General features: G+C 55.7%; 51 protein-coding genes (1 of these 51 cut by a window edge). 16 read left to right on the top strand and 35 right to left on the bottom strand.

The genetic code is table 11. The features are described 5' to 3' along the window. The first annotated feature begins 876 nt into the window (after nucleotides 1-876). On the top strand, nucleotides 877-1,569 hold the full coding sequence (locus EV681_RS08850; RefSeq protein WP_128394451.1) for a C40 family peptidase: 693 nt from the start codon (nucleotides 877-879) through the stop codon (nucleotides 1,567-1,569). Between the two features lie 420 nt (nucleotides 1,570-1,989). On the opposite strand, the gene EV681_RS08845 is transcribed toward EV681_RS08850, so the two are convergent. Next, nucleotides 1,990-2,334 carry a DUF2325 domain-containing protein gene (locus tag EV681_RS08845; protein ID WP_128394452.1) on the bottom strand — a complete coding sequence of 115 codons (345 nt, stop codon included), beginning with the start codon at nucleotides 2,332-2,334 and terminating at the stop codon, nucleotides 1,990-1,992. 385 nt (nucleotides 2,335-2,719) lie between these two features. Between EV681_RS08845 and EV681_RS08840 the strand changes: the two genes are divergently transcribed. The 7 genes from EV681_RS08840 to EV681_RS08810 all read left to right on the top strand — a co-directional run bounded on the left by EV681_RS08840 (nucleotide 2,720) and on the right by EV681_RS08810 (nucleotide 12,912). Beyond that, complete coding sequence (locus EV681_RS08840; RefSeq protein ID WP_128394453.1) at nucleotides 2,720-3,385, top strand: TetR/AcrR family transcriptional regulator; 666 nt, start codon at nucleotides 2,720-2,722, stop codon at nucleotides 3,383-3,385. Continuing rightward, nucleotides 3,363-5,684, top strand: coding sequence for an acyl-CoA dehydrogenase (locus EV681_RS08835; RefSeq protein ID WP_128394454.1), 2,322 nt, complete (start codon nucleotides 3,363-3,365; stop codon nucleotides 5,682-5,684). The genes EV681_RS08840 and EV681_RS08835 overlap by 23 nt, the downstream gene beginning before the upstream one ends. Nucleotides 5,685-5,686: 2 nt before the next feature. Then, nucleotides 5,687-6,970: an acetyl-CoA C-acetyltransferase gene (locus tag EV681_RS08830; RefSeq protein WP_128394455.1), complete on the top strand. Its 1,284-nt coding sequence runs from the start codon at nucleotides 5,687-5,689 to the stop codon at nucleotides 6,968-6,970. Between the two features lie 9 nt (nucleotides 6,971-6,979). Next, nucleotides 6,980-8,905, top strand: coding sequence for a 3-hydroxyacyl-CoA dehydrogenase NAD-binding domain-containing protein (locus EV681_RS08825; protein WP_128394456.1), 1,926 nt, complete (start codon nucleotides 6,980-6,982; stop codon nucleotides 8,903-8,905). A 123-nt stretch (nucleotides 8,906-9,028) separates the two neighbouring features. Beyond that, nucleotides 9,029-10,498 (top strand): OmpP1/FadL family transporter, encoded by a 1,470-nt coding sequence (locus EV681_RS08820; RefSeq protein WP_128394457.1) that lies wholly within the window; start codon nucleotides 9,029-9,031, stop codon nucleotides 10,496-10,498. A gap of 109 nt (nucleotides 10,499-10,607) precedes the next feature. Next, a complete protein-coding gene (locus EV681_RS08815) occupies nucleotides 10,608-11,186 on the top strand; it encodes a chalcone isomerase family protein (RefSeq protein WP_165392981.1) in 579 nt (192 codons plus the stop codon). 49 nt (nucleotides 11,187-11,235) lie between these two features. Next, a complete protein-coding gene (locus tag EV681_RS08810) occupies nucleotides 11,236-12,912 on the top strand; it encodes an AMP-binding protein (protein ID WP_128394459.1) in 1,677 nt (558 codons plus the stop codon). 311 nt (nucleotides 12,913-13,223) lie between these two features. Here the strand turns inward: EV681_RS08810 and EV681_RS08805 are convergent, their stop codons facing one another. Beyond that, entirely contained in the window at nucleotides 13,224-14,213 is a 990-nt protein-coding gene (locus tag EV681_RS08805) for a CysB family HTH-type transcriptional regulator (RefSeq protein ID WP_128394460.1), read from the bottom strand. A gap of 242 nt (nucleotides 14,214-14,455) precedes the next feature. Continuing rightward, nucleotides 14,456-15,562, bottom strand: coding sequence for an LPS export ABC transporter permease LptF (lptF, locus tag EV681_RS08800; protein WP_128394461.1), 1,107 nt, complete (start codon nucleotides 15,560-15,562; stop codon nucleotides 14,456-14,458). A gap of 56 nt (nucleotides 15,563-15,618) precedes the next feature. Here lptF and EV681_RS08795 point away from each other — a divergent pair, with 56 nt between their 5' ends. The 5 genes from EV681_RS08795 (at nucleotide 15,619) to EV681_RS08775 (ending at nucleotide 21,279) form a co-directional block, all read left to right on the top strand. After that, nucleotides 15,619-17,148: a leucyl aminopeptidase gene (locus EV681_RS08795; RefSeq protein ID WP_128394462.1), complete on the top strand. Its 1,530-nt coding sequence runs from the start codon at nucleotides 15,619-15,621 to the stop codon at nucleotides 17,146-17,148. Further along, nucleotides 17,138-17,572: a DNA polymerase III subunit chi gene (locus EV681_RS08790; protein ID WP_128394463.1), complete on the top strand. Its 435-nt coding sequence runs from the start codon at nucleotides 17,138-17,140 to the stop codon at nucleotides 17,570-17,572. The genes EV681_RS08795 and EV681_RS08790 overlap by 11 nt, the downstream gene beginning before the upstream one ends. Before the next feature lie 35 nt (nucleotides 17,573-17,607). Beyond that, nucleotides 17,608-18,828, top strand: a complete 1,221-nt coding sequence (locus EV681_RS08785) for a hypothetical protein (RefSeq protein WP_128394464.1) — start codon at nucleotides 17,608-17,610, stop codon at nucleotides 18,826-18,828. Between the two features lie 122 nt (nucleotides 18,829-18,950). After that, nucleotides 18,951-19,643 (top strand): Bax inhibitor-1/YccA family protein, encoded by a 693-nt coding sequence (locus EV681_RS08780; protein WP_014750369.1) that lies wholly within the window; start codon nucleotides 18,951-18,953, stop codon nucleotides 19,641-19,643. 649 nt (nucleotides 19,644-20,292) lie between these two features. Next, a complete protein-coding gene (locus EV681_RS08775; protein WP_128394465.1) occupies nucleotides 20,293-21,279 on the top strand; it encodes a tripartite tricarboxylate transporter substrate binding protein BugD in 987 nt (328 codons plus the stop codon). A gap of 256 nt (nucleotides 21,280-21,535) precedes the next feature. Here the strand turns inward: EV681_RS08775 and EV681_RS08770 are convergent, their stop codons facing one another. From EV681_RS08770 to EV681_RS08680, 19 genes are all read right to left on the bottom strand, one after another. After that, the gene (locus EV681_RS08770) at nucleotides 21,536-23,233 is read right to left on the bottom strand and encodes a mucoidy inhibitor MuiA family protein (protein ID WP_130303751.1); all 1,698 of its coding nucleotides are present in this window, start codon (nucleotides 23,231-23,233) and stop codon (nucleotides 21,536-21,538) included. A gap of 433 nt (nucleotides 23,234-23,666) precedes the next feature. After that, on the bottom strand, nucleotides 23,667-24,254 hold the full coding sequence (gene recO, locus EV681_RS08765; RefSeq protein WP_128394467.1) for a DNA repair protein RecO: 588 nt from the start codon (nucleotides 24,252-24,254) through the stop codon (nucleotides 23,667-23,669). Continuing rightward, nucleotides 24,247-25,176, bottom strand: coding sequence for a GTPase Era (era, locus tag EV681_RS08760; protein WP_128394468.1), 930 nt, complete (start codon nucleotides 25,174-25,176; stop codon nucleotides 24,247-24,249). The genes recO and era overlap by 8 nt, the downstream gene beginning before the upstream one ends. Next, nucleotides 25,173-25,925 (bottom strand): ribonuclease III, encoded by a 753-nt coding sequence (gene rnc / locus EV681_RS08755; RefSeq protein ID WP_128394469.1) that lies wholly within the window; start codon nucleotides 25,923-25,925, stop codon nucleotides 25,173-25,175. Before rnc ends, era begins: the two co-directional genes overlap by 4 nt. Beyond that, entirely contained in the window at nucleotides 25,925-26,731 is an 807-nt protein-coding gene (gene lepB / locus EV681_RS08750; RefSeq protein ID WP_128394470.1) for a signal peptidase I, read from the bottom strand. The genes rnc and lepB overlap by 1 nt, the downstream gene beginning before the upstream one ends. Nucleotides 26,732-26,742: 11 nt before the next feature. Then, a complete protein-coding gene (gene lepA / locus EV681_RS08745; RefSeq protein ID WP_128394471.1) occupies nucleotides 26,743-28,536 on the bottom strand; it encodes a translation elongation factor 4 in 1,794 nt (597 codons plus the stop codon). A 222-nt stretch (nucleotides 28,537-28,758) separates the two neighbouring features. Then, nucleotides 28,759-30,264: a DegQ family serine endoprotease gene (locus EV681_RS08740; protein WP_128394472.1), complete on the bottom strand. Its 1,506-nt coding sequence runs from the start codon at nucleotides 30,262-30,264 to the stop codon at nucleotides 28,759-28,761. 19 nt (nucleotides 30,265-30,283) lie between these two features. Beyond that, on the bottom strand, nucleotides 30,284-31,264 hold the full coding sequence (locus EV681_RS08735; RefSeq protein ID WP_130303750.1) for a MucB/RseB C-terminal domain-containing protein: 981 nt from the start codon (nucleotides 31,262-31,264) through the stop codon (nucleotides 30,284-30,286). 20 nt (nucleotides 31,265-31,284) lie between these two features. Continuing rightward, complete coding sequence (locus tag EV681_RS08730; RefSeq protein ID WP_130303749.1) at nucleotides 31,285-31,782, bottom strand: sigma-E factor negative regulatory protein; 498 nt, start codon at nucleotides 31,780-31,782, stop codon at nucleotides 31,285-31,287. A 9-nt stretch (nucleotides 31,783-31,791) separates the two neighbouring features. Next, on the bottom strand, nucleotides 31,792-32,391 hold the full coding sequence (gene rpoE / locus EV681_RS08725; protein WP_128394475.1) for an RNA polymerase sigma factor RpoE: 600 nt from the start codon (nucleotides 32,389-32,391) through the stop codon (nucleotides 31,792-31,794). After that, on the bottom strand, nucleotides 32,388-32,879 hold the full coding sequence (locus EV681_RS08720; protein ID WP_130303748.1) for a hypothetical protein: 492 nt from the start codon (nucleotides 32,877-32,879) through the stop codon (nucleotides 32,388-32,390). The genes rpoE and EV681_RS08720 overlap by 4 nt, the downstream gene beginning before the upstream one ends. Continuing rightward, nucleotides 32,863-34,092, bottom strand: a complete 1,230-nt coding sequence (fabF, locus tag EV681_RS08715; RefSeq protein WP_128394477.1) for a beta-ketoacyl-ACP synthase II — start codon at nucleotides 34,090-34,092, stop codon at nucleotides 32,863-32,865. Before fabF ends, EV681_RS08720 begins: the two co-directional genes overlap by 17 nt. A gap of 174 nt (nucleotides 34,093-34,266) precedes the next feature. Then, entirely contained in the window at nucleotides 34,267-34,503 is a 237-nt protein-coding gene (gene acpP / locus EV681_RS08710) for an acyl carrier protein (RefSeq protein WP_014750355.1), read from the bottom strand. 317 nt (nucleotides 34,504-34,820) lie between these two features. Continuing rightward, nucleotides 34,821-35,567, bottom strand: a complete 747-nt coding sequence (gene fabG / locus EV681_RS08705) for a 3-oxoacyl-ACP reductase FabG (RefSeq protein WP_128394478.1) — start codon at nucleotides 35,565-35,567, stop codon at nucleotides 34,821-34,823. Nucleotides 35,568-35,576: 9 nt separating this feature from the next. Then, nucleotides 35,577-36,509, bottom strand: a complete 933-nt coding sequence (gene fabD, locus EV681_RS08700) for an ACP S-malonyltransferase (RefSeq protein ID WP_130303747.1) — start codon at nucleotides 36,507-36,509, stop codon at nucleotides 35,577-35,579. A 24-nt stretch (nucleotides 36,510-36,533) separates the two neighbouring features. Continuing rightward, on the bottom strand, nucleotides 36,534-37,508 hold the full coding sequence (locus EV681_RS08695) for a beta-ketoacyl-ACP synthase III (protein WP_130303746.1): 975 nt from the start codon (nucleotides 37,506-37,508) through the stop codon (nucleotides 36,534-36,536). Between the two features lie 60 nt (nucleotides 37,509-37,568). Then, a complete protein-coding gene (plsX, locus tag EV681_RS08690) occupies nucleotides 37,569-38,609 on the bottom strand; it encodes a phosphate acyltransferase PlsX (RefSeq protein ID WP_128394481.1) in 1,041 nt (346 codons plus the stop codon). Nucleotides 38,610-38,712: 103 nt separating this feature from the next. Further along, nucleotides 38,713-38,895 carry a 50S ribosomal protein L32 gene (gene rpmF / locus EV681_RS08685; protein WP_014750352.1) on the bottom strand — a complete coding sequence of 61 codons (183 nt, stop codon included), beginning with the start codon at nucleotides 38,893-38,895 and terminating at the stop codon, nucleotides 38,713-38,715. Nucleotides 38,896-38,951: 56 nt separating this feature from the next. Beyond that, nucleotides 38,952-39,512, bottom strand: coding sequence for a YceD family protein (locus EV681_RS08680; RefSeq protein WP_130303745.1), 561 nt, complete (start codon nucleotides 39,510-39,512; stop codon nucleotides 38,952-38,954). A gap of 257 nt (nucleotides 39,513-39,769) precedes the next feature. Between EV681_RS08680 and EV681_RS08675 the strand changes: the two genes are divergently transcribed. Then, complete coding sequence (locus EV681_RS08675; RefSeq protein ID WP_128394592.1) at nucleotides 39,770-40,381, top strand: Maf family nucleotide pyrophosphatase; 612 nt, start codon at nucleotides 39,770-39,772, stop codon at nucleotides 40,379-40,381. Next, nucleotides 40,378-41,079: an SAM-dependent methyltransferase gene (locus EV681_RS08670; protein ID WP_128394483.1), complete on the top strand. Its 702-nt coding sequence runs from the start codon at nucleotides 40,378-40,380 to the stop codon at nucleotides 41,077-41,079. Before EV681_RS08675 ends, EV681_RS08670 begins: the two co-directional genes overlap by 4 nt. Nucleotides 41,080-41,109: 30 nt before the next feature. On the opposite strand, the gene EV681_RS08665 is transcribed toward EV681_RS08670, so the two are convergent. The 5 genes from EV681_RS08665 to EV681_RS08645 form a co-directional block, all read right to left on the bottom strand. Next, entirely contained in the window at nucleotides 41,110-41,910 is an 801-nt protein-coding gene (locus EV681_RS08665) for an N-acetylmuramoyl-L-alanine amidase (RefSeq protein WP_130303744.1), read from the bottom strand. An 80-nt stretch (nucleotides 41,911-41,990) separates the two neighbouring features. Beyond that, on the bottom strand, nucleotides 41,991-42,671 hold the full coding sequence (locus EV681_RS08660; protein WP_130303743.1) for a protein-methionine-sulfoxide reductase heme-binding subunit MsrQ: 681 nt from the start codon (nucleotides 42,669-42,671) through the stop codon (nucleotides 41,991-41,993). A gap of 17 nt (nucleotides 42,672-42,688) precedes the next feature. Next, the gene (msrP, locus tag EV681_RS08655) at nucleotides 42,689-43,675 is read right to left on the bottom strand and encodes a protein-methionine-sulfoxide reductase catalytic subunit MsrP (protein ID WP_128394486.1); all 987 of its coding nucleotides are present in this window, start codon (nucleotides 43,673-43,675) and stop codon (nucleotides 42,689-42,691) included. A 68-nt stretch (nucleotides 43,676-43,743) separates the two neighbouring features. Beyond that, complete coding sequence (locus tag EV681_RS08650; RefSeq protein WP_130303742.1) at nucleotides 43,744-44,409, bottom strand: HAD-IA family hydrolase; 666 nt, start codon at nucleotides 44,407-44,409, stop codon at nucleotides 43,744-43,746. A gap of 109 nt (nucleotides 44,410-44,518) precedes the next feature. After that, nucleotides 44,519-45,472 carry an RluA family pseudouridine synthase gene (locus EV681_RS08645; RefSeq protein WP_128394488.1) on the bottom strand — a complete coding sequence of 318 codons (954 nt, stop codon included), beginning with the start codon at nucleotides 45,470-45,472 and terminating at the stop codon, nucleotides 44,519-44,521. Nucleotides 45,473-46,023: 551 nt separating this feature from the next. On the opposite strand from EV681_RS08645, the gene EV681_RS08640 reads away from it, so the two are divergent. Beyond that, nucleotides 46,024-49,158, top strand: coding sequence for an Rne/Rng family ribonuclease (locus tag EV681_RS08640; protein ID WP_130303741.1), 3,135 nt, complete (start codon nucleotides 46,024-46,026; stop codon nucleotides 49,156-49,158). Between the two features lie 172 nt (nucleotides 49,159-49,330). Here EV681_RS08640 and EV681_RS08635 read toward each other — a convergent pair whose 3' ends face one another. From EV681_RS08635 to EV681_RS08600, 8 genes are all read right to left on the bottom strand, one after another. Beyond that, the gene (locus EV681_RS08635; RefSeq protein WP_130303740.1) at nucleotides 49,331-50,290 is read right to left on the bottom strand and encodes a Bug family tripartite tricarboxylate transporter substrate binding protein; all 960 of its coding nucleotides are present in this window, start codon (nucleotides 50,288-50,290) and stop codon (nucleotides 49,331-49,333) included. A 142-nt stretch (nucleotides 50,291-50,432) separates the two neighbouring features. Continuing rightward, the gene (locus EV681_RS08630; RefSeq protein WP_128394491.1) at nucleotides 50,433-50,612 is read right to left on the bottom strand and encodes a hypothetical protein; all 180 of its coding nucleotides are present in this window, start codon (nucleotides 50,610-50,612) and stop codon (nucleotides 50,433-50,435) included. Between the two features lies 1 nt (nucleotide 50,613). Then, nucleotides 50,614-52,335, bottom strand: coding sequence for an FAD-dependent monooxygenase (locus EV681_RS08625; protein WP_130303739.1), 1,722 nt, complete (start codon nucleotides 52,333-52,335; stop codon nucleotides 50,614-50,616). A 165-nt stretch (nucleotides 52,336-52,500) separates the two neighbouring features. Beyond that, complete coding sequence (locus tag EV681_RS08620) at nucleotides 52,501-52,941, bottom strand: MarR family winged helix-turn-helix transcriptional regulator (protein ID WP_128394493.1); 441 nt, start codon at nucleotides 52,939-52,941, stop codon at nucleotides 52,501-52,503. Between the two features lie 14 nt (nucleotides 52,942-52,955). Next, the gene (accD, locus tag EV681_RS08615) at nucleotides 52,956-53,831 is read right to left on the bottom strand and encodes an acetyl-CoA carboxylase, carboxyltransferase subunit beta (protein WP_128394494.1); all 876 of its coding nucleotides are present in this window, start codon (nucleotides 53,829-53,831) and stop codon (nucleotides 52,956-52,958) included. A gap of 23 nt (nucleotides 53,832-53,854) precedes the next feature. Beyond that, nucleotides 53,855-54,685 carry a tryptophan synthase subunit alpha gene (gene trpA, locus EV681_RS08610; RefSeq protein ID WP_128394495.1) on the bottom strand — a complete coding sequence of 277 codons (831 nt, stop codon included), beginning with the start codon at nucleotides 54,683-54,685 and terminating at the stop codon, nucleotides 53,855-53,857. A 9-nt stretch (nucleotides 54,686-54,694) separates the two neighbouring features. Continuing rightward, a complete protein-coding gene (gene trpB / locus EV681_RS08605; protein ID WP_128394496.1) occupies nucleotides 54,695-55,894 on the bottom strand; it encodes a tryptophan synthase subunit beta in 1,200 nt (399 codons plus the stop codon). Between the two features lie 53 nt (nucleotides 55,895-55,947). After that, nucleotides 55,948-57,671 carry the 3' portion of a RelA/SpoT family protein gene (locus tag EV681_RS08600; protein WP_165392979.1) on the bottom strand. It continues 610 nt past the right edge of the window, so only the last 1,724 of its 2,334 coding nucleotides appear in the window; its start codon lies beyond the right edge, outside the window — the gene reads right to left on this strand; it ends in the stop codon at nucleotides 55,948-55,950.

Raw genomic sequence — 57,671 nt, 5'->3', positions numbered from 1 at the left:
TAATGATTCGCGCTGGCCTGATCACGCAAGTGCGCATTCAGCCGTGTTCTATATATATTAGCCGAGAATAAATCAAAAGGTAATCCGCAACAACCTGTATAGAACGATGCCGACCAGTAGCCATCCGCCGGCACCACCTGCTGCCCGGGCGCTGGAGTACGGTGGCCCAGGCAATTGCCGACTAACATGCCTGGGCGGCATGTCCGACAATATGGGCGAGCAAGGCAGGAACATCAGGCACGCAGGACCATCAGGCTCATCTGGCTCATACGGCAGGAAAGACGTTTGACCGATGCCGACCGCCGCCGCCCCGCGGATTACCATTACCCTGAACGCTGCGGTACCCTCAGGCCATGTTCAAACCCGGCCAACCTGACGTTTCGATTCATGCTACCGGAAGGTATCACGAATCCATTTAACTTCATTTGACTCAAATCACGATGCCCGTCAGTAAACTTCAATAATATTAACTTTCTTCATTCGTTCGCATCAGAGCAAGATCGCACAGCATAATTGCCATGATCATTCGATTTTTTGACCGGCTCGCCTGGTCCTTTTCTCTATTCGAACCAATAAGTCACAATTGAATTTTATTTTTACATTCTTCTTTTACGATCCTGACATAACATTGAACTGAAACAATGACGCAAGTTACCGTAAGAAACAGTCAAATTCTTCTAACTTCCGGCTTCTCCGAAACCGGTTTGATTTTAAAAACCAATTGATCAATTTTTGCGCTCAAATGTAAATTTTTCTTAATTTCGTTCTAGAAAATCTTTATAAATCGGTTGTGACTACGTTGATTTTTATGTAAAATTTGCCCAGCTTTTGGAAAAGCTAGTTCGGACACCCTATAATTTACGATATGTAACGACTATGCCCCCACACTCCCTCGTCAGTTTCAGCAATTACCGCAACCGTCTCCGACGGTCATTACTCTCCCTCCTCTGCATTTCCCTCAGTAGCCTCACTTTCTCCCAAGTCGCCATCGCCGACGATCTCGATCAGGAACAATCCCAGAAACTCATCATCACCCAGAACGGCGTGGTTGATGCAACGACTGACAAACCTGTATCAGAATGGGATCCCCGGATTTCTGACCCTATCGGTGATTTGATCGCCCAAGCCAAGCTGCGTCGCAACAACAAGGATGCAGCCATTGATTCGCCGGCATCTGCCTCCAGCGAACTGGCCGAAGCCGCATTGAACTATCTCGGCGTACGATATCGTTTTGGTGGCACTTCACCCAAAGGCGGCTTTGACTGCTCTGGCCTGATTTACTATACCGCCAGCAAATACATGGGCGTCAACCTGCCGCGCGTAGCCTCGTCCATGGCGCAAATAGGCGAGTCAGTCAGTCGTGATGAACTCAAACCCGGCGATCTGGTCTTTTTCAATACACGGGGCAAACGTTACTCGCATGTCGGAATATATGTTGGCGAGAATAAATTTGTTCATTCCCCACGTACTGGTGCTGTTGTTCGCGTAGACAAGATGGACAATGTCTACTGGAACAAGCGTTATAACGGCGCACGCCGCCTTGAAGGACAGCGCGTCGCTTCTCGCTGACCAATAGGGCCCGGGCATTCAGTCGCAAGCGGCTGGGCAAAGGCATGGCCAAAGCAATACATTCGTAGTAGCTTCAAAAAAAGCCGGACGTTCTCCATGAAAAACGTCCGGCTTTTTCTATTTCCGGTTTAGCCAATTGTGACTATCGACCATCTGTTGGCTATCGGTTAGCCGTTGACTGCCGGCCCTATGAACCTATCGACCATCAGATGCATTCACAACGGACGAATCGGCACACGACGCGGCAACCCGATGTCCCATAAAACCGGCATGGCGCCCACGCCGGCTTCCGCCTAAATCACTACAGTTCGCAAGGACGGCGCAGGCGCCGATGACCTTGCCCTATACAGCTAGCCAGCACCGCAAGCCGACCCGCACCTTGATGAGCCAGAGCAGCCCGGAGTATGCCGGGCAACAGAACTAGTTGCCCTTGCCTGTCTTGTCGCGTTGCGGACAATCGGCACAGCGAAACCCGGATTGCGTTAACGCTTGCTGCATACTGCATAGCGACCGACGACAAGCAACCACAGGCACACCTGCTTTTTGCGCCGCAGACCGGAATGACTTCATGACATTGTGGCCAAGAAAGTCCGTCAGCAATATAACCATTTGCGTTCCGGTGGGCAATTGATAGGTTTTCTTCTGGTGGGAGGGATCGCGCCCGCTAATGTGCTGCTTGATTTCAATATTATGATCTTTTAAAAGCACCGGGATATTGCCCAGACGATCTGCGCCAACCACTATTGCACTCATATTTCCAATCATAGTCTTCTCCAAAGAAACTGAATTTATTATAAATGAGAATCATTATTATTAGCAATGTTATTTTTCATAAATTTTTTCAGCTCAATGAAGCCGCCCGGGGCCCCCTGCAAAATACATTCTTTAGCGATGCGATTTATTCAACTTTCCCGGTGTACAGTCCAGCCGCCTCATCAATTACCTTTTTATCGCCTCCTTAGCGACCGTACCGGCAAGCTTGGCCACCGGCCTCGGCAGCTCACGCCCGCCACCGTTAAGGCACTCCCGCGCCTGGCTGGCACTCCATTAACGCCGTTGCGCTTTCGCACGCGCTAGGGTTAATCCTCAATAGATATTTACAGTGAAGAGTCATAAAATTAAAACACTTGTTTAAATCAACTGTTTAATTATGGCCACCAGTCGCAGCGAAGTAACCCGCAAATCGATCCTGAATGCAGCCGAAAACCTGTTTGTGAAGGCAGGCTACGATGCGACGTCTTTGCGCCAGATCACCTCGGCCGCCAGTGTCAATCTCGCGTCCATCAACTACCATTTCGGCAGCAAGGAAGAGCTGGTGCGGGCGGTGCTAAAACGGCGCCTTGAATGGATCAACCGCGAACGCATCCGCTTGTTGGACGAACTTGAAAAAGCCGCCACGCCCAACTCGGTCAAACCGTCCCTGCTGGTCGATGCGTTCTTTGGCACCCTGCTACGCCATGCGTCCGATCCGGAACATGACGCAAACATTTTCATGCGCCTGCTTGAGCGCACCATGACCGACCCTTCCAATTTCATCAAGACCTTGTTTGCCCAGGAATATGTCGAAGTGGTGTCCCGCTACAAAGCGGCGTTTGTGCGCGCCATGCCCGATGTGCCCGAGGCAGAGATCATCTGGCGCTTCCATTTCATGCTAGGCGCAACCTCCTACGCGATCGCCGGCATCAATATTTTGCAGGGCGTTCTACCGGACATGACATCGTCCATGGTTGACGAAAACGTGTACGACGAACTGCTCCTACCCCGATTAATGAGTTTTCTTTTAGGAGGACTGCGTGCCCCTCTCCCAACAAATTAAAGCGTTTCGCAAACGTCACATCAGCCGCCCCCTGCTGAGCAAATTCAAAAAGGTATTGCCCTCCATGTCGGACACCGAAAGGGATGCGATCGAGGCAGGCACCGTTTGGTGGGATGCGCAGCTGTTCAGCGGCAAACCAGACTGGACCATGTGGCAGCAGTTTCCGAAACCAACACTGACTGCAGCTGAACAATCATTCCTGGACAATGAGGTCGTCCATGCATGCTCATTGGTCGATGACTGGAAAATCACAACCGAAGATTTTGACCTGCCGGCCGAGGCCTGGCATTACATTAAATCGAAGCGCTTCCTGGGCATGATCATCCCCGAGCAATATGGTGGCCTGGGCTTTTCCGCCTTCGCGCACTCCGAGGTAATGACGCGGCTGTCCACGCGCAACTCGGCGCTGGCAGTATCGGTTATGGTTCCCAATTCGCTGGGCCCCGGCGAATTGCTGGTGCACTATGGCACCGAAGAACAGAAAAATCACTACCTGCCGCGTCTTGCGCGGGGTGAAGACATACCTGCCTTTGCGCTGACCAGCCCCTGGGCCGGTTCCGATGCCGCAGCCATTCCCGACAGCGGTGTCGTTTGCATGGGCGAGTGGAATGGCCAGCAGGTGCTCGGCATGTCGGTATCGTGGAACAAGCGCTACATCACGCTGGCGCCAGTCTGCACATTACTAGGTCTGGCATTTCGTCTGTTCGATCCTGACGGCCTGCTCGGGGACAAAAAAGATATTGGCATTACCTGCGCGCTGGTGCCGCATGATCATCCCGGCGTACAGATCGGGCGTCGTCACTTTCCGTTGAATGCCATGTTCATGAATGGCCCGACCGAAGGTAACAATGTATTCATGCCGCTGGACTTCATCATTGGCGGTCCGCAAATGGCCGGCCAGGGCTGGCGCATGCTGATGGAATGCCTGGCCGCCGGACGCTCGATTTCGCTGCCCTCTTCCAACGTCGGCATGTCACAGATGACCGTTCGCGCCGTCGGCGCCTATTCACGCATACGCAAGCAGTTCAATCTGTCCATCGGTAAATTCGAAGGCATCGAAGAAGTACTGGCGCGCATGGGTGCCTATACTTATATGACCAACGCAGTAAGGGTCATGACTGCAGGCGCCGTGGATCTGGGCGAAAAACCTTCAGTGGTTTCGTCCATTGCCAAATACCATGTAACCGAGCGCGCCCGCGTCATCGTCAATGACGGCATGGACATCATCGGCGGCAAGGGAATTTGTCTTGGCCCATCAAATTTTCTGGGCCGTGCCTATCAACAGATCCCGGTCGGCATCACGGTGGAAGGCGCCAACATTCTTACGCGCAGCCTGATTATTTTCGGACAGGGGGCCATTCGCTGCCACCCGTACGTTCTCAAGGAAATGGCAGCCGTGCAGGAAACAGATCCGAAGATCGCGCTAGCCAAATTCGACGAAGCCCTGTTCGGTCATATTGGCTTTGCTTGCAGAAACGGCTTACGCTCGCTGTTTAGCGGTCTGTTCGGCTCGGCAGTGCTGGGCGTGAAGGCTGGGACCGCCCAAGCGATGCGCCCCTATTACGGCCAGATCACCCGCCTGTCGTCTGCGCTGGCGCTTAGCGCCGACGTTGCCATGCTGGTACTGGGCGGCAGTTTGAAAAAGCGCGAAAAAATTTCTGCGCGCCTGGGCGATGTGTTGTCCCAGCTTTATCTGGCTAGCGCGGCCTTGAAGCAATTTGAAGATCACGGCGCGCAAGCCGACGAAGCTGCCTTTGTACACTGGTCGGTTCAGGATGCGCTGGAAAAGGCGCAAATGGCATTGCTCAATGTGTATCGTAATTTCCCTAATCGCTGGATCGGTACAATGCTGCGCCTGATTGTCTTTCCCTGGGGCGGCGTATTCCGACGGCCCGATGACCGGCTTGATCGCGCCATTTGCGAACAACTGATGCAACCGGGCGCCGCCAGGGATCGCCTAACGGCAAATTGCTATATACCCGACAGCGACCAGGACCCGGTCGGCGTCATTGAAAAGGCCCTACTGGCCACCATCCGCGCCGAACCGGTAGACGCGAAAATCCGTGACGCCGAAAAACGGGGCGTATTCGACGGGCATCCGGCCGGCAACGTGCGGGACATCACTGAACTGGCGCACCAATTGAACCAGATCAGCGATGAAGAATATGCCTTGTTGCGCGAACGCGACCGGCTGCGCGACAAAGTCATTCACGTCGATGATTTCCCATTTGATCTGGGCCTGGCAAAAATGCAGACTGCAACGGGCTCTTCAACATCACATACCACCAAGGAATCCTGACCATGACATTCAAACCTGTTTATGTCGTCGATGGTGCCAGAACACCCTTTCTGAAAGTGCGGGGCGGCCCCGGGCCTTTTTCTGCAGGCGATCTGGCCGTGCAGGCCGGCCGCGCCCTGCTGCTGCGCCAGCCCGTGGAGGCAACCGCCTTGTCAGAAGTCATTGTAGGCTGCGCTGCCCCGACGCCCGATGAGACCAATATCGGCCGCGTGGTCGGCCTGCGCGTAGGCACCGGCCATAATGTGCCAGCCTGGACCGTCATGCGCAACTGCGCCTCGGGCATGCAGGCGCTCGATTCAGCCTGCGCCAATATTCAGACGGGGCGCTCCGATCTGGTGCTCGCTTGCGGCACCGACGCCTTATCACGCGCCCCCTTGCTGTTTTCCGATGCGATGGTCAACTGGCTGGCCAAATGGAATAGCGCGAAATCCACCGGCCAGAAACTGGGCCTGCTGCGCCAGTTCAGGCTGAGTAATCTGGCCCCCGTTATCGGCCTGCTCAAAGGCCTGACTGATCCGGTCATCGGCATTTCAATGGGACAAACCGCAGAAAACCTGGCCTGGGAATTTGGTATCACACGCCGCGAGATGGATGCCTTCAGTGTCCGCAGCCACGAACGCGCCATCTCGGGCCAGAACCGTCATGCGTTCGCGGAAATTGCCGCCATCATCGATTCCAAGGGCAATGCCTATACCGAAGACGACGGTATCCGTCGCGACTCAACGATAGACAAGCTGGGGACGCTCAAACCGGTATTTGACAAACCCAGCGGCAACGTAACCGCAGGCAACAGTTCGCAGGTAACCGATGGCGCCGCCGCACTATTGCTGGCTTCTGAAGAAGCGGTCAGTAAATGGAATCTGCAGCCGCTGGGTCGCATTGTAGACGCCCAGTGGGGTGCACTTGATCCGGCACAAATGGGCCTGGGTCCAGTGCACGCCAGTGTCCCTATCCTGCAACGCCATGGCCTTGGCCTGAACGACCTGGATCTATGGGAAATCAACGAAGCCTTTGCTGCGCAGGTGCTTGGCTGCATCCGCGCCTTTGAAAGCGAAAAATACTGCCAGACCCATTTTGGCATACCGGCGTTGGGTTCGCTGGATCAGGACAAATTGAATGTAGATGGCGGGGCCATTGCAATAGGCCATCCGGTGGGCGCCTCTGGCGCACGCATCGTGTTGCATCTGCTACAGGCGCTGCGCGCACGTAATCTGAAGCGCGGCATGGCATCTATTTGCATCGGTGGCGGCCAGGGTGGCGCCATGCTTGTCGAAACCATGCAGTAAGGATCAATTATGACAACTGTGAAAACATACCAGAACTGGACACTGCAGAACGATGCGCAGAATATCGCATGGCTGACCATCGACTGCCCGGATCGCAGCATGAATGCGCTGGCCAGCGACGTCATGGAAGAACTGGCCGACATCATCGGCAGCCTGGAATCGGCACCGCCCAAGGCCCTGATCATCCGCTCGGGCAAACGCAACGGCTTCATTGCAGGCGCCGACGTCAAGGAGTTTCAAAACGTCGACAACGTTGACAATGGTCGTAAGCTGATTGAACGTGGCTGGCATTTATTCAACCGTATTGAAAAACTGTCCTTTCCTACGCTGACGCTCCTGCACGGACCCTGCCTGGGTGGTGGATTGGAGCTGGCGCTGGCCTGCCGCTATCGCATCGCGGTCGACTCACCTAAACCGGTGATCGGGCTGCCTGAAGTCAAATTGGGTATCTTCCCGGCCTGGGGCGGCCTGATGCGACTGCCTCGTCTGATCGGCCCGCAAACCGCCCTGAACATGATGCTGACCGGCCGCACGCTGGATGGTCGCAAGGCTAAATCTGCCGGTTTGGTGGACCTGCTTGTTGCTCCCAGGGTCGCTGAGAAATCGGCTATAGACCTGGTCACTTCTGGCAAACCGGCACGTCGGGCTCAAGGCCTGGCCGGCCTGCTCAATCGTGCACCATTCAAATCGCTGGTCGCCGGCCAGGCGCGCAAAAGCGTCAAGCAGAAAGATCCTTATGGTCACTACCCTGCCACCCTGACCATGTTGCAGTTGTGGGAAAAACATGATGGCGATCCGCTGGCCGATCCACAGGCGCTAACTCGGCTGCTGCAGTCGGATGTCACCCGCAACCTGATCCGCGTCTTTCACCTGCAGGAGCGGCTCAAGGCTTTCGGCAAAAAAGACAATGCCAAAGCCGTCAACCATGTTCATGTCATCGGGGCTGGCGTTATGGGCGGCGGCATCGCTGCCTGGTGCGCGCTGCAGGGCATAAAAACCACCTTGCAGGATACCGACGCCCAGCGCATTGCCGGCGCGTTCAAAAATGCCGTCTCCACTTATGCCCGCAAGGATAGGTATACCGCGCAGGCGGCGCGTGATCGCCTGATTCCTGATCTGGAAGGCCACGGCATTGCAACGGCTGACCTGATCATTGAAGCGATCAGTGAAAATCCGCAAGCCAAGCAATCGCTCTATCGGCAAATAGAACCGAAAATGAAAGAAGGGGCCATTCTGGCCACCAACACATCCAGCCTGTCCATCGCGCAGTTGCGCAGCGTGCTGGTCCACCCCGAACGTTTTGTCGGTATTCATTTTTTCAATCCCGTGTCCCGCATGCCACTGGTTGAAGTGGTGCACGCCGATGGCATCGCCCAGGAAACCCTGGACACCGCCACCGCCTTTGTCGGCAAAATCGGCAAACTGCCGCTGCCGGTTCAGGACACGCCTGGGTTTCTGGTCAACGCCGTACTTGCCCCCTACATGTTGCAAGCCATGCGTTGCATTGACGAAGGTATCGACCCCGAAGTCATCGACACCGCCATGCTTGAGTTCGGCATGCCAATGGGACCGATCGCGCTGGCCGATACAGTTGGCCTGGATATAGCCATGGCTGCGGGCAAACAATTGTCCGAAGGCCAGGATCCGCCGCGCTGTCTGCAGAACAAAATTGCGCAGGGCAAGCTGGGCGTCAAAAGCGGTGAAGGGTTTTACGTATGGAAAGACCGCAAGCATGATCAACGCAGCAACAAAGCCATCCCACAGGGCCTGGCACAGCGCCTGATCAAGCCGCTGATAGAACAGACCGAAAAACAACTTGCGCACAACATCGTGCAGGACGCAGATCTTGCCGATGCAGGCGTGATATTTGGGACTGGGTTTGCTCCGTTTACAGGTGGACCCATTCATTACAAACGTAGCAACGGAGGACTATGACAGGATGCAGCGGGGAATAAAACAAAATCCCATATATTTCAAATGTGATAAGACTTGACAGCCTGGGGCAACGCCATAGGCTATTAAACAAGCAATCACCAGTTTTACACTTAGGATGGACGTATGAAGAGACATACATATAAACTCCAGCGGACGCTTCTGAGCGCAACATTGCTCGGACTGGGAATATCAAACGTCACAGCGGTGCATGCCGCTGGCTTTAACTTGCAGGAACAGAATGCCAGCGGACTGGGCGTGGCCTACGCGGGCAGTGGTGCCGTGGCAGAAAACGCTTCCACCATTTACTACAACCCAGCCGGCATGACCAATCTGCCCGGCCTAAACATATCAGTAGGTGGCAACTACATTATCCCATCGTTCAAGTTCAGCAATGATCGCAGCTCCCTGCCCGCCGCTTTTGGTACAGCCAACGCCCAGTTCTCCGGCACCCGGTTGGGCGATGAAGGCGATAACGCAGGGGGCGGCGCTTTTGTCCCGAATGCCTATGTCTCATGGCAGGTATCAGACCGTTTGTTCGCCGGGCTGGGCATCGGCGCACCCTTCGGCCTTGCGACAGATTATGGTGATGGCTTCATGGGCCGCTACCATTCCAAGAAATTTGAAATCGAAACCATCAATTTCAACCCGTCGCTCGCCTATAAACTGAACGATACCTGGTCGATTGGCGCAGGGATCAATATCCAGCGCATCAAGGCTGAATATGAGAAGAGCACCGTGGTTGACATGCGCAGCCAGGTTGCTGGCGCGGTTACGCAAAAGTACATCGCTGCCGGTGTTCCTGCACAACAGGCTGCTGCCATGGGCAAGGCAACAGGCGATCAGTACGGTCCTATTTTGGATGGCGAGGCCAGGGTCAAAATGAATGATACGGCCCTGGGCTGGAATATCGGCGTCATGTTCCATCCCAGCGAAGACACGCGCATCGGCTTGTCCTACCGCTCCCGTATCAAGTACAAAGCGACGGGCGACACCGACGTGGATATTCACCGCCCATCGGCCGCCATGATTGGCGCGATGCCCGCACAGTTGCAGGAAATCTACAGCCTCGTACCGGGATCGCTGACCTCTTCATCCAGCGCCAGTGTGACACTTCCCGATACGGCACTGCTCAGCGTGTATCAACGCATCAGCCCACGCTGGGAACTGCTGGGCGACATCCAGTGGACCGGCTGGAGCAGCCTGCCGAAGTTGACCATCCAAAGTGACACCTTGCCCGACGCCAGTCTGGATCTGAGGTTTAAGGACTCCTGGCGCATAGCTGTGGGTGCCATGTATCAGGTGGCGCCACAATGGAAGCTGAAAGCCGGTGTGGCCTGGGATCAGTCGCCGGTGCGCTCCGCGGAGCACCGCCCGGCCTCGTTACCGGACAACGACCGCTATTGGCTCTCCGTAGGCGCGCAATATAAGCCTACGGAAAATACCGCAATCGATGTTGGCTACAGCTATATGTATCTGAAAAAATCGCATGTAGACAATACCAACGACGGCAACCTTGCGCAGTACGGGCGTCTGAGCGGCAGCTACAAGTCCCATGGCCATATTTTCGGCCTGCAGGTCTCGCACCGCTTCTGACAAGGCACCGGCTGTAACGGCTGCAGGAAGCATCGTGCATGGTTCGGATTTGCTTCGCGCCATGCACGGTGGACTGCACCGCAACAAGAATTTTATTCGGAGACAAACAATGAAATTCAACGCATCTTTTCTGGCCGCCGTGCTTGTCATTCTGTCGACCCTGGTCCTGGACGCCAACGCCCGAACCGTGGACGGACACACCGTACCTGACACGCTGCATGTCGGCAACACACAGCTGGTCCTCAATGGCGCCGGTATTCGCAAGAAGGTGGTATTCGACGTATATCTGGCGGCGTTGTACACTGGTAAAAAAACCGACCAGGCGCAGGCGCTTATCAGCAGTACCGCGCCGCGTGCCATGAGGCTGGTACTGTTACGCGACATTGACAGCACTGACCTGGCCGATGCATTAAATGAAGGATTACGAGACAATACCAATACAAGCCAGTGGCAAGCGATACAGCCGTCTGCCCGACAGTTTGCCGACCTGCTGCTCAAACAGAAAAGCCTTAAAAGAGGCAGCGTGATTGACCTTATCTTTTCCGGCTCGCAGGTGTCGGTGTTGGCGCTGGGTGGACAACAAGGCGCGGTCGATGACGCGGGCTTTGCACAGGCACTGCTTGCCGTATGGCTGGGCAATGACCCTGCCCAGCCATCGTTGAAGCGGGCGTTGCTCGGTGCGGGTTGACGCCGGGGTACGGCGTTGGTTTATGGTCCTTTTACTCCCAGGATAAGACATGGAAAAAATCTGGCTAAAAAATTATCCAAAAGGCGTTCCGGCAGAAATCAATATAGACGACTATGCCTCACTGGCGGAACTGTTCAATGAAAGCTGCGAACGCTACGCCGGCTCGACCGCGTATATATCCATGGGACAGTCCCTGAGCTATGCGCAGTTGCATGAGGCAGCCCGTCGCTTTGCTGCCTGGTTGCAGGAACAGGGCGCCACGCGGGGCACACGCGTCGCCCTCATGATGCCCAATATCCTGCAATATCCGGTCGCGCTGTTTGGCACCCTGCTGGCCGGATGCACAGTGGTCAATTGCAATCCCCTATATACGGCCCGCGAACTGGAACATCAGCTCAAGGATGCCCAGGCCGAGTTTGTGGTCGTCGTAGAGAACTTTGCGCATACGCTTGAAGTGGCCAGACCGGCGCTGCCTGACCTGAAGCATGTGGTGGTAACCACGCTGGGCGACATGCTTGGCACGATCAAGGGGCTGCTGCTGAATATGATCGTACGCCATGTGAAGAAAATGGTTCCGGCCTGGTCCCTGCCCGGTCATATTCGCTTTGCCGATATCATGAAGCGCACCAACGTCGACGACTTCAGGCCGGTCAGCCTGGATCATTCAGACATGGCGTTCCTGCAATACACCGGAGGAACGACCGGTGTGGCCAAAGGTGCGGTGCTCAGCCACGGCAACCTGGTGGCCAATCTATGCCAGGCCTACGCCTGGGTCAAACCCTATGCCAAGGGCAATAACAACGATTTTGTGGTTACTGCCCTGCCGCTTTATCATATCTTCGCGCTCACTGCCAATTGCCTTACTTTCATTCGCCTGGGCGCAACCAATCTGCTGATTCTGAACCCCCGCGATATTCCCGGCTTTATCAAAGAATTGCGCAAGTATCCGTTTACCGCTTTTACCGGCGTCAACACGCTGTTTAATGCGCTGTTGAACAATGCCGATTTCAAATCGGTATCGTTTGAGCATCTGAAGCTGACGCTCGGCGGTGGCATGGCCGTGCAGCGCCCCGTGGCCGAACGCTGGAAACAAGTAACCGGCAGACCGCTAACACAGGCTTACGGACTAACCGAAACGTCGCCGGCGGTCACCATCAACCCCTTGGACTTGAATGAATTCAATGGCTCGATCGGCCTGCCGGTTCCTTCTACTGACATTTCGATCCGCGATGACCAGGGCAAGGAGCTGGCCATCAACGAAACCGGGGAACTGTGCGTCAAGGGACCACAAGTCATGCGGCAATACTGGAACAAGGAAGCAGAAACCCAGAAAGCGTTTGAGCCTGATGGATTCCTGCGCACCGGCGACATGGGGTATATCAACGAGGACGGATATATCTTCCTGGTCGATCGCAAAAAAGAACTGATCATTGTCTCCGGATTCAATGTCTATCCCTCCGAAATCGAAGAAGTCGTGGCTTCTCACCCGGGGGTCAGCGAGGTAGCCGCTATTGGTGCTGAAAACGGCGCATCCGGCGAAGTGGTCAAGATCGTGGTCGTGCGCAAGGATGCCTCGCTTACTGAAAAAGCACTGATCGATTTTTGCAGAACCGAGCTGACCGGCTATAAAGTGCCGAAGATTGTTGAGTTCCGTGATGAGTTGCCCAAGTCTGCGGTGGGCAAGATTCTCAAGCGCGAATTAAAGCAGGCGCCCGAAAAGAACTGAAGTCAGGGACTTGAGAATAAAGAAGGCGCGCCTTCGGGGGACGATTGAAAAAGGCCCGATGCCCCCTCGCCTGCATAATGCATAAAAAAACACCCCTGAAGAGGTGACAAAAACTGGACACGACGTTAAGCATTCTCTCTTAACGTCGTGTCCAGAAGATGAAACCTTCTCCACCCAAAGGACTGGATTGATATCCAATTTGTGGGGTGTAGTTCACAGCCTTCGGGGCTGTTTGATTGATAGGATCGCAGCGCCCTTGTCATGCCAGTCGGCGACACCAGGGACGCCTGCCGTATTTCGTGGCTTTAACTCTAAGATACCCGGCGCAACGGCGGGGCATAGTCGTTATCTGTATCGCTCGAGCCATTGGAATTGACTGCTGCCTCGACCGCATCGCGACTTAATTCCGGTGTCAGCATGGCCAGGAAATCGTACACATAATCACGCAGGAATACGCCGCTTTTCAGGCCGATACGGGTGATATGCGTGCCAAAAAGATGGCCTACCGGAATGCCCACAAAACCGGAGTCGCGCCGAGGGTCAAAAGCCACGCCGGCGATGATGCCGATACCCATTTCCACATCAACATAGGTTTTGATCACATCAGCGTCAATGGCTTCCAGAACGATGTCCGGCTTGAGTCCTTTACTGGCAAAAGCCTGATCAATCGACGTGCGCCCGGAAAAAGCCCGATCATAAGTGATGATGGGAAATTGGGCAATCTGTTCCAGAGACAGGTTTTTTGCCTGCGATGAAGTCAGTTCCGTCAGCGGGTGATCGGGCTTGACCACCAGGGTATGCTCCCAGCTATAGCACGGCAAGGTCGCCAGGCCGGTCACTTCGGACAACGATTCAGTGGCCAGCGCAATGTCAGCCTGTTCCTGCAACACCATTTGCGCCAGTTGCAACGGGCTGCCCTCGGCCAGGGAAACATGAACCTTGGGAAAGCGGCGCCTGAATTCGGGGATGAACCGGGGCAGAAAATAGCGTGCCTGCGTATGCGTACATGCAATGACCAGGCTGCCCTCGTCGCGACGCGCAAATTCATCGCTGACTTTCTTCAGATTATCGACCTCAATCATGATGCGCTCGATAATGCTGGCCACCGCCTGTCCGGGTTTGGTCAGGCCTTTGATGCGTTTGCCGTGGCGTTCGAAAACCTTGACGCCCAGCTCATCTTCAAATTCGATGATCGCCTTGGATACACCCGGCTGCGAGGTGAACAAAATTCTGGACGCCTCGGTCAGATTGTAGTTGCGCCTGATGGTTTCACGTATAAAACGAAATTGCTGTAGATTCATTATCCTTGCCTTTTTGATCCACCTGACCGCTGCAGGCGGGACGCCGGAACAGTAACAACAGCACAGAGGGCCATAGAGAGCCCTGGACCGTCGCGGAACCCGCTGGTGGTGACAGCGTGTCGCCGCTCGCGGCAATACGCATTATCGGATTATAAGTTATAACGAACCGTATTTATATAATTATTGGGTATATACATATAGTCTATTTCAACTGAAATACCACATGAATATATGTGCAGGCACTAAGCCGCTGATTTTTTTGGGGTTTTCAAACGCATTCGGGTATAGAACGCATACAGGCACAGCGCCAGGACGATGATATGCAGCGACAGGGTCCCGGTCAGAAAGTCTATTTTTCCGTTACCGATCCAGCCCCGCATCAAATTGATCATATTCATATAGAGCAACCCTGTCAGACCGGCCAGCAGCAAGTCTCCCGAACGCCCCAGGCGGGGATTGACCGCGCCCAGCGGGATCGCAAGCAATGCCAGATTCAAGGCGGCCAGCGGCAAGGAAATCCGCCACATGATCTGGGCCTGGCTTTCCGCCTTGCGATCCTGGATCAGGTTGGTCGTTGGGCGCGATTTCATCTGGTTCAGCGCATTCTGCCGGGCGATTTCATCGGCACTGGTGCCTGAGGAGTTCTCCAGGCGCAGGGTATAGGAGTCGAAGCTGACCATCCGGAATTCGGCGCTGTCGCTCTTCATGTCATAGCGGTTGCCTGGCCCCAACACCACATAGCGGTCACCATTGTCTTCGCGACGGATCCGCGCGTTTTTCGAGGTCACGATGGTATACCAGTCGCTGTCCAGGACGCGGGCAAACACGGCGCCAATCTCATCTTGCGGATTGGTGGGAGCTTCGGTGAAAAACACGCGTGCGCCGCCGGCCGATTCGATGAACTGCCCGGCAGTAATCTTGGACAAATCGGAGCGCTGCTCGTAACGCTGACGATATTCTTCGATCTGGCGATAAGCCCAGGGGGTCACTTCCAGCGTCAGGATGGCGATCAGTACACAGACCGGCAGCGCCACACGCAATACCGGCGAAATCCAGTCTTTGAGCGAAACGCCACTGGCAAACCAGACTACCATTTCAGATTCTCTGTAATTGCGTGAAATGGTTGTGATGGTCGCAATGAACAGCGCCACCGACAAAATGGTGGGCAAGGCGGTAATGCTCGAGAGTGCGGCAATCCCCAATACGATGTCTGCACCGATCTGCCCTTCAGCAGCCTGACCGAGCAAACGCACCAGCAGCACACTCAGCCATACGATGATCAGCGTTGAAAAGACAACGCCACCGTGACTGGTGATTTCTGCAACAACGGACCGTTTGAATAGCGACATAAGTAAAGATGAGGGATAATGAGGGCATCTTTCCGACGCCTCAAGGTAGAAACAACATGGAATTTAACACACAAACAAGCCGCTCGATTCAACAAATCAAAACCGCCGTCTTATTCGTCGGTGTGTACACCGAGGGCGTGCTTGGAGAGACAGCGAAGCTCATCAACCACGCCTCTGACGGCGCCATCGATGCTGTACTCAAACGGGAGTTCAAGGCCGCTGCAGCCACGTTGTTCGACCTGCGCGCCCTGCCCGGCGTGCGCGCCGAGCGCGTGGTGCTGGTGGGGCTTGGCGCCAGGGAAAAATTCAACAGCAACGTGATGTCCAAAGCGCACGCAGCCATTGCCGGTTATTGCAGCGATGGTTCGCTGACTGAAGCGGTTTCCACGCTGCTCGAAGAGCCCTGCCCTGCCACCACGCTGCGCCAGAGCGCACAATTGGCCGCAACCGCCGCCGGCAACGCCGTCTATAAATATACCGCCACATTCAGCAAGGCAAAACGCCCACCCGCCTCGCCCTTCAAGAAGCTCGTTTTCACGATCGACAAACCCGATCAGAAACAGGTCGAGCAAGGCGTTGCACATGGCGCGGCGATCGCCAAAGGCTTGCGCCTGACACGCGAACTGGGCAATCTGCCCGCTAATGTGTGTACCCCTGCCTTTCTTGGCGATCAGGCAAAACAATTGGCCAAGGAACACAAATCCATTACAGCAGAAGTGCTGGAGCGCAAGCAGCTGGAAGCATTGAAAATGAATGCATTTTTGTCGGTGGCTGCGGGCTCGGAGCAACCGCCGCGCTTCATCGTGCTCAAGTACTCGCCTGAACGCGGCGACAGCAAGAAAAAACAGAAATCCGACGGACCGGTTGTCCTGGTCGGCAAAGGCGTGACCTTTGACACAGGGGGCATTTCCTTAAAGCCCGGACTGGGCATGGATGAAATGAAATTTGATATGTGCGGCGCCGCTTCGGTGCTGGGCGTATTCAAAGCACTTGCGCACATGGAACTGGACACCGAAGTCATCGGCCTGATTCCGGCAACAGAAAACATGCCCAACGGGCGCGCCACCAAACCGGGCGACGTGGTTACCAGCATGTCCGGCCAGACCATCGAGATTCTCAATACCGATGCCGAGGGCCGGCTTATTCTGTGTGACGCCCTCACTTACGCAGAGCGCTTCGAACCCGCTGTCGTTGTGGATATCGCGACGCTGACCGGCGCCTGCATTGTCGCCTTGGGTAATTTCCATAGCGGACTGTATGCCAGCGACGACGAACTTGCAGACAACCTGCTGAGCGCAGGCAGGCGTGCACTGGACACCGCATGGCGCATGCCGCTGGATGACGAATACCAGGACCTGCTCAAATCCAATTTTGCCGATATGGCCAATATTGGCGGTCCCGCTGCCGGCTCGGTTACCGCCGCATGTTTTCTGGCGCGCTATACTAAGGCCTATCGCTGGGCGCATCTGGATATTGCCGGCACCGCGTGGCTCAAGGGCGGCAAGGACAAAGGCGCCTCCGGACGCCCGGTCCCCATGCTTTGCCAGTTTTTGATTGAACGGCAGGCCCAAGCGAATGCGCATTGATTTTGCCTTCGGCGCGGCAGACCGGCTTGGCATGGCCTGCGACGTCGTGCGCAAGCAATATCAGGCCGGCCAGCCGGTCCTGATTTATTGCACAGATCCCAGGCGGCTGGCCGTGTTCTCGCGCAAGCTTTGGGCTCTGGAAGATACGCTCTTTATTCCGCATGATGAAGTAGGACCGGACACACCGGCAGACAGTCCGGTACGGGTAACCCGCAACAGCCCGGCGCAGGCGCTGCAGGACGGCGCCCCCGTCCCCTGGCTGCTGAATCTGGACCTGGTCTGCCCGCCTGACACTGAAGGCTTCGTGCGATTGCTGGAAATTGTCTCCAATCACGAACAGGACAAGGCTGCGGCCCGGTTGCGCTTCAAACAATATACCGCTGCCGGCCATGATGTCAGGGCTCATAATATATCGAGCCACTGATACGCTGGCCGACTCGTTGCAAGGAGTCTCTCTCTATGTCCATTACTTTCAGAAAACGCCCAGACCATACGCTATCGGTCCCTGAGGCGAAGGAACCGCATCTGGATCTGCATTCAATCGACGCCCGATCTGATCAGGCGCCGGTTGATGATGATATCCCGGTTCTGCTGCCCGAGCCGCCTGCATCAACACAGTCGGCGACCGGCCCAACGATTGGCAGCACGCCGGCAAACCGCCAGCAGGCAGCCTCGCCAGGCCGAGCCGATAACCCGATGCCCGTTCGGCAACCGGAACATGCTGGTGCCGTCCATATTCCCCCGCCACCAATGGAGCCACGGCGTCAGGCGTCTGTGCAGAGCACGCCAGCCTGGCAGGATGAGGCCGACGACATGCCGGTGCTGATGCCTACGCAGCGCCCCGCGCAAGTACCGCCATTTGGTGCTGCAACGTCGCCCCGGCCCGCACAGGCACCCTATCCGGGTAGCAAGTCTGCGGCGAGCGCCGCTGTCAGCCCTGGATGGCAGTCGGATGAATCGCGCCACGCGAGACCGGCCCCAGCACAGGCAACGGTCCAGGCAACAAGCCAATCGTCCGCCGCCAGTGCGCCATTGCCGCCTGATCGTGGCCTGAACGCCCGGCCTGCACAAGAACCTTATCTAGGCAAGCAGGTTTCCGGCGCGCCTTACCGATGGCAGCCAGAAGCTGGCCAGCCGGCTTCGGCCAGTTCACCTCAAAGCAGCACTGCAGCCACGGCGCCAGCAGCAGGCCAATCAGGCGCAGCACCCTCCTACCCGGGCGCCGCATCTTCGCCTTCTTCGCTATCCGGCGCCGGTGGAACACCGGCATCGCCATCCGTCTTCCCGGGACACCCAACACAGGACGACTATGCGCCGTTTCTGAATACGGCCCGGGGTGCTCAGGGCCATCACAGCAAACCGGAATTGTACGTCTGGTCTGATGACGAAAACGACGCGTTCAGCCAGGCGGCCCAGGCCGATTTCACGCTCAACAGAATCCAGCCTACCGCCGGACGACCCACCTTTGATGCCTCGCTGTTCCGGGCGCCATCCCGCCCCGATGCCCTGGCCTCCATAACAGCGCCGGCGGCTTCCCGGCACTCGGATCCGGCAGCAGACATGCAGGCGGAAATTGACGCGTTGGTGACAGAACTGCTGGATGAATCGCATGAATATCTGAAACGACGTCTGCTGGAAGAAATCCCGGAAATTATCGCCAAGTATCGCCACGACCATTGATACCTATTGACAGCTGCTGTTGAATTTTTCGCATTTCAGGTAAAATTCAGGGAACTGTCAGATTAAATTGCAGTCTGATGTATACTGAAATTAATGAAAATTGACTTGTTATTGGAGAGACCATGACTGACTTGCGCCAGACTCTACCTCAGGAAGGCTATGCACCCGGCCAGGTGGTGCGCAATCGTGTATTGCGCAATACTTACTGGTTGCTTGCTGCTTCCCTTATCCCCACCGTACTGGGCGCAGCCCTCGCGTTGCAACTGAATCTGAACGCGATACTCGCTCCGGGCATATCCACCATCGTCTTTCTGGTGGGCGCCTTCGGTCTGATGTTCGCCATCGAAAAGAACAAGAACAGTTCGCTGGGCGTTGGCCTGCTGCTGCTCTTCACATTTTTCATGGGCATGATGCTGTCACGCCTGATCGGTCACGTGCTCGATTTCCGTAACGGCGCGCAACTGATTATGCTCGCCTTCGGCGGTACTGCAATCATCTTTGGTGCCATGGCGACCATTGCCACCACCAGCAAGCGTGACTTCACCGGTATGCAGAAAACGCTGTTCATTGGCGCGATCGTCCTGCTGCTGGCAGCCGTAGCCAATATCTTCCTGCAGATCCCGGCGCTTGTCCTGACCATTTCCATTCTGGCCGTGGTCATCTTCTCGGCCTTCATGCTGGTTGATGTGCAGCGCGTAGTCAATGGCGGCGAAACCAACTATATTTCGGCAGCGCTGGCCATTTACCTGGATATCTATAACGTGTTCGCCAATCTGCTGGCCCTGCTGGGTATATTCGGCGGCAGCCGCGAGTAAACGCCAGGCCTGCGATCTGCAAGGCGCAGGTATTGCAGGTCGATCAAGACCGCTCCCGGCAACCGGGCGAAGCAATAAAAACCGCTACCACGCACAAACCGTGATAGCGGTTTTTTCTTGCCTGTCAAAATGTACTTGTGCAGTCAGGCACACGTTGCACGACCGCGTACGCTTTACCTTTTATTTGAAGAAAGCGCCGTTATATGAGGAGATACGCTTTTATGCTGAGACACGCTTTTAGAGTGAGTCACGCTGTATGACAAGTCTTATATAAAAATAGACGTTTTCACTTCCATTTAAAGCAGCGTTTACATTCTTTCTTTGTAAAACAGGCAAATGTGGACTGCCTTCAGACAGTCGTCTGAACGCCTAAATCCCGCATTTCAAACTTAACAATTATTAACATTTCGTGCCCCACCATCCAACCGGATTATCGACTCACAACGATCATGGTATACAGGCGCAGCTGATATTTCCCCTTACTGCATCGCTGCCGATTGGCCGACAAAGCCCTTCAGATTGTCATTTTTGCCCTATTTTCAGTGATTTAAGGGTAATTATCTAGTGACGGCTGTCAATAACCTGACTAGACTTGGACGTTGATTCGTCCGCAACGATTTCAAATCAATAAACAGAATACAGGAACCAAATGTTACACACACTGAAAAATGCCCGCCTGTTCAGCCATATTGCGCTGGCCTTCGCCATGTCAGCAGGCACCGCCGTGGCTGCCGATTATCCTGACCATCCCGTCTCCATGATTATTCCGTTTACCGCGGGTGGCCCAACAGATAACGTCGCCCGTTCTCTGGGTGAAGCAATGCAAAAATCCCTTGGGCAAACGGTTGTGATCGAAAACAAGGCCGGTGCCGGCGGCACGATCGGCACCACGCAGGTCGCCAACGCCAAACCTGATGGTTACGACATCCTGCTCATGCACATTGGCTTTTCTACAGCACCATCTTTGTATAAGCGACTCGGTTACGATCCCGAGAAAAGCTTCCGGCCTGTTGGCCTGGTGGTCGACGTACCAATGACACTGGTGGCCCGCGCCGATTTTCCGGCAAACAATATGAAAGAACTGGTTGAGTATCTGAAAGCCAATCAGGACAAAGTCACCCTGGCCAACGCGGGTGTTGGCGCGGCCAGCCATCTTTGCGGCACCATGCTGATGGACGCCCTTGGCGTAAAACTGCTGACCGTGCCATATAAAGGTGCCGGTCCGGCAATGAATGACCTGCTGGGCAAACAGGTTGATCTGTTGTGTGACCAGACCACCAACACCACCCAGCATATCAAGGCCAAAACGGTCAAGGCTTATGCCATTACCAGCGAAAAACGCAATGCCCAGTTGCCTGATCTGCCAACCATGCAGGAAGAAGGCTTCAAGGACTTTAACGTTGGTATCTGGCACGGTATGTGGGTACCCGCAAAAACACCGGATGACGTTGTTGCTAAATTGCAGTCTGCACTGAAAGATGGGTTAGCCAGCCCGAAATTCAAGGAACGCATGGATGCACTGGGTGCCACGATACTGACTGAACAGGCAACCCCGGAAGCGCTGGACGCCAAAGTCAAAGAGCAAATTCCCGTCTGGGCTGAGCTCTTCAAAAAAGCAGGCGTCAAGCCTCAATAAGGGTGCCACGCAAACTGGCCTGATGCACGCGACTCATCGCGTTACGCGACAGGCCAGTGCGATTGCACTGTAAAGCGGGATACGCCCTGCTTCCCGCAAAGCCGGAGTCTGATCTCCGGCTTTTTTATTTGCAACCGCGCTTGCACATTAATGCGCGCGCGATGACCTTCGGGGTTGCGCCATGGTTTACGTAAAAAAGGTCATAGCGGCGTACGACACAACTGCCTGATCCGATCACGACGGCCGGACAAAGCCTTTATGGCAGTCCGCTCACGTCCAGGCTTTTCGGATACTGGACGGAGAATTTCAGGAGCACTGTGCGCTCCTCTCCGGCCTCCAGGGTCAGCTTCTGCTCATACCGGCCATCACCCTTGAGCGCGATGCCACTACCTGTCGGTTCGAGCCGCTTGATATCAATTTTTTCATCGCCCGAGACCGGAAACCGGTCGTGCAATACCAACTGAACCGGCTGCTTACGGTTATTACGAATGATGGTTTTGTACTCGTAAGTCAGGCGGGCGCCACTACCGGTCAGACCCGTGGATTCCGTAAAACGCTGCAGCGGTTCTCGCTTGACCGAAATGGCCTGATCCACGCCCATTGCCAGTTCCAGCTGCTCTTTGGGAAAAACGGTCTCCATGTCCGATGCAGCAATAAATTCATTATCAAAAAAGGCATTGACGTTACCGGCCAGCAAAGGAAAGTCTTTTGCGTTGTTCATTTTGACAGTGGCAAATACAGCAGGCGCCTCAGACGGAACAAGTTCATAGGACAGCTCGGCCGTTTCCGTCAATGTGGTCAATGCCACACGCTGTTGCTGGCCGCCTGTTTTAACCGTTTGCTTGCCGGGCACTTCGAAGGTGGTGTTGGTTGCACTGGTCTGGCTATTTGCCGGCACGTAGCTTGCTGCATCGGCCATCTCCATCGCAGGTGCTGCACCGGCTGCCAATGTTGATTGGCGGGCGCTCATTCGCGGCACAGGGGCCGGTGCAGGCGGCGCTGCAACGTCCACCCGCCACGGCTCCAACTGCGGCAATGAAACACCGGTTACCGGCTGCGCGGTAGACAGGGTAATGGCCACATTCGACCAGTCTTCAGACGTATCCTGGCTGATCTGACCAAAGTAATTCAGGGAGAGTTTTCCGGTAGTCGAATCGTATCTTGCATCATAGACCGGCGACCAGGCAGCGCCGGCGACCACATAACTCAGAACACTATTGATGGTTGCCGGTTCGGCAGCACGCAGCGTCACCACGACTTTGCGCGTTTCGTTGTCAGCGCTTTGCGCCAGTTGCTCTTTGCGTTGCGCCAGCACTTTGAGCCGGGCCAGCAACTGCTCCTTTTCCTGCAAATGGCCACGCCGCGTTTGCATGGCCTTGACCAGATGCTCGCCGGTAAATGACATCAGGCCAACAAATGCATCCTGCGACAGCGGTGGAACGTCCCGGACCTGCACGCTATGCCCGTTCTGGTAGTTACGGATGAAACTGATCTGGGTGTCGTCTACTTTGATCTGATCCTCCAGTCGGGCAATCTGCTGCTCCAGCGCATCGATCTGGCTGGCCACTTCATTGACCCCGGCATTTTTGCTCGTCTGGCGAACATCCGGCGTGCTGGAAACATGCAGAATCTGCACGCCAGCGCCTGCCGCATTGGCATTGAACTGCAGCGAATTTTCATCCATCTCCGCCGGCAGATTGGCAAAAACCAATTCATGCTCGCCCGCCGGAATATGCTGGCTTGCCACACGATATACCAGCGCGCGATCCGGGTATACCGTCACTTTCTCAATATGGGAGTCGGCATTGAGTGTGTCGGCAAACGCGAGCGGCAGATGCAGCGCGAACAGCAGCGTGCCGGCAACGATTCGCTTGTGCAATCCATAATCCGGACGACCTGCGCGGCCGGTGATACGCTCACGTGGGCGGTTACACTGAAAAGGTTGTGCGCTCATAAATGCTCTCCCGAAGTCTTATCTGAAATGATAACCGAGGTTCACGTCAATGAACGTCAAGCTGTGACCAATTCGCATACGTAGTTGAGTCATCATCCCTTTGCGCTGACGACAATAAGCAGGTATACAGACTATCGCTAATTCAACATGTCGTGACGGGAAAATGCCAGAGCCGGCGTTATCAAAGGTCGAGGGCGGTGGGTGGAATCAGGAAAATGGGAGAACGGGAGAACGGGAGAACGGGAGAACGGGAGAACGGGAGAATGGGAGAATGGGAGATTGGGAGATTGGGAGATTGGGAGATTGGGAGATTGGGCTGGACGACGAGCGTAGATAAAGAACAAAAAAAAACGTAGAGATCCAGCACAAAAGACAATGGCGCGGTATGAGACCGGCATGACGACTGATTGGCCCGATCGATGCGCGCCAGGATTTAATACTGTTTAAGCGACAACAATACGTTTCGCGTCATCAGCGGCCTTTTTTCAAGATGTTCATCGATGCGTTCGCGCAGCATGCGGCGCAAGCCGGGCTCAGCCGCAGGTTCGTCAAAATCAGGACGCGCGCCCGGCACGCCATAGCCGGTTTCCTGCAGCAAGGTCCATTCAAACCGGCGCAGCGAACCCGAAGCGCGCTCACCAATGGCAAGTTGCTGCAATGCCTCATAGTAGGCGTCAAACAACTGGGGATGCGCGTCTTCACCGGGCAGCATACGAATCAACAGCTCGTTCATATACCAGGCTGACATCAGAGATTTGCCGGTCAGGCCATGCAGGCCGGCCAATTCGGCGCGGGTCAGTGTTTTGACCTCACCCTGGCCGGACCAGGACACCAGCAATGGCTCGAATGCCGACAGTACCGGGCGTAGTACCGAATACGGCCGCTTGGCGCCTTTGGCCACCACTGTCACGACGCCGTATTCGCGTGCAAACAACCGGGCAATCAGCGAGGATTCGCTCCAGGCGGTGGCCTGCAACAAATAGGCGCTGGCGTCCTGTACCCGGCTGCCACGCTTACTCATAACCCAGATCGCGCAGGGCACTTTCCTTTTCCGACCAGCCTTTGCGCACTTTGATGTAAATTTCAAGAAATACCGGTTTATCCAGCAGGACAGAAATATCCTGGCGGGCCTCGGTCGCGATGCGTTTCATATGGGTGCCTTTGGCGCCCAGCAAAATCGGCTTGTGAGTTTCGCGCTCTACCACAACGCATGCGGCAATGCGCGCTGCTTTCTCATCTTCGTCCCATTGCTCGATGACCACGGTACATGCATAGGGCAACTCATCGCCTACCAGACGGAAGATTTTCTCGCGAATCAGTTCTGCCGCGATAAACCGGATTGGCCTGTCAGTCAGTGCGTCTTCTTCAAACATGAATTCGCCCTCGGGCAGACGCTGCTCAATCTCGGCCAGCAAGGTATCGAGCTGCACGTCTTTGACTGCACTGACCGGCACCACTGCATCGTAGGCAAACTTGCCCATGATACGGCCCACGAAATCGAACAGATCATTCTTGTTCTTGAGCGTATCCACTTTGCTGATGGCCAGAATGCATTTTTTTGATACCGGCAGCAAGGGCACGATCTGCTCGTCGCCGGCAGACCATTTGCCCGCTTCGACTACGTGAACGATGACATCCACATCGGCCAGCGCCTGTGTGACGACCCGGTTCATCATGCGGTTCATCGTTCCGCCATGACGGGTTTGAAAGCCTGGCGTATCAACAAACACAAATTGCGTATTGGCACGCGTGAGCACGCCATGAATACGGTGCCGGGTGGTTTGCGCCTTGCGCGATACAATAGAGATCTTGCTGCCGATCAGCGCGTTGGTCAGCGTGGACTTGCCCACGTTGGGGCGCCCGACAACCGCGATAAAGCCGGTTTTTGACGGATTGCTTTGCGCACCGTCGCCTTCGGTTGGCACAATTGGTTCCTGACTCATTTTTTCTCCTGTTCGACGGCGACCGGCAAGGTCAGTTGTGATACCTTGCGCACCCGCTTTTTGGCGTTGCCCTTTGGCAATACCTTTTCCAGGGCATCCAGCATTTTGCGCGCTGCAGCCTGTTCGGCTGCGCGACGGCTGCTGCCACTGGCCTGGCTGCGCATATCCAGCTCCGCGATAAAGCATTCGACCTCGAATTGCTGGTCGTGAGCGGCGCCGCTGGTGGCGACAACGTTATATACGGGCAGGGCAAACTTGCGGCCCTGCAACACTTCCTGCAACAGGGTTTTGGCGTCTTTGCCCAGGGTATTGAAGTCAACCGAATCGAGCAACGGCGTATAGAGCCCTTCAATCACCGCCTGCACCGATGGCACATCACTGTCCAGATAGACCGCGGCAAAAATAGCCTCCAGGGCATCGGCCAGTATCGAAGGACGACGAAATCCCCCACTCTTGAGTTCACCTTCTCCCAGCCGCAAAAATTGCGGCAGTTCAAGCCGGTGTGCAATATCGGCCAGCGTGGCCTGCTTGACCAGACTGGCGCGAATCCGGGATAAATCCCCTTCGTCCTCGCGCTGCAACCGATGAAACAGAATCGCCGCCACAGTGAAATTAAGGATGGAATCGCCCAGGAATTCGAACCGCTCATTGTGCGTCGCACTGTGGCTGCGATGCGTGAGCGCCTGAACCAGCAGGCGCTGATCCTTGAATTGGTATCCGAGCAGTCTTTCCAGTCTTGACAGGTTCATCACTTAAAGGAACCAATGCGACTCAGATCGCCGAAGTTCATCCATATGAAAAAGGCCTTGCCCACAATATTGCGGTCAGGCACGAAGCCCCAGTATCGACTGTCCTCGCTGTTATCCCGATTATCGCCCATCACAAAGTACTGTCCTTCGGGTACCTTACAGCGGAAATCCGTGCCCTTATATTCGCAGTTTTCCCTGCCCGGAAAATTTGTCATGCCAAGCAACGCGCCCATGCCCGGCATATTCAGAATGGCATGTTCATGTTCACCCAGCTTTTCTTCAAGCGCTTCTGGCGTGCCGCTTTGCTGTGATGGATTCACATAAGGCCCGACACGCGTGACCGGCACGGGTTGCCCATTAATGCTCAGGCGTTTGTTCTGATAGAGCACCTCGTCGCCCGGTACACCGACCACCCGTTTGATGAAATCCATGTCCGGATTGACCGGATAGCGAAACACCATCACGTCGCCACGTTGCGGCGTATTGATCGGAATAATTTTCTGATCGATGATGGGCAGGCGGATGCCGTAGGTAAACTTGTTCACCAGAATCATGTCGCCATTCTGCAGTGTCGGCAGCATGGAGCCTGACGGGATTCGGAACGGTTCAAACAGAAACGAACGCAGGACAAAAACAAACAGAATGACGGGAAAAAAACTCAGCGAATACTCGATCCACCAGGGGCGGTGCGCCTGCTCGTCCTGGCCATACTGGGCCACCCGCCGCTTGCGAAAAACAAGGACATCAAGCAGCTTTACCAGGCCTGTGATCACCAGCAATACAAACAGGATCAATGCAAAATTCATCTTCTACTTCCTTATTTATCTTCAACCTGGAGAATGGCCAGGAACGCTTCCTGTGGAATTTCCACACTGCCCACCTGTTTCATCCGCTTCTTGCCTGCCTTTTGTTTTTCCAGCAGTTTTTTCTTACGCGAAATATCTCCGCCATAACACTTGGCGAGCACGTTCTTGCGCAGCGCCTTAACGTTTTCACGTGCAATAATTTCCGCACCAATGGCCGCCTGAATCGCAACATCGAACATCTGGCGCGGGATCAGACCGCGCATTTTCGATACCACTTCGCGGCCGCGATAACGGGCGTTGGCACGATGCACAATCATGGACAGGGCATCAACCCGTTCGTTATTGATCAGCAGGTCGACCCGCACCACATCGGCGGAACGATACTCGAGAAATTCGTAGTCCATGGACGCGTAGCCGCGAGATACGGACTTGAGCCGATCAAAGAAATCGAGCACGATTTCGGCCAGCGGTATTTCATAAACCAGATGCACCTGACGACCGTGATAGCTCATGTTAATCTGGTTGCCGCGCTTGGCTATACACAATGTAATGACCGCGCCCACATATTCCTGCGGCATGAACAGCGTCACCGAAACGATGGGTTCGCGGATGTCGGCAATCTGCCCGACCTCAGGCATACGCGACGGGCTTTCGATAGTCAGTATTTCGCCATCGTTGCGCTCAACCTCATAGACCACCGTCGGCGCGGTGGTGATGATGTCCATGTCGAATTCACGTTCAAGCCGTTCCTGCACGATCTCCATGTGCAGCAGCCCCAGGAAGCCGCAACGAAAGCCAAAGCCCAGTGCCTGCGAAACCTCGGGCTCAAACATGAGCGACGAGTCGTTCAGGCGCAATTTTTCAAGCGAATCACGCAACTGGTCATATTCGCTGCTTTCCACAGGATACAGGCCGGCAAATACCTGCGGCTTGACTTCCTTGAAACCCGGCAACGGCGTGCTGGCCGGCTTGCCGGCAAGGGTAATGGTGTCGCCTACCTTGGCATCAGCCAGTTCCTTGATGCCGGCAATAACAAAGCCCACCTCACCGGCTGACAGCAACTTGCGCGCTTCTGACTTGGGGGCAAACACACCCAGCTGTTCACACAGGTGGGTTGCGCCGGTCGCCATGAACAGAATCTTGTCCTTGGGTCGCAATACCCCGTTCTTGATTCGTACCAGCATGACCACGCCAACGTAATTGTCGAACCAGGAATCGATAATCAGGGCCTGCAAAGGTTCATCGACATTACCGACCGGCGGCGGCACTTTGGCCACGATCATTTCCAGGATTTCGTCAATGCCTACGCCGGTCTTGGCGCTGGCCTTGATGGCGTCGCTGGCGTCAATACCGATGACGTCTTCGATTTCCTGACGCGCTTCTTCTGGCTCGGCCGACGGCAGATCCATTTTATTGAGCACCGGCATCACTTCAACACCCAGCTCGATGGCGGTATAACAGTTCGCAACCGTTTGCGCCTCTACCCCCTGGGTGGCATCCACCACCAGCAGTGCGCCTTCACAGGCGGATAAAGAACGGCTGACCTCGTAGGAAAAGTCTACATGTCCCGGCGTATCGATCAGGTTCAGGTTGTAGATTTTGCCATCGAGTGCCTTGTAGTGCAGCGCGGCGGTCTGGGCCTTGATCGTGATGCCCCGCTCCCGCTCAATGTCCATGGAGTCAAGAACCTGCTTGGACATCTCCCGGTCTGCCAGTCCACCGCAACGGTGAATAAGGCGGTCCGCGAGCGTGGATTTGCCGTGGTCAATATGGGCAATAATCGAGAAATTACGTATATGTTGCATAAAAAGCGCAAAAGTGCAGTGCTGGCGCAGACTCGAAAAGAGTACGCACGCCTGTTCCACCACAGTAAGGATGCCAGCGGCATCGGGAATGGTTTGGCTGCAGAGCCTGCACCCGGACTGCGGCCTGGCTCGGACATATCGAGAGCTGGCCTGTCACAGCGGTTCAGACTCAAAAAAAGGGGCGCATGAAGCGCCCCTTGGCCTGCATATCGTATTGTAGCCTTATTTTGCAGGTGTTACAGGTACCCACTGCGTTAAATTGTCACGCCGTACCAGCAGGGCCGCTGCCTTGCCTTTTTCAAGCTTGCCCACGATTTCGCGGAAATGCTGGACATCCTTCACATCCTGGTTGTTTAGCGCGAGAATCACGTCCCCCGGCTGGATGCTGGCTTCCAGCGCAGCGCCCTTGACGTCCTTGACCAGTACACCGCCCTTGATGCGCATGCGGCTTTGCAGCGAAGACGGAACGGCTTCCACAACCAGGCCCAGGCGATCGGCACTGCCTGCGTGCTCCTGGGGCTCGTTGCTATTGGCGGTATCGGACGGAGAATTTGGAATTTCCGCGATTCTGACCTTCAATGTCTCGTATTTACCACGGCGCCAGACTTCCAGCGAGGAGTCTGATTCGGGCTTGGTCTGTCCGACCAGACGTGGCAAATCGGACCATTTTTTCACCTCTGAATCGTTGAACTTGGTGATGACATCGCCTGCCTGAACGCCGGCCTTGTCAGCGGGGCCACCCTGCTCGACATTGCTGACCAGTGCACCAGCAGCCTTGGGCAGACCAATGGCCTTGGCGACCTCTTCGCTTACCTCGCCAATCTGCACGCCGATACGACCGCGGGTTACCTTGCCGGTAGCCTTGAGCTGTTCAACCACACGCATGGCTTCGTCTATCGGAATGGACAGTGAAATACCCATGAATCCGCCGCTTTGCGAGATGATCTGTGAGTTGATACCAACCACTTCGCCGGACAGATTGATTAGCGGTCCACCGGAATTGCCGGGATTGACCGCAACATCGGTCTGGATAAACGGCAGGTATTCACCCGTATCGCGATTGATGGCGCTCACAATACCGGAGGTCACTGTGGAATCCAGACCAAAGGGCGATCCGATAGCCAGGACCCACTGCCCTTTCTTGAGCGTATTGGAATCGCCTATTTTCAACACGGGCAGGCTATCAGCCTGAATCTTGATCAGCGCGATATCGGTGCGCTTGTCAGTACCGATCACTTTGGCCTGATATTCGCGACCATCATTCATGGTTACCGTGATTTTTGAGGCGCCATCGACCACGTGATTGTTGGTCATGATGTAGCCGTCTTTGGAGATAATAAAGCCCGATCCCACGCCACGCGGCACGCTGCGCTCTTCACCTTCGCCGCGGGGCGAGCGGTCCGAGCGTGGATCACGATCGCGTGGTGGCACAAAATCAGGACCAAAGAAAAAGCGGAACAGGTCCTCGGGGCTATCGCCCGGGCCAAAGCCCTGCGTCGGACGCGACGATATTTTTTCCATGGTGCGAATGTTGACCACGGCATTTTCGGTAGCCGCCACAATAGAGGTAAAGTCAGGCAGCGCCGTGACGGCGGTCGAAGTTGGTACCGGAGCCGCAGGCGCATTCTGCGCCATGCCGGTATGCGGTAGCAACACAGTCGCACTGCCCAGCCCGATCATTGCCGCGACGATAGCGGTCTGTAGCGGTTTTTTGACCTTGTTATTCATGAGTAGCCCTTTTCAGTATTTACTGTTTTGAAACAGGTTGAATGAATTTTGTAGAAACGGCCAGGTCTTTGAGTGTCGCCAGAGGGATCGCACCGATGGTGGTAAGCCAGTAATCGTCGATCCGCTGGCGGAATACATTCATCGAACCCACCCTGGCATCCCCTTGATTGTTAAAGGTTTTTTCAGAATCCTTTACTTTCTGGATAAACACCGAGATGGAAGATAGACCGTCTGTAAGTATTAGTTGCTTTACGTTCTCTTTAGTTCCTTTCGGACGAACGATGCTCATGATGGGCGCAAAACCTGCAGGGTACCGAATTCGCCAGCCTTCCAGCGTCAGATCGACAGCCACAGGCTTGTGCTCCACCCGCTTCCATTGGGCGTAATCAAATGCGGATTTCAGATTGGCCGTATCTACATTGCTGCCCACAGACAAACCCGTGAACGTCACCTGTTCAATCACGGTACCCTGCTCATTAACGGTCTGCGACTTGAGCAACAGCCGGGATTTTTCATCAGCGCAAAAGCGATAGCCATAGCGGTCCTGGACCCGGGGGTGTACTTCAATCATATCGCAGGGGCGGCCAGCAACGCGCGTGCTACCATTCTTGGCCCGGATATCGTAATATTTTTCAAGATTGTCGATCGGGCCAAGCAATAACGCAGGAAAGCGATCCTTGCGCGGCTTATCCACGATCACCATTTTGCGGGCGGGGATCAGGCTTTCCACAACGTTGTTGTTGCGCAGGTATTCCTGGGCGTCGCCATCGAGCACCTCCAGGCGCTCCTTGACGCCTTCGCCGTCAACCACATGCGTTACCCTTGAGGTAATCATGACATTGCCCTGCTGATACAAGAACGTACCACTGTAGTCCGTCGATTCGGCCGCTTTCTGGATCTGCATAAGCAGCTGCGCAGGCGTAGCGGCATATACCGGCAGACAGGGGGTGATGGCCCAGCATACGGCCAGCATGACGCTATGGGAACGTCGGCAAGTCAAACGCAGCCTGTCCTGTCCGATCACTGCACATCCCCGAGTTCATATGACACCTGGCGAACCGGATAGGCGCCTACCATTTGGCTGTGTGCTGCAACGTAATCTTGAAAGTCGTTCTGCGGGAGATCGGCCGGCACCGCCGATTGGCCGGCGGCGAGCGTTGGCGGCGCAGGTGGTGCAACGTCTCCCTGGAAAGGATCATTGAACCACACCAGCACAGCCACGGCAGCAGCCGCGGCAATGCCGGAGGCACCCCAGCGCAGATAGCCGCGGGCCGGTGCCACGTGATGAGTCTCCTCTGCCGCGATCAGCTTACTGATACGGGCATTGAACAGATCGGACGGCTTGATGGCCAGATGCTCATTGCGCATCACGTCGCCGATCAGATGATAGGTATCCCAAGTCTGGCGACCATAGGGCGTATCAATTCTGGACGCGTCAAAGGCATCGCATTCGCCATCCACCATTTCGGAGATGGTTTCATTCCAGTCAATCGCAGGAGCAGTTCGTGTGTTTTCCATGTGTATTCCTTACCAGCGACGATCCATGGCCTGTCCCAGGACAGGTTTGAGCTTCGCCGCAATGGCTTCCCGGGCACGGAATATACGAGAGCGTACCGTGCCAACCGGGCAGGCCATAGCCTGTGCTATTTCTTCGTAACTCAGACCTTCCAGTTCTCTTAGCACAATTGCCATGCGCAGGTCTTCGGGCAATGTTTCAATTGCATCGTTGACAGTCTGGACGATTTCCTGCGTTACCATGCTCGATTCAGGCGTGGCAATATCTATAAGATTGTCTGAATGGGAAAAAGTTTCACCATCTTTGTTTTCCAACGTATCCGGGTAGCTCAGCTTGCGGTCTGAAGAAGACAGCCAGTTACGGGCGGTATTGATGGCAATCCGGTATAACCAGGTATAAAACGCGCTTTCCCCCCGAAACTGGGGGATAGCACGATAGGCTTTGATAAATGTTTCCTGCGCAATGTCCTCAACCTCGCTGTGGCTGCCGATCATGCGGGCCAGCAGCCCCATGATCTTGCGCTGATACTTGAGGACCAGCAGGTCAAAGGCCTTTTTGTCACCCTTCTGGACCCGCTGCACCAGCTCCCAGTCAACGTCGCGCTCACTCATATTGCGATCCTTGCGGTGGCGCCCTGCTCAGGCGTCCATTGGGCAGACTGCACCAGCACGCAGAAACGCCGCCAGGCATCAGGCGGCTGGCCAGATGACCAGACCGTCACGACATCGGGACGTGAATGAGGAAAATAGGGATCGCGCAGCACCAGGGTAAACCACAGAGGGCCCTGCCAGTACTGTTGCAGGATACGCACGTCGCCATCGGTAGCGTGCTGTGACGAAACGCTGCGGCAAAGCCGATAGTGACCATCGGGCCCAACCTGCACAAAACATCTGTGGTCGGCCTTGTGGCTGGCCAAATGCCTGCCACCAGCCAGGGCGAGCAGCGCAAGCAGCGCCGCCGCCTGGGGACCGGCAATACAGAGCATGGCCAGGGCTGCCACGAGATGATGGCAAACTGTAATATAACCGGGCTGCCCGACATGGAGTCGAGCCTGCCAGTGCCGGTTCAGTTCGTGCTGCAAATCAGATCCGTTTGACAATCATGGACCCGTTGGTGCCGCCAAACCCGAAAGAGTTGGACAGCGCCACATCAATTTTCATTTCGCGAGCGGCATTGGCACAGTAGTCCAGATCACACTCAGGGTCTTGATTGATCAGATTGATCGTGGGCGGCGATACCTGATGATGCACCGCCAGCGTGGTAAAGACCGCTTCGATGCCGCCTGCAGCGCCCAGCAAATGGCCGGTCATGGATTTGGTTGAGTTGACCACCGTTTTATAGGCGTGCTCGCCCAGTGCCAGCTTGAGCGCCTCTGTTTCATTCTTGTCGCCCAGTGGCGTTGATGTGCCATGGGCATTAACGTAGTCAACCTGGTCTGCGTTAAACTTGCCGTTCTTCAAGGCATTCAGAACGCCGCGGCGGGGGCCATCACGATCCGGTGCAGTGATGTGATGCGCATCGGAACTCATGCCATAGCCGGCAAATTCACCATAGATGCGGGCACCACGGGCTTTGGCGTGTTCGTATTCTTCAAGCACCAACACCCCTGCCCCTTCACCCAGGACAAAACCATCACGGTCGACATCCCAGGGACGAGAGGCCGTCTGAGGATCGTCGTTACGGGTAGACAGGGCGCGCATGGCAGCAAAACCACCAATACCCAGTGGTGATACCGTCGCTTCGGCGCCTCCGGCCAGCATCACGTCGGCATCGCCATATTCAATCAGTCTTGAGGCATCGCCAATGGAGTGCAAACCGGTAGTGCAGGCAGAGACGACTGCATAGGTTGGTCCCTTGAGCCCGAGCATGATGGAAACCTGGCCCGAAATCAGATTGATCAGGGAAGCGGGAACGAAGAATGGGGAAATACGGCGCGGACCTTTTGCAAGGTATTCAGTCTGGGTCTCTTCAATGCGCTGCAACCCGCCGATTCCCGAACTGACGATGGCGCCAATGCGATCGGCGTTCTCTTCAGTAACAGTGAGGCCCGCGTCTTTCCAGGCGTCGACACTGGCGGCAATGCCATAATGGATAAAGGTATCCATTTGTTTTGCTTCTTTGGCTGACAGATACTGCGTGACGTCGAAACCCTTGACTTCGCCCGCAATCTGCGCATTGAACCCGGAGGCGTCAAAGCGTGTGATGCGGTCAATGCCGGAACGTCCGTTGACAATATTATCCCAGGCCTGCGGTACTGTATTTCCGACCGGGGATACAATTCCCAGTCCGGTGATGACAACGCGTCTTTTCACGGTTGGCTCCTACCCTATACTGAAGTAAATATGAATCAAAACCCTGAAATAAAAAAAGGGTCTGGAAAAGGTTTATACCGTCCATATCGCAAGGGATATTGACGTGAGCCACTTTCCAAAACCGCTTTTTTTATTGCAACCGACGGCTCGCGCGCGCCGGTTGACTCGCACAAGTTAACCTTTGTGAGAGTTGATATAGTCGACCGCCTGCTGAACGGTTGTGATTTTTTCAGCTTCTTCGTCAGGAATTTCTGTTTCGAACTCGTCTTCAAGTGCCATGACCAACTCAACCATATCCAGTGAATCTGCACCCAGGTCGTCAAGAAATGAAGACTCGTTTTTAATTTCTGCTTCATTTACACCAAGTTGTTCTGCGACGATCTTCTTGACGCGTTGTTCGATGCTATCCATGTAAATCTCCAAAGGGGGAAAATCCCGCAATTTTAGCCAACTACAAACCGATTGCAAAAGGCTTTATGTGAAAAAAATATTTTAGCGAAACTGGTTTCTGAAAACAGTAAAACTAAAACACAGTTTAAAAATAAACAACTGCTCTTTTACGTATCCTGCATTTTAGTAAAATTTCAGCTCTGTATAAGAAAAAGAACCCGACTGCCTCAAATTACCTGCCCTGCCTGCCAGACCTGTGGCATTTAACGGTGCCACAGGCCCGAATACTGCACGAATAGGCGGGCGATCAAGCCAGCCGATCCGGCAGGAAAACAGATTTACTGCATGAACATGCCGCCATTGACATGTACCGTTGTACCCGTAATATACCCTGCCCCAGGCCCTGCCAGAAAGGCCACAGCGTTGGCGACATCGGCAGGCTGACCCAAACGACCCAGGGGAATCTGGCCCAGCAGGGCTGCCGTTTGCTCGTCGCCCAGGGCACGCGTCATATCGGTATCAATAAACCCCGGCGCCACGCAGTTAACGGTAATATTACGACTGCCCAGCTCGCGCGCCAAGGCGCGCGTCATTCCTGCCACGCCGGCCTTGGCGGCTGCGTAGTTGGCCTGTCCGGGGTTACCGGCAGATCCAACGACCGATGTCACGTTGATAATACGACCGGCGCGCGCTTTCATCATGACACGCAGAACGCCGCGCGAGAGCCGGAATACCGAATCCAGATTGGTGCCGATCACGGCAGACCAGTCGTCGTCTTTCATGCGCATGGCCAGGCCATCGCGCGTAATACCAGCATTGTTGACCAGAATATGCGGACCACCTTCTTTGCCCAGCTCTGCCAGCAAGGCATCGCAGGCGGCGGCGTCGGTCACATTGAGCACCACACCACGACCCTGATTGCCCGCAAGCAAGTCGCTGATGGCCTGTGCGCCGGCTTCGGATGTAGCGGTACCCACAACTGTGGCGCCGCGTTTGGCCAGCTCAAGCGCGATTGCCTTGCCCAGGCCACGACTGGCCCCGGTGACCAGCGCAATCTGGCCCGTAAGTTCTTTCTGTTCTGACATGCCTGTTCCTTATGCGTTGATTTGAGCGAGCGCGGCATCCAAGGATGCCTGATCATTGACAGATACCGTTACCAGCTCGGGTTCGATACGCTTGATCAATCCGGCAAGTACCTTGCCGGGACCGCATTCCACCACATGGGTAACGCCGCGGGCCTTCATGGCCCTGATCGTTTCCACCCAGCGCACCGGATGCCAGGCCTGGCGCACCAGCGCATCGGCGATAGCATGGGTACTGGTGGCAACCGCAACATCGACGTTATTGATAATCTCTGCCGTGGGCATATTCAGTGTCAGTTGGCCAAGCGCCTGTTGCAGCACCACTGCAGCCGGCTCAAGAAGCCGCGAGTGAAATGGCGCGGACACCGGCAGCAACAACGCCCGTTTGGCTCCTTTTGCCTTAGCCAGGTCGCAGGCGCGCTGCACCGCGTCCTTGTGCCCGGCAATCACTACCTGGGCCGGTGCGTTAAAATTGACCGCTTCAACAATGGTATCTGTACTAGCCTCGCTGCAAACAGCAAGTACGGTTTCGTCATCCAGCCCCAGAATCGCTGCCATCCCGCCGGTACCCACGGGCACAGCGTCCTGCATTGCGCTGGCACGAATGCGCACCAGGCGCACAGCATCTTCAAGCGAAAAGGTGCCTGCCGCGGTCAGGGCCGAGTATTCACCCAGACTGTGTCCGGCCATAACCTCGGGTTGCCTGCCGCCAGCCTGGCGCCAGGCATCATACATGGCCACACTGCAGGCCAGCATGACCGGCTGCGTATTGACAGTAAGATTGAGTTCTTCGGCAGGCCCCTGCTCGACAAGGGCGCCCAGATCCTGACCCAGCGCCGTGGATGCGCGCTGCATGGCAGCGTCGATGGCCGGGTTGCCCGCCCATCCGGCAAGCATGCCGACGGTTTGCGAACCCTGTCCTGGAAATACGAATGCGAGTTTCATGGTTTTCTGTGTTGAAGTAAAAATTCAGATACGGGCCAGAACGGAGCCCCAGGTAAAACCGCCCCCCACGCCTTGCATGAGAACCAGATCACCTTTTTTGATACGACCGTCGCGTCGCGCCACATCAAAGGCCAGCGGCACGCTTGCAGCAGAGGTATTGGCATGTTCGCCCACCGTCGCAACCACTTTTTCGCTGGGAATGCCCAATTTGCGTCCCAGGAAGTCGATGATCCGGATGTTGGCCTGATGCGGCACCATCCAGTCCAGATCGCTGAGCTGAACGCCTGCTTTTTCGCATACCTGGCGCGCCGACTTATCCAGAACCGTGACGGCCTTCTTGAAAACAGACTGCCCATCCATACGCAGGAAGGGGTCGCCGGTGACCTGACCATTTTCGATCCGCCCGGCAGTATTCAATATCGTGTGCAGCGAACCATCGGCATTCAGTTGCGAGGCCAGTATGCCAGGCTCATCGGAGGCCGTGAGCACCATGGCGCCGGCGCCGTCGCCAAAAAGAACGCAGGTGGCGCGATCGTTCCAGTCCAGAATCCGGGAGAACACTTCGGTGCCGATCACCAGCGCGTTGCGCGCGTTGCCTGCCCGGATAAAACTGTCGGCGGTCGCCAGCGCGTATACAAAACCACTGCAGACGGCCTGGATATCAAACGCAGCGCCGCCCTTATTGCCCAATTTTGCCTGAATCAGGCAGGCGGTACTGGGGAAAATGAAATCGGGGGTGGACGTTGCAACAATAATCAGATCAAGATCAGCCGCAGCAATACCGGCATCGGCAAGCGCCTTTTCGGCGGCCAGAAAGCCCAGTTCGCTGGAGGTCACACCCGGATCGGCCAGATGCCGCTGATGAATACCAGTACGGGTCACAATCCATTCATCAGACGTCTCAAGACCCCGCTGGGCCATATCTTGAGCAAGCATCGTGTTGGTGACACAGTTGGGGGGTAAATAACTTCCCGTACCCACGATGGTTGAATAAGTCATGTATGGCTCCGAAGACAATTTAAATAAGTAAAGCAGGCAATTTTATAGTTTTTATAACTATTATGCGCTGCTTTCCGTATTTTTTGAGCGAATGAGCTGACTGATCTGCAGCACGGAGCTGGAGGTTTTTTCCAGCAGTTTGCTGGCAACCGCCTCCCGGGCGCGCTCGAGTGCAACGGTATAAGCGTAGATATCGGCCGAACCGTGACTTTTGATGACAACGCCGCGCAAACCAAGCAGAGCTGCCCCATTATGGTTACGCGAATCAACCCGGTTGCGAAAGCGGTTCAGAACAGGCCGTGCAAACAGGCCAGCGGCCATCGTGAACGGATTGCGCATGAATTCATCACGAATCATGCTGCCGATCATCTTGGACAAGCCCTCAACGGACTTGAGCACAACGTTGCCGACAAAACCGTCGCAGACCACCACATTAGTGGTGCCCTTGAAGATATCGTCGCCCTCAACATTACCGTAGAAATTCAGATTGCTGGCGCGCAGCAGCTCGGCCGCTTCCTTGACCACATCATTGCCCTTGATAGCTTCCTGCCCGATATTGAGCAGGCCGATAGTGGGATTTTCAATGTGTTCAACTGATTGCGACAATGCCGCGCCCATGATGGCAAACTCAAGCAGATGCTCTGCCGAGCAATCGACATTGGCGCCCAGGTCAAGCACGGTCGTGGTACCACCTCGCTGATTGGGAATAGCGGCAGCAATGGCTGGACGATCGATCCCATCCATGGTTTTGAGAACGTAGCGGGAAATGGCCATCCAGGCGCCGGTATTGCCTGCAGAGACGCAGGCATCGGCACGATCCTCCTTGACGCAGGTCACCGCCACGCGCATGGAGGAATCTTTTTTCTTGCGCAGCGCCATATCAACCGGATCGTCCATGGTAACCACTTCGGATGCAGCGACAATTTCAAATTGTGCGGGATTTGCCGGACGAGCCTGTTTCAAGGCAGCGGCCACCTGATCAGGCAGACCTACCAACAAGAAACAGGTATCAGGAAACTTTGCGGCGACCTGAACGGCCGCCGGAACGGTGACAGGAAGGCCATGATCGCCTCCCATACAGTCAATTGCAATTCTGATCACTATAAATAATGTTTCCGTTACGGTAATACACAAGAAGCGGCCAGGAACATATCGGACGACAGCCCCGACAGACGGCCTCTTCCCTTACCGGTTAAACAGAGAATTATTCGTCGTTTTTGGTTTTCAAAACTTTGCGACCACGGTATACGCCGTTAGGGCTAATGTGGTGACGCAGGTGCAGTTCACCTGTAGTTGGCTCGATTGCTGTCGCTGGTGCGGTCAGAAAATCGTGCGAACGGTGCATACCGCGTTTTGAAGGTGTCTTTTTGTTTTGTTGAACGGCCATGATGACTCCGAAAATAAAACTGCACAACCCGAAAATTATGCAGAAAATAGGTTAAGTTACTGCTTCTTTAAAGCTGCCAGCGCCGCAAACGGCGATGGTTTTTCGTCTGCCCCTTCGGGCGTTTCCTGATTGTCATACTGCACGCATGCATAATCATGCCTGGGTATGTAGGGCAGACTCAGAATTAATTCGTCTTCCACCAACTCCAGTACCGATTGACTGGCCTGGGCCAGAATCCGGTCCGGGCCTTCCATATCCGGATCATCGACATCAGCGTCGTCGTCCAGGGAAGCCTGGTTGGTTACCACTTCCAGCGGTACAGCGCTGTCCACTTCATAGACAAAAGGCTGCATGCAACGCTGGCAGATAAGTGTCGGCCGGGCGCTGACTTCCAGATGAAGATAACGTATTCCGTGTTGGGTGCGTTCTCCACGCACAGACCAGCGTACCAGGCCATCTACAACTGCCCCGGCTTCATTGGTATCACCCGAAGGCAAAACCTGCGCTGGCAGTAGATCGCCAATCCGTGAAAATGCCGACAGAGGCGTCTCGCCGCTTTGCTCAGCACCGCGGGAGATAAAATCCAGTACGTCGATCACAGGATGACCGGGTTTCATAAAATAGCCAGATATTGTATTACAGATATCTGCCTGCGGAACATTTTCAGGCGAATTAATCAAATGGTTATATAACAAACGGTTTATAAATTACAAATAATTTATAAACCTGATACCTATAAACCCTAATTACACGCCGGCCATGTTCTGGCAAACAAATTCGGTCTTTTCCAGAAATTTCGCTGTGGGTTTTCAGTGCTCACCCACACATTCCCCGGAAAACATAAGATAATAACTTGTTCACATCCGATAAGTCAATGAAAACCATGTCATTTTCCCCTCCGCGTCTTATTCTCGCGTCATCTTCAGTCTATCGCAAGGCTATGCTGCAACGCCTGGGCCTGCCCTTTGAGGCCATTTCCCCGGGAATCGACGAATCAGCCCTGCCCGGCGAGGCCCCCGAAGCCCTGTCACAGCGCCTGTCACTGGCCAAGGCACAACATGTCGCAGCCCAATATCCCGGCCGCGTGGTGATCGGTTCCGATCAGGTCGCCACCCACGACGGCCAGCCGATAGGCAAACCAGGAACCCATGAACGCGCCTTTGCGCAATTGCGCGAGCTGTCTGGGAAAACCGTCGCATTCCATAGCGCGCTGGCTGTCACCAATGGCGCACGCAACGCCGTTGCCGATGTGGTGACGCACTGCGTATTTCGTGAGCTGACAGACGAGGAAATCGAGCATTACCTGACCGTAGAAAAGCCATTTGACACTGCAGGCAGCGCCAAGGCCGAAGGCCTGGGCATCAGCCTGATGCAATCGATGCACAGCGATGACCCGACAGCCATCATCGGGCTGCCCCTGATCGAGCTGTCCCGCATGCTGCGCAGTTTCGATCTAAACCCCACTCTTCTGGCTCAACCGTTATGATCAGTACGCTTCACCTGCTTCCTGTCAGCCTGGGTAGCGCTGCCCTGGAACACTGGCTGCCTGCCGGCGCTCAACAGAAGGCTTCCGTTCTGAAGACCTATATTGCCGAAAATGCCAAAACCGCCCGCGCATATCTGAAGCAGACCGGCACTGAAGGCGCAATCCAGGACATTACAATTCACACTTTAGGCGCCAAAACGCCTGAAGCGGACATCCGTCGCTGGCTGACCGAGACCAGCGGCGAAATCGGCCTGGTATCCGAAGCAGGCTGCCCGGCAGTGGCCGATCCCGGTGCGCGCGTCGTCCTGCTGGCCCATCAACTGGGTATCCAGGTCGTGCCCTGGGTAGGTCCCTCCTCCATTCTGCTGGGCCTGATGGCCAGCGGCCTGGATGGACAACGCTTTACCTTTCACGGTTATGTACCCATTGCGCCAGCCGAACGCAGCAAGCAGCTCAAAGGCTGGGAGCAGTTATCGTCCCGCCACAACCAGACGCAATTGTTCATTGAAACCCCGTACCGCAACATGGCCATGTTCGCAACGCTGATCGACACCCTGAATCCGGCAACCCGACTGTGCATTGCCCGCGCGCTAACAACGGCAGATGAATGGATCAGAACCGATACCATTGCCGGCTGGAAACGGCGCCCACAACCGGATCTGGACAAATTTCCAACACTGTTTCTATTTCTGGCCTAGCGCTGCCACTGCAGCCAATGACTGCAAGCGCTATTGCTGCGGCACAGGGATCTGGCGCGCCAGATCCTCTGCAATGGCTACGGTCTGCCTGTCAACGCGGCCGCTATATTCTGCCGGCCGATAATGCATCTGGAAAGCGCGAACCACCTGCCGCGTCTGCGGGTCCCAGACGCCGCTTTGCACTATCGGATAGCCGATACGCGCCAGCAGCCTCTGAATATACGAGGCGTCTGCCAGCGCACGCGCGCTCAGCAGCGGAATGCGCTGGGCAACCGCCGCCTCATCGTACCAGCGCCCTAGCCCCTGCAGGGCCAGCTCCCGCCAGGGAAACGCGGGACCAGGGTCGCTCTTGCGCAAGGGCGCAATATCGCTGTGCGCCACAATATTCCAGGCACTCACGTGATGACGCGACTGAATCTCGCGCAGTAATGCCGCCAGCATTCTGATCTGCGATGGTGAATATGGTGCCCAGCGGGTGTGCCCTGTGTCCAGCGGCCCGGCATTGACTATCTCAATACCAATGGACATGGCGTTCAGGTTGGGGTACTCAAACCATTGGCTCTGCCCCGCATGCCAGGCACGCCGATTTTCATCGACCAGCGAAAATATTCTGACTGGCTCATCGGTAATCAGATAATGTGCGCTGACCCGATCCTGGGTAAGCAAACGCAGGGAATCACTGCGATTTTCCGAGGTATAGTGCAGCACAATAAAGCGAACCCGACTATCCTGACCGGAAGCACGCAGCGATGTATCTATCGGCAAGCCCGTGGTGCAGGCGCCCAGCCCCAATGCCACGGCCGCCAGTAGCAGCCAGGCCCGTCTTCGCATGATTCCGCCCTCTTTTTTTTGCGTTAAGTCTTTTCCGGTGCAGCCCACAGCCCAGCAATGCCCGACGAAGCGAAACGACCCTAGACCGTAGCCGAACGCCACCGATTTCGCCATGCCCGCACGATCCGCCAGAGCAGCAACAGAGCCAGCAGCGTACCATACAGAATTGGCTCGGCAAAGTCATTCTTGCCTGCACGCATCAGCCAGAAATGCACGATACCAAGCACACCGATAGCATAAATACTCCGGTGCAAACGTGTCCACTTCATTCCCAATCGGCGCATCCAGCCCTGCGTGGATGTCAGCGCCAGGGGCACCATAAGCAAGAACGCCGCCATGCCAACAAAAATGAAGGTGCGATCCAGCACATCCTTGATCATGGACGACAGATCCATATTGCGATCAAGCACGATCCAGGTCAGCAAATGCAGCACGACATAAAAGAAGGCAAACAGCCCCAGCATGCGCCGCACACGGACCAGCGCCGGTTGGTCCAGCATTTGCCGCACAGGTGTCACCGCAAGCGTGAGCAATAACATGGCCAGCGTCCAGAAACCCGAAGAGCGGGTAATGAACTCGACGGGATTGGCCGTCAGGCCATCGTTATATCCCAGGTAGAACCAGCGCAGAAAAGGAATCAGGCAGAGCGAAAACAGCACGGGTTTAAAGCGTGCCACCTGGCTGGCCGTCCAGCGTCTGCGCGTCATTGAGGCAGCCCTGGCGCTGGCTGCAGGCGGGGCCGCGCCGGTAGATTCAGACATGAAGAACACCTTGTTGCTCAATAATTGGCACGCAAATCCATTGCACTGTAAAGTGAAGCGACCTGCTCCCCATAACCGTTAAATTTCAAGGTTGGCACTTTGGGATCAAAGAAGCCGCCGCCGATAACGCGCTCATGCGATTGGCTCCAGCGCGGGTGCGGCACATCCGGATTCACATTCGCATAAAAACCGTATTCCGAGGGGGCAATGGCCACCCAACTGGTTTCGGGCATGGTCTCGGAGAGCACGATTTTGACAATGGATTTGCCCGACTTGAAGCCGTATTTCCAGGGAACAATAATACGCAACGGCGCGCCGTTCTGGTTGGGCAGGCGCTTACCGTAAAGTCCGAAAGTAAGCAGGGTAAGCGGATTCATGGCTTCGTCCATGCGCAACCCCTCGCGATAGGGCCACGGAATAATACGATCGCTCAGGCCAGGCATCGCCTCGGGCTGGGTATCGGTCACAAATTGAACGAATTTGGCCTTGCTGGTGGGCTGCACCTGCTTGAGCAGCGCCGATAGCGGATAGCCCACCCACGGAATCACCATAGACCAGGCTTCTACGCACCGCAGCCGGTACACCCGCTCTTCCTGCGGCGCCAATTTGACCAGCTCATCCAGATCGAAAGTACGTGGTTTTTCCACCTCACCACTTACCTGCACCTGCCAGGGCTCTGTGCGCATTTTTCCCGAATAATCTAGCGGGTCACCCTTGCCTGTCCCGAACTCGTAAAAATTATTGTAAGACGTAATGTCCTTTTCCGTGGTGAGCTTGCGATCGATTTTCGCTGCAGCATATTGCGGATTCGGCCGCATGCCAGCAATCGGCGGCAACGTGTTGGCCGCAGCAGCTACCTGCGGTAGCGTTGCGCCCAGGCCCGCCAGCCCGGTTCCGGCAGCGATGCCGGCCATCTGTTGCATCCACTGCCGCCTGGCTTGCCAGACCGGCTCAGGGGTAATCTGGGAAGACGGAATATGGGGATAGCGCGGGCGTAAGGACATGGTTGGCTCCGGTGGCTTGCTGGCGCAAAAAAGGACAGCAATAATGATCAATATCACTACTTGGAAAATTAGACAGCCATTTTTCGACAATGTTCCAGCAAAAACGCTTGTAATTGCGGTGGCGTTGCCGCAATCAGGGTCGGTTTGCTGGCAACCAGCTCTTGTTCACTGTGCGCGCCATACGTGACCGCAATGCTGTCCACACCGGCAGCCTGAGCCATCTGAATGTCATGCGAGGTATCGCCCACCATAACCGCCTGCGCGGCCGGCACCGCCAGCTCCTCCAGAATTTCCTCGAGCATTCGCGGGTGCGGCTTGCTAAATGTCTGATCCGCGGTACGGGAGGCATCAAAATAGTGCCCCAGGTTCATTCCAGTCAATACCCGGTCCAATCCGACACGGCTTTTACCCGTAGCCACGGCCATCAGCACCCCCTCGGCCTGCAATGCATCGAGCATACCAATAATGCCATCGAAGGTGCGCAAATCAGGGTCCCTGAGCAGGTAGTGGATGCGATAGCGTTCGAGAAACCGCGGCAACTGGGACGGCGTCAAATCGGGCACGGCGCGATGCAGCGCCTCATCGAGCGAGAGCCCGATAACCCAGCTGGCCTGCGCAACGCCGGGTACAGGCAATCCCATATCACGACAGGCAGCCTGAATGGCTGCGACAATGGTATGGGTGGAATCCATGAGGGTTCCATCCCAATCGAAGATGGCAAGTGAATAACGCATTCTATTTTCCATATTATGAAATCAGGAGGGGGTAGCGGTGCATTTAAACAACAATAAATTGAAGTTCCTGCTGTGACGCCGCTTGCGCCAACCACAAAGGCGTCCGCGCTTAGCGGCGGACCGCCAAACGATCGAGCAATTGTCGGCACACCTCGGGCAGCGGCGCAGTCAGCGATAAGGGCTCCTGCGTTACAGGATGAGGGATTTCCAGCGTATGAGCATGCAGGAACATGCGGGCAAACCCCTGTCGGGCAAACGCAATGCGGGTCTCGTCATTGCCATATTTTTCGTCGCCCACGATAGGAAAACCACTAGCGGCCAGATGCACCCGAATCTGATGGGTGCGCCCGGTGCGCAGCTCGGCCTTGACCAGCGTATAGCGGCCAAAACGCGCCTCCTTGCTCACTATCGTATGCGCAACTTTGCCATCGGGACGAACCCGCACCCGCCGCTCGCCATCGCGGGTCAGGTATTTTTCCAGGGGCAGCCGTATATGCTGCCGGTCATTGACCCAGTCACCCTCAACCAGGGCAAGATAACATTTGCGCCCGCGGCTTTCTTTGAACATGCCGTGCAACGCGACCAGTGCGGCGCGCTTTTTGGCGATCATCAACAATCCCGAGGTTTCTTTGTCCAGACGATGTGCCAATTCCAGGAACCGCGCCTCGGGCCGGGCCGCCCGCATCTGTTCGATGACCCCGAAAGACACGCCGCTGCCGCCATGAACGGCTACACCCGACGGTTTATCGATGACAATCAGTGCGTCATCCTCAAAAACAATCGGAAACTGGCCTGCCGGCACAACCCGGTTTTCATCGGGCGTAGCCACCCGCAAGGGCGGAATCCGGATTTCATCGCCGTCTTTTACCCGATATTCGGCCTGCACCCGCCCCTTGTTGACGCGGACCTGGCCGCTGCGGATGGCCTTGTAAAGATGGCTTTTAGGCACCCCCTTGCACTCACGGATAAGAAAATTATCGATGCGCTGACCGTCGGATCCGGCGTCCGCTCGTACCAGCCGGACAGAAAAAGTTGGTTTTTTATCAGAAGTTTGTTTGCACATACTCAAAAGAGCCTTATAATTCGGAGACCACAAAAAGACTGAATTAAAACCGTCCGGCGTTGAGAAACCCGTAGTCCAAGAAACTGCAAGCAGGTCTCCGCCCGTCAGCCAAATACGCATTGTACCGTCCTAACGTCAATCCGCTATCTGTATTTCAGTCTTTTGAGTGACTGGTTTATAAACACTGCGGCGCTTGTCGTATCTGTTATCAACGCGGCAGGCCATACATCATCTGCCCACAGATATCACCGCCATTGTGTTTATAGCGTACAGAATGAACGAAGCGCCCTGGTTTTTATTTTGTCCTGACGGCACCGCAAGGAAACGGCAGGATAAAACACAGAAGAATTCAACAATTGAAATTACTTTACTCTGTTAATTTTCTGACTGGCTCTGCTGCACGTCGTCATCCGACGGCAGACAGTCCCACATAAAGCGCCCCGACCTCGCGCGGGATCCGCGCGAGTCAATCGTCTATTCGTACGTTTCACCAGTTACTCGTGGTGAGTGCAACGGCGTTCGTTGCTCTCGTTTAACGGAGAAACTGCTCTATGAAACGCATGTTATTCAACGCAACGCATCAAGAAGAATTACGCGTTGCGATTGTCGATGGCCAGAAGCTGATCGACATCGATATCGAAACCGCCGGCCGTGAACAACGCAAGGGAAGCATCTACAAAGGGGTCATTACACGTATTGAACCCGGCCTGGAAGCCTGCTTTGTCAACTATGGTCACGATCGCCACGGTTTTCTTCCTTTCAAGGAAGTGGTCCGCAGCTATTTCAAGGAAGGCGTGGATGTGCGCAGTGCACGCATCCAGGACGCCCTGCACGAAGGCCAGGAACTCATTATCCAGGTAGAAAAGGAAGAGCGCGGCAATAAGGGCGCAGCCCTGACCACGTTCATTTCCCTGGCTGGCCGCTATCTGGTCCTGATGCCCAACAACCCGCGTGGTGGTGGTGTATCGCGTCGCATCGAAGGCGAAGATCGCCAGGAACTGCGCGATGCCATGGAGCAGCTTGACCTGCCGACTGGCATGAGCATTATTGCCCGTACCGCCGGTATTGGCCGCAGCGTTCCCGAACTGCAGTGGGACTTGAAATACCTGCTGCAACTGTGGACCGCCATTGATGCCGCTGCTAAAGACTACCCTGCTCCGGTCCTCATTTACCAGGAATCGAGCCTGGTTATTCGCGCCATCCGCGATTATTTCTCGCCCGACATCAGCGAAATCCTGATCGACACCGAGGCCATTACGCAACAGGCAACGGCTTTCATGCAAGACGTCATGCCTGACAACGTCAATCGCGTCAAACGCTATCAGGATGATATTCCCCTGTTTTCGCGATTCCAGATCGAACACCAGATCGAAACCGCATATTCACGTACCGTCCAGTTGCCTTCCGGCGGCTCTGTGGTTATTGACCACACAGAAGCCCTGGTCGCCATTGACGTGAACTCGGCCCGCTCTACGCGTGGCGCCGATATCGAAGAAACCGCCATGCGCACCAATCTGGAAGCCGCCGAAGAAGTGGCTCGCCAGTTGCGCCTGCGCGACCTGGGTGGTCTGATCGTGATCGACTTCATCGACATGGAAGACAACAAGAACCAGCGGGCTGTCGAACAGAAACTGCGCGATGCCCTGCATGTGGATCGTGCCCGGGTCCAGATGGGGAAAATCTCCCGTTTCGGCCTGATGGAACTGTCGCGTCAGCGCCTGCGTCCGGCCCTGAACGAAGGCTCCCATATTACCTGCCCACGCTGTAACGGCACAGGCGTCATCCGTGACGTCGAATCCAGCGCCCTGAATGTGCTGCGCCTGTTGCAGGAAGAGGCCATGAAGGAAAATACCGCTGCCCTGCACGCACAGGTGCCAGTGGAAGTGGCAACGTTCCTGATGAACGAAAAACGGGCCGATATTGTCAAACTCGAATCACGCCTGAAAGTTAATCTGGTACTGATTCCGAACAAGCATTTCGAGACGCCGCACCATCATATCGAACGCATCCGCTACGATGATTCCCGGCTGGATGATCCCAAGGCCAGCATTGACCTGATCGAAGCGCCGGAAACCAGTGTCACATGGGAATCCACCAAGGAAAAATCCGAACATAACGAGCGCCCGGAGGCACTGGTCAAAGGCATTTCTCCTGACCAGCCTGCACCGAGCGCGATCAAACCACAAGTGGTTGCACAGCCGCAGGTAAGCGCAGCAGCGGCCCCAAGTATCGGCGGCATGTTCCAGAAAGTGCTGTCGTGGCTGGCTGGTCCAAAAGCGGCTGCGCCTGCAGAACCGCAAAAAGACGCATCTACCACCGAAAAATCGGGCGCACGCAATGCGCGCGGTGGCTCTCGCACCGCTGCCAGCGGTGAACGCGGTGAACGCGGCGAGCGCGGTGGACGCAACCGCCGCGGCGACAAACGCACATCGGCCAAATCCGAGGAAGATGGCGAAAACCGCCGCAATCCGCGGGGACGCCAGCGCAAGCAGGACGATAGCGAGACCCAGGACACCGTTGCCGAGGGCAAAGCGCCAGCCAGCGCCAATGCCCAGGCGAACGCCAGCACGGAAGACAGCGGTGGCCGCAGTCGCAACCGCCGTGGACGAGGCCGCAACCGCCGCAACACCGGCGACGAGACCGAAGTCACAACAGCAGTAGCAACAGAAAATGCTGAGCAGGCACAGGCATCAGAGACTGAACAGACCGAAGCAGCGCCGGCACCACGCCGTAGCCGCCAGGCCAGCGCGGACGCTGCCGCCCGACCAACCCCGCTCGAGCAGGATCTGATTGACGACGATTCCGAAGACGAAAACGATCGCGCTACAGAAGGCGAAGACACTCAGACCGGCGATACTGAACCGCGTCGTCGTCGTCGTCGCAGCCGTCGCGGCCGTCGTCAGAACGATTCGGTAGAGACGACAGACTCCGAAAAAGCGTCTTTCGTGCCCAACGAAGTGTTGCTCGCTACAGGCGCAGGCGCTACTGCTGATGCAGTCACCAGCGCACAGGCAGACAACGCAGAAAGCCAGTCTGGCACTACACCAGCAACAAACAATGTGGCGTCTGACGACACTGCATCGCCTGCGCAAAGTGATCAGTCGACTTCCGTGTCGGATACCCCTGCGGCCAAAACCGCAGCAACTGCTGCGCCTGCCGCTGATCATCCAGTGGCGGCCCTGGCCGAACCGGCGGCAGTCGCTTCTGAGCCCATTGCGCCATCAACACCCGTTGAAACAGCGACATCTGCCGCCCCCGCTGAACCAGTGGAACAGGCTGTAGCAGCCGCGACCGACACTGCCCCGGCACCAGTAGCCAGCAACGCTGCTGCAGCCGAGACTCCTGTCGAAGTCGCAGAAAAAGCCGTGGCACAGGTGCAGGCCCCTGCCGAGCAGGCAGAAGCAAAACCGGCAGTCGTTGCTGATGAACCGGTGGCACCTGCAGCAGCCCCAGTATCAGCGCCAGCTCCCGCAGCAACTGCTGTTACTGCTCCGGCCGTTGCCGCCAACAAGGAAGCGCTTAAAGAAATCGTTTCTGGCGTTGGTATGGAATGGGTAGAGACCCGCTCCGGGCTCACGGAAGAAGCAATGATGGCCCCTCCTCCAAAACCTGCCGGACGTCCTCGCAAGGCACGTAGCCAGGCTCAGGCGGAACCATTGGAAATCGTGGAAACCCGCGACGAGTAAACCACTGTCGGCCTGTCTCCATTACTGAAAACAGGCCGCACAATGGAAAAAGCCCCTTGTCTGTAGCACTGCGTTAAACACAGTGCAATGACAAGGGGCTTTTTGTTTGTCTGCTGCGATAAACGTGAACACCGCGTCCCTATCGCAACGCGGCACTTATTGCTGCTGCGCTTTATTGCAGCGTGATGTTCCCTGCCTTGATAATCTTGCCCCAGTCTTCGCGTTCCTTGTCGGAATAGGCTTTGAATTCGGATGACGTCATGGGCATAATCTCTACGCCCAGCGCCTGCACTTTCTTGCTCACTGCCTCACTCTCCAGCGTCGCTTTCAAATCTGAATCCAACTTTTTCACGACATCATCCGGCATGCCGGCCGGTCCGACCAGGCCCTGCCATGCATAAGCAACAAAATCACCTACGCCTTCCTGAGCCATGGTGGGCACATCTGGCAACAGAGCCAGACGCTCTGGCACGGTCACGGCCAGCACCCGGGCTTTGCCCGCCTTGATATTGGGCAGTGACGAGCCCAAATCACCAAACATAAGGTCAACCTGGCCACCGATCAAATCCTGCAATGCCGGCGCCGCGCCCTTATAAGGCACATGCACAATATCGGTTTTGGTCAACTGCTTGAAGCGTTCAAGCGCCAGATGGTGAGGAGAGCCCGCGCCGGCAGAACTGGCCGTTAGTTTGCCCGGCTCTTTCTTGGCCGCTTCGATCAATTCATTGACTGTTTTAAACGGCGAGTTGGCTGGTACTGCCAAAACCAGCGGAAACCGTGCTAACCCACCGATATAGGTAAATTTTGCCGGATCATACGTGAGGCTTTTGTAGAGCGAAGGATTGAAGGCCAGCGTACCTGAATCGGCCGTGCCGACAGTGTAGCCGTCCGGTTTGGCGCGGGAGATTGCCGAGGCGCCAATGGCAGTGCCGCCGCCGGGCTTGTTTTCGATCACGATTGTTTGCCCCAGCGTTTTTTCCAGGGATGCAGCCACTGTTCGGGCAATCACGTCTGTGCCGCCGCCTGCAGGATACGGCACAACCCAGGTGACAGGGCCTTCCGGCCACGCAGCATGGGCAGCCATCCCGGCCAGACTCAGGGTAGCCACGGACAGCCACTGTTTGATGTTCATTTGGTATCTCCACTAATAGGTTTTTATACTGACGCACCGATGTACACACAGGTACCAGAGGCCAGGTGTTACTGTAAAGCAAGAGCCTGATGCAGCATAAATCATGCCACTGCGTTCAATTTATGCATAGTGGCAATTTCCATTAGTCGTTTAGCGCCGCCTCGTCAATCAACCTGCAAATCAAGTCTTCCTGCCCGATGTGCTCGCTCATCAGCAGCGCCAGCCGAGTCAGCATCAGGCTGCGGCCCGACTCGGGAATTGAATCCAGGGTTTCAGCCAAATGATCATATACCTGCTCCAGCGCGTGGGTCTGAATACTCATCTTAATTCTCCTTATGTCCGGTACTACCCGGCAATTGTCCGATATATTGGCTAAGACAACCCCAGGCGTACTGCTGCCAGCGCGCGCTCACGTGTTGGTCCGGCCTGATCACGTACACTTCCCCGCCTTTGACCGCATAGCGCTGCCGCAACACCTCAGCCGCAACCTGGTAGGCGATATGATCGCCGTGCGGCTCAACCGCAGCATCTGCTGAACCGAGCACATGCAGGGTGACAGGCCTGCCGATGGCACGCAAGGCTCTCACTTCCTGTCTCAATGATTCGGGCGCCACCTGCGGCCCTTGCCCACCGCCCATATAGACAACCTGAAAACCTTCGTCAAAATGATCATACAGATAACTGCCATCAGCCAGTTTCAAGTTGACAAACACGCTACCGTTTTCAATGGCGGCAGGCATGATGGCATTATCGTCCTGCGCACTGTTCAGGGGGGATTCCCGGTAGGCGTGGGCACGCGAGGTACGCCAGTGAAAAAGCGGTCGCACAAAATCATGCTTAAGCGACAAGCCTAGCGTGGCATCGCGCAGCAACCGGAAACCCGCCGTTGGTGGCGCCATGAAACGGGTACTTTTGCCCGCCTCTGCGATGATTTCCCTGGCGGCGCTTACCCGGTCTGCGCTGTAGGTTTGCAACAACGCGATGTCTGCCTGGCCATTGACGACAGCCGCCAATTTCCAGCCCAGATCCATTGCATCCTGAAACCCGGTATTGGCGCCCCTTACGCCAAAGATAGGAAGCAAATGAGCCGCATCCCCCACAAACATGACTCTTTGATGCACATAGTCAGGCAGGGTAAGCGCACGCGCCGAATAGACCGAAGCCCAGTCCATTTCCCAGTCTTTATCCTGGTATCCCATCATCTGCAGTTGCGCATTGACCGCTGCCGCCAGATTCTCGGGTTTCAGCGCTTCTTCGCTGCTAACGTCGGCAGCCAGCTGATAATCAAAACGCCAGATATTGTCCGGCTCTTTATGCATCAGAATGGTATTGCCAGGATTCCAGTCGGGTGAAAAGAATGCCAGTCGCTCCGTAGGCAGATCCAGATCAATTCGAATATCCACAATAACAAACCGGCCTTCGTAACTGTCGCCTTCCAGGGCCAGTCCCAGTTGCTGTCGCACCGTCGAACGCGCGCCATCGGCAGCGACCAGCCAGTGGGTGCGGCAGGTATATTCGCCTTCCGGTGTATCAACGACCAGAGCAACACCTGAGTCGTCCTGGGTAAAAGAAGTGAGCCGATTCCCCCAGCACAAGCGGATCAGGGGCTGCGCCTGTGCGGCTTCAACCAGATACGTTTCCAGCCAATTTTGCTGTAGATTATTCAGTGGCGCGAAACGGTCGTTATCGTCGACCGGCGTTTCCATGCGAAATACTCGCTCCCCTTTATAGTACGAGTTGCCGCTGGTCCAGGGCAGCGCTTTGCTCATGACGCGTGTTGCGACCCCGGCAAAATCCAGGATTTCCATTGAGCGTTTGGTAAAAACAATGGCCCGGCTGCCCTCGGTCACCTGACATTCCGATATCAGTACGTTTGAACGGATGCCATGGCGAGCCAGAATGAGTGCGGTAACCAGCCCGATGGGCCCGCCGCCTACAATGGTCACCGGCGCTGTGGTGTCCTGGCCTGCTCCGGGGTGATATGGAGCATAGACGGTGTAAGGATGATATAGAGAGGCGCGCGGCTGCCGCAAGGGCTGATGCATAAGAAGTCTCCTGACGCTGTTATCCTGAAATGGCGCAAGTGCTGCGGCATTAATTTTTTTGCAGTTTAATTGAAAAATCAACTAAATTCAAGCATGCGGATATGGGTATTTACCCGTGACACGGCGGCTGCGTGCGCAAGTTAATCATTGCGCCCAAGCACCCGGTTAATCAGTCAGATTCTGGTGGATTTTGCCAAACAGGCCGAATAAAGTCTGTTTTTCGCGAGGCGTGAGGGATTTGAGCGCAACGTCGTTGCGCTGGACAATCAGGTCTACGATATCCGTATAAACCAACTGCCCGGCCGGGGTCAAAAACAGTTCAAATGCTCTTGCGTCCCGGCTGTCGCTGCGTTTTTCTATAATGCCTTTTTCAACCAGCGACACGACTGCCCTGCTTGCCTGGCTCTTGTCCAGATTAGCCAGCCGGGCCAGCTGAATCACGGACAGGGTGCCGTAATAGCCCAGGACCGCAATCGTGCGCCCTTCCCCGGCATTCAGGGAGATGCGTTGAATATCTGAGTAGTCGACACGCCGATCGATCAGTTTGGATAACTGATGCAGCTGATAGGTCAGCGTTTTTTCGAGTCGAAAAGCGTCAGAATCCATCCGTGCCTCCGGGCTTAGGCAGACACTGCTTCACTGGATTGGCGTGTAAGCAGGGCCATCAATCGCGCCAGTTCCGTACGCAGTTCGCGTCTGTCAATAACCATGTCCACCGCGCCTTTTTCAAGCAGGAACTCGGCACGTTGAAAGCCTTCGGGCAACTGTTCGCGAACAGTCTGCTCAATGACGCGCGGACCGGCAAAACCGATAAGCGCCTTGGGCTCGGCAATCACAACATCGCCCATGAAAGCGAAGCTTGCAGACACGCCGCCCATCGTCGGGTCGGTCAGCACACTGATAAACGGCAGCCCTTCCTGAGATAAGCGGGTCAGCATGGCGTTGGTTTTGGCCATTTGCATCAATGAGAACAGGCTTTCCTGCATGCGGGCGCCACCAGAGGCAGCCACACAGATAAACGGAGTCTTGTTCTGGATCGCCGCGCGAACGCCGCGCACGAAACGCTCGCCCACAACCGAGCCCATGGAACCGCCCATGAAATCGAATTCAAAGCAGGCAAGCACAACGGGAACGGTACAGATGCTGCCGCTCATGACGACCAGCGCATCAGATTCGCCTGATTTTTGCGTGGCTTCGGCCAGCCTTTCAGGGTATTTGCGGCTATCCTTGAACTTGAGAGGATCGGTAGAGCGAATGCCTTCGCCAATTTCTACACGACCATCTGGGTCCAGCAGCGCGTCAATCCGTGCACGTGCGTTCAAACGCATATGGTAGCTGCACTTGGGACATACATGGACCGTCTCGACCAGATCGTCGTTATACAGCACCGCCTCGCAGGACGGGCATTTGACCCATAAGCCCTCGGGCACACGTCGCCCCTGCTGCTCGGTCTTTTTGTTAATGCGCGGTGGAAGAATCTTGTCTAGCCAACTCATTGTCAATCCTTATTTCTGAATGCTTATTTTCTGTTCTGATCCAGCGCCTGCCGGATCTCGCGCAACCAGTCCTCGGCAGCGGTTACTGCCACGTCGGACGGGTTGGCCGATGGTTGTTGGGCGATCGCCTGCGTCATGGTTTCGATCAGGCGGCTACCGATAACGACTGCATCGGCGGCTTCGGCAACCTGTACAGCACTGGCTGCATCGCGAATGCCGAAACCGACGCCAACCGGAATGGATACGTGTTTCTTGATGCTTGCGACCCGTTCGCGCACCTGACTGATATCGATAGTCGATGACCCGGTGGTGCCTTTGAGGGACACGTAGTAAAGATAGCCTTCGGCCCGTTTTGCCACTGCCTGGATCCGCGCCTCGGTCGAGGTCGGCGAAAGCAGGAAAATAGGCGAAATTCCCTGAGCGCGAAGATCGCCGGCAAAGTCATCATATTCTTCTGGCGGACAGTCTACAATCAATATCCCGTCCACACCCGATTTACCGGCCTGGGCGGCAAACTGCGGCTGCCCCATGGCTTCAATCGAATTGGCATAGCCCATCAACACGACCGGCGTGCTTTGGTCCAGCTTGCGAAACACGGCGACCATGTCCAGCACATCGCGCAAGCCCACGCCCTGGGCAATGGCGCGTGCTGTGGCCTGCTGAATCACGGGACCATCTGCCATGGGATCGGAAAACGGCACGCCCAGCTCGATAATATCGGCCCCGGCCCTGACCAGCCCGTGCATGAGCGGAACCGTTGCCGCCGGATTCGGGTCGCCTGCCGCAATGTAAGGAATCAGGGCGGTACGCCGCCCCAGCCTTGCAAATGTTTTATTGATCCGTTGCTGGCTCATTACCGTTCCTTACAACGCAATGCCGGTATATTCGGCAACGGTATGCATATCTTTGTCGCCGCGACCGGACAGGCACACCAGCAAAATGGATTCGCGTGACAGGGTGGGAGCCAACGTGGCTGCGTAGGCCAGCGCATGCGCCGACTCCAGGGCCGGCATAATGCCTTCCAGACGGCAACACTTGCCAAACGCGTCCAGGGCGGCATTGTCGTCTACCGCCACATAGGTGGCGCGTTTACTGTCGTGCAGCCAGGCGTGTTCCGGCCCGACACCAGGGTAATCGAGTCCGGCCGATACAGAATGGGTTTCCTGAATCTGCCCATCGCTATTTTGCAGTACGTAAGTGCGATTGCCATGCAAGACGCCCACTTTGCCACCGTTGATGGAGGCTGCGTGACGGGGGGTATCCAGGCCCTCGCCCGCTGCTTCAACACCAATTAGCTTGACCTTGGTATGCGACAGATAGGGATAGAAAATGCCCATTGCATTGGAGCCGCCACCAACACAGGCGATGACTGCATCCGGCTGGCGACCCGCACAGGCAGGCATCTGCTCTATGCATTCCTGGCCAATGATTTGCTGGAAATCGCGCACCATGGCCGGATAGGGATGAGGACCGGCAACGGTGCCGATAATGTAATAGGTGTCGTCAATGCGGGTGACCCAGTCGCGCATGGCTTCGTTCAGGGCATCTTTGAGGGTACGCGATCCGGATTCCACCGGCACCACCGTCGCCCCCAGCAACTTCATGCGATACACATTTGACGCCTGCCGCCGCACGTCTTCGGCGCCCATATAGATTACGCATTCCATGCCATAGCGCGCGGCCACCGTCGCGGTCGCAACGCCATGCTGGCCCGCGCCGGTTTCGGCAATAATGCGCTTTTTGCCCATTTTGCGTGCCAGCAGAATTTGTCCGATGCAATTGTTGATCTTGTGCGCACCGGTGTGGTTCAGGTCTTCACGCTTGAACCAGATTTGCGCCCCGCCCAGTTGTTCAGACCAGCGGCGGGCGTGATAGACCGGGCTGGGACGCCCGACAAAATGCGCCAGTTCGTACCGATACTCAGCGACAAAATCAGGATCTTCCTTGTACTTTTCATAGGCTTGATTCAGCTCCGAAACAGCGTGCATCAGCGTTTCGGCGACAAAAATGCCACCGTAACGGCCGAAATGGCCCCTGTTGTCGGGAAAGGAATAAGCAGTCAAATTGGCTCCTGGCGTCGGGTTCAGACGAGCAGTAAAGGGCTATTTTACATGTTTTAACAACGTGCAGCGCTGATAATTCCGGGGATATCCAATATGGCGTTCATGGCCTTTCGCAGCTGTTCGCCGTCTCGCACCTCAACGGTAAAATGCAAATGGGCAATCGAGGCCTTGCTCTGCGTATTGACACCCACCACATTCAATTTCATGCGGGAAAACAATTCAGTCAGATCCTTGAGCAGGCCACTGCGATCCTGCGAATGGATGGCAATATTGACCGGATAGACCGTATCCCCGGTATCTCCCCAGGCGACCTCGATAACGCGCTCGGCGCTTTTGTTTCTCATGACCGCAAACGAGGGACAATCGCTGCGGTGAATGGACACGCCCCGCCCCCGCGTGACAAAGCCGCTGATCGGGTCCGGCGGCGCCGGATGGCAGCACCGGGCCAGTTGCGTAAGCAGTGAATCGACGCCGACCACCAGCACACCGCTTTTGCCGGTCTTGACCGCGCTTTGCGCCCCAGACTCGCGCGCCACGATGGTATCGTAGGCAGCGCCAGGATCAGGATCCGGCTCTTGAAAGGCCGTGGCGATCTGTCGCAGACTGAATTCATCCTTGGCAACGGCCACATACAGATCATCGCTGTTGGCAAAGCCCAGGCGCTCGGCCAGTTGTTCCAGATTGACCGCTGTTTTGCCCAACCGGGCCAACTCCTTTTCCACCAGATCCTGGCCGGTGGTTATCCGCTTTTGCAGCTCGATGGCATTGAACCACAAGCGCACCTTGGCACGGGCCCGCGGGCTGGCCAGATAGCCCAGTTGAGTATTGATCCAGTCACGCGACGGCCCGCCCGACTTGGCCGCAATGATTTCCACCGTTTGCCCGTTGAGCAACTTGGTATTGAGGGCCACCATCTGCCCGTCTACCCGTGCACCCCGGCAACGATGCCCCAAGTCTGTATGAAGATGATAGGCGAAATCGACCGGCGTGGCGCCTTCAGGTAATTCGATGACACGCGCCTGCGGCGTAAGCACATAAATGCGTTCAGCCGCGTTTTTATTGTGACGTTCCTGCCGCGGCTGCCCTGATTTGGGTTCCGGCGCGGCCGGCACCGCTGCATCGACTTGCACCGTTGCGGCTGCTGTCGAGGCCTGCAGCGAGCTATCTGATGGATCGTTGAGCGGCAGGCCAACTTCCTTGCGCCATGCCAGCAACTGGCGCATCCAGGAGACCTGGCGGTCATACATGGACACAGCGGAGACCTGACCGCCCTTAGGACCTGCCTCTTTATAGCGCCAGTGCGCCGCCATCCCGTACTCGGCAAAATCGTGCATCTTGCGGGTGCGGATCTGGGCTTCAAAAGTATGCCCATCAGTCGTTTTGAGCACCGTATGCAATGACCGGTAACCGTTGGGCTTGGGACGAGCAATATAATCATCAAACTCGTTCATGACTGGTGTCCAGCGCGCCTGCAACAGCGACAGCGTGGCATAGCAGTCCCGTTCATTGGCCACGATGATACGGATGGCCAGCAGGTCATACAGCTGCTCGAAAGTCAGGCCCTTATTGCGCATTTTGTTATAGATGCTGTAGATATGCTTGGCACGGCCCGACACATCGGCATCGATACCCATATCTGCCAGTGATCCGGCAATGTCGTCAGTCAGGGACTGGATGCGGGCTTCACGTTCAATGCGTTTGCCTTCGAGTTTGCGGGCGATGTCCTTATAGGTGTCGGGCGACAGAAACCGGAAAGACAAGTCTTCCATTTCCCACT

Source organism: Advenella incenata (assembly GCF_004217095.1).
Classification (GTDB): Bacteria; Pseudomonadota; Gammaproteobacteria; order Burkholderiales; family Burkholderiaceae_B; genus Advenella; species Advenella incenata.
This window is presented reverse-complemented; position numbering and strand designations above follow the sequence as displayed.

Excerpts from the sequence above, each read along its gene's own strand:
- EV681_RS08825 (WP_128394456.1), top strand. The coding sequence starts at position 6,980 with ATGACAACTGTGAAAACATACCAGAACTGGACACTGCAGAACGATGCG.
- EV681_RS08815 (WP_165392981.1), top strand. The coding sequence starts at position 10,608 with ATGAAATTCAACGCATCTTTTCTGGCCGCCGTGCTTGTCATTCTGTCG.
- trpA (WP_128394495.1), bottom strand. The coding sequence starts at position 54,685 with ATGAGCCAGCAACGGATCAATAAAACATTTGCAAGGCTGGGGCGGCGT.
- EV681_RS08695 (WP_130303746.1), bottom strand. The coding sequence starts at position 37,508 with ATGACTTATTCAACCATCGTGGGTACGGGAAGTTATTTACCCCCCAAC.
- fabG (WP_128394478.1), bottom strand. The coding sequence starts at position 35,567 with ATGTCAGAACAGAAAGAACTTACGGGCCAGATTGCGCTGGTCACCGGG.
- EV681_RS08665 (WP_130303744.1), bottom strand. The coding sequence starts at position 41,910 with ATGCGAAGACGGGCCTGGCTGCTACTGGCGGCCGTGGCATTGGGGCTG.
- EV681_RS08795 (WP_128394462.1), top strand. The coding sequence starts at position 15,619 with ATGGAATTTAACACACAAACAAGCCGCTCGATTCAACAAATCAAAACC.
- rnc (WP_128394469.1), bottom strand. The coding sequence starts at position 25,925 with ATGAACCTGTCAAGACTGGAAAGACTGCTCGGATACCAATTCAAGGAT.
- accD (WP_128394494.1), bottom strand. The coding sequence starts at position 53,831 with ATGAGTTGGCTAGACAAGATTCTTCCACCGCGCATTAACAAAAAGACC.
- rpmF (WP_014750352.1), bottom strand. The coding sequence starts at position 38,895 with ATGGCCGTTCAACAAAACAAAAAGACACCTTCAAAACGCGGTATGCAC.
- EV681_RS08630 (WP_128394491.1), bottom strand. The coding sequence starts at position 50,612 with ATGAGTATTCAGACCCACGCGCTGGAGCAGGTATATGATCATTTGGCT.
- EV681_RS08785 (WP_128394464.1), top strand. The coding sequence starts at position 17,608 with ATGTCCATTACTTTCAGAAAACGCCCAGACCATACGCTATCGGTCCCT.
- EV681_RS08740 (WP_128394472.1), bottom strand. The coding sequence starts at position 30,264 with ATGAATAACAAGGTCAAAAAACCGCTACAGACCGCTATCGTCGCGGCA.
- EV681_RS08790 (WP_128394463.1), top strand. The coding sequence starts at position 17,138 with ATGCGCATTGATTTTGCCTTCGGCGCGGCAGACCGGCTTGGCATGGCC.
- EV681_RS08620 (WP_128394493.1), bottom strand. The coding sequence starts at position 52,941 with ATGGATTCTGACGCTTTTCGACTCGAAAAAACGCTGACCTATCAGCTG.
- EV681_RS08680 (WP_130303745.1), bottom strand. The coding sequence starts at position 39,512 with ATGAAACCCGGTCATCCTGTGATCGACGTACTGGATTTTATCTCCCGC.
- lptF (WP_128394461.1), bottom strand. The coding sequence starts at position 15,562 with ATGTCGCTATTCAAACGGTCCGTTGTTGCAGAAATCACCAGTCACGGT.
- EV681_RS08675 (WP_128394592.1), top strand. The coding sequence starts at position 39,770 with ATGAAAACCATGTCATTTTCCCCTCCGCGTCTTATTCTCGCGTCATCT.
- EV681_RS08660 (WP_130303743.1), bottom strand. The coding sequence starts at position 42,671 with ATGTCTGAATCTACCGGCGCGGCCCCGCCTGCAGCCAGCGCCAGGGCT.
- EV681_RS08650 (WP_130303742.1), bottom strand. The coding sequence starts at position 44,409 with ATGCGTTATTCACTTGCCATCTTCGATTGGGATGGAACCCTCATGGAT.
- EV681_RS08845 (WP_128394452.1), bottom strand. The coding sequence starts at position 2,334 with ATGATTGGAAATATGAGTGCAATAGTGGTTGGCGCAGATCGTCTGGGC.
- EV681_RS08640 (WP_130303741.1), top strand. The coding sequence starts at position 46,024 with ATGAAACGCATGTTATTCAACGCAACGCATCAAGAAGAATTACGCGTT.
- EV681_RS08730 (WP_130303749.1), bottom strand. The coding sequence starts at position 31,782 with ATGGAAAACACACGAACTGCTCCTGCGATTGACTGGAATGAAACCATC.
- EV681_RS08830 (WP_128394455.1), top strand. The coding sequence starts at position 5,687 with ATGACATTCAAACCTGTTTATGTCGTCGATGGTGCCAGAACACCCTTT.
- EV681_RS08805 (WP_128394460.1), bottom strand. The coding sequence starts at position 14,213 with ATGAATCTACAGCAATTTCGTTTTATACGTGAAACCATCAGGCGCAAC.
- msrP (WP_128394486.1), bottom strand. The coding sequence starts at position 43,675 with ATGTCCTTACGCCCGCGCTATCCCCATATTCCGTCTTCCCAGATTACC.
- EV681_RS08770 (WP_130303751.1), bottom strand. The coding sequence starts at position 23,233 with ATGAGCGCACAACCTTTTCAGTGTAACCGCCCACGTGAGCGTATCACC.
- EV681_RS08820 (WP_128394457.1), top strand. The coding sequence starts at position 9,029 with ATGAAGAGACATACATATAAACTCCAGCGGACGCTTCTGAGCGCAACA.
- EV681_RS08635 (WP_130303740.1), bottom strand. The coding sequence starts at position 50,290 with ATGAACATCAAACAGTGGCTGTCCGTGGCTACCCTGAGTCTGGCCGGG.
- EV681_RS08775 (WP_128394465.1), top strand. The coding sequence starts at position 20,293 with ATGTTACACACACTGAAAAATGCCCGCCTGTTCAGCCATATTGCGCTG.
- fabD (WP_130303747.1), bottom strand. The coding sequence starts at position 36,509 with ATGAAACTCGCATTCGTATTTCCAGGACAGGGTTCGCAAACCGTCGGC.
- lepA (WP_128394471.1), bottom strand. The coding sequence starts at position 28,536 with ATGCAACATATACGTAATTTCTCGATTATTGCCCATATTGACCACGGC.
- recO (WP_128394467.1), bottom strand. The coding sequence starts at position 24,254 with ATGAGTAAGCGTGGCAGCCGGGTACAGGACGCCAGCGCCTATTTGTTG.
- EV681_RS08810 (WP_128394459.1), top strand. The coding sequence starts at position 11,236 with ATGGAAAAAATCTGGCTAAAAAATTATCCAAAAGGCGTTCCGGCAGAA.
- EV681_RS08625 (WP_130303739.1), bottom strand. The coding sequence starts at position 52,335 with ATGCATCAGCCCTTGCGGCAGCCGCGCGCCTCTCTATATCATCCTTAC.
- era (WP_128394468.1), bottom strand. The coding sequence starts at position 25,176 with ATGAGTCAGGAACCAATTGTGCCAACCGAAGGCGACGGTGCGCAAAGC.
- rpoE (WP_128394475.1), bottom strand. The coding sequence starts at position 32,391 with ATGAGTGAGCGCGACGTTGACTGGGAGCTGGTGCAGCGGGTCCAGAAG.
- EV681_RS08645 (WP_128394488.1), bottom strand. The coding sequence starts at position 45,472 with ATGTGCAAACAAACTTCTGATAAAAAACCAACTTTTTCTGTCCGGCTG.
- EV681_RS08850 (WP_128394451.1), top strand. The coding sequence starts at position 877 with ATGCCCCCACACTCCCTCGTCAGTTTCAGCAATTACCGCAACCGTCTC.
- EV681_RS08840 (WP_128394453.1), top strand. The coding sequence starts at position 2,720 with ATGGCCACCAGTCGCAGCGAAGTAACCCGCAAATCGATCCTGAATGCA.
- acpP (WP_014750355.1), bottom strand. The coding sequence starts at position 34,503 with ATGGATAGCATCGAACAACGCGTCAAGAAGATCGTCGCAGAACAACTT.
- EV681_RS08780 (WP_014750369.1), top strand. The coding sequence starts at position 18,951 with ATGACTGACTTGCGCCAGACTCTACCTCAGGAAGGCTATGCACCCGGC.
- lepB (WP_128394470.1), bottom strand. The coding sequence starts at position 26,731 with ATGAATTTTGCATTGATCCTGTTTGTATTGCTGGTGATCACAGGCCTG.
- EV681_RS08670 (WP_128394483.1), top strand. The coding sequence starts at position 40,378 with ATGATCAGTACGCTTCACCTGCTTCCTGTCAGCCTGGGTAGCGCTGCC.